Here is a 57383-nt window from a genome sequence, read left to right as displayed (position 1 = left end):
GGGCTCGTCTCGCCGGTCAGCTCAACCCAGGGCTGAATGCACATGATCACGCCGAGCGTCAGCACGTAGAAGAGCAGGATGCGCACGGGCACCGAGTTGATCGCCTTCGGCAGCACCTGCTTCGGGTTCTGCGCCTCTCCGGCGGTGACACCGATGATCTCGATGCCCCCGAAGGCGAACATCACGATCGTGAAAGAGGCGAGGAGCCCCCACACGCCGTGCGGCAGGAACCCGCCGTGATCGACGAGATTCTGCGGCCCCATCTGGTCGTGGCCGGCGGCACCGAATCCGAACAGGATGATGCCGATGCCGGCAACGATGAGGGCGATGATCGCGACGATCTTTATGAGCGCGAACCAGAACTCGAGCTCCCCGAAGACCTTGACGCCGATGAGGTTGATCGCGGCGATGAAGCAGACGACCGCGAGCACCCACACCCACTGCGAGACGTCGGGGAACCAGAATCGCATGTAGACGCCGATAGCGGTGGCGTCGAAGACCGCGACGAGGAACATCTCGAAGGCGAACGTCCACCCGACCAGGAACCCGGCGTACGGGTGGATGTATCGAGAGGCGTATTGCCCGAACGAACCGGAGACGGGGTGGCGCACGACCATCTCACCGAGCGCGCGCATCACCATGAAGACCGCCGCGCCGCCGATCACGTAGGCCAGCAGCACGGCAGGCCCAGCTGTCTGAATCGCTCCCGACGATCCCATGAAGAGCCCGGTGCCGATGGCCGAACCGAGCGCCATGAAACGGATGTGGCGCGCCGTCAGCCCGCGCTGCAGGCCCGAGTGCGAACCCGACTGGTCGGGCGTGGGATCGGCGGTGGTGGTCGATGCGGGTGCCGGAACGGTCATGGCATCATCCTTTCGTCGTTGAACGGAGGGGAGAAATCGGGCGCGACGGCGCGCCCCGCGACGCCGGTGGGCATCGGCGGAGGTCGTGCGGGTCGGGTGGTGCGCTTCAGGCGCTGAGCTGCGGGCGGGACTGAGCCGGTCAGCGTCCGAGTCGGCGGGCGAGGCCGGCGGCAGCCTCGAGCACGAGCAGAGCGGCGAGTCGCACGGTTCGGCCGTCAGGTGCGTCTGCGGTCGCATCGACCTCGGCGATGTCGATGCCGCGGACGCGATCGTCTGCGGCGAGCAGCCGGGTCGCCGTGCGCAGCTCGTGGGCTTGGAGGCCTCCGGGAATCGACGCCGGGCAGCCGGGCGCCACCGAGCGGTCGCAAACGTCGACATCGAGGTCGACATGGATCGGGCCGCCACCGGCGCCGGCGATCTCGAGGGCTTCGGCGACGACGTCGCGCATCGGTCGCTCGTGGAGCTCATCGCGGTGGATCACCGTGATGCCGAGCTGCTGCGCCCGTTCACGGTAGGCCCGGGAGTTCGCGAAGTCGGCGATGCCGATCTGCACGATGCGCTGCGGGTCGAGACCCGCTTCGATGAGGCGGCGCACAGGCGAGCCGTTGCTGCGCCCATCACGCAGATCGTGGTGGGCGTCGAACGTGATCAGACCGGCGGTGCCGAGCGAGGTTTCGGCGATGCCGAGCGCAGCCGGCACGGTGAGTGCATTGTCGCCGCCGAGCGCGACGACGAGTGCGGCGCGCTCGGCGAGCGCTGCGACCATCGAGGCGGCCGACTGCTCACCGGCCTCGGTGTCGGGGTCGGTGCAATCGCCGGCGTCGACGATGGTGAGTGCCTCGTCGAGCACGAGCTGTGACTCGGAGCCGCGACGATGCGGTGCTCCGGGGGCGACGACATGACCGGAGTAGCGCCGGATCGCCTCGCGGATCGCCGCGGGGGTCTCGTGCGCGTTCGAGGGCGACAGCGAGGTGCGCGATGTCGGCACGCCAATGATCGCGAGGTCGATCGGCCCGGTATCCGCGGCAGCGCTGACGGGCCAGGCACCGGTGCGGGGCCAGAGCGGATCGTGCGACAGGGTGGCGGCCATGGGACTCCTCGGAAGATCGATCGGTTCGTGCGGGCGCTCGATCGGTATCGTTGCGGATCGTGGCGCCGTCGCGGGGATGCTGACCCCAGTGTGCCGTTTGGGGCACGCGCCACGCATCGGCCGAGCGAAATCGCCCGTCCGGGATCCCAGATCGGCCCTTTCGACCAATTTGTCCGGAATCCCGGACACGCACCCACGCGATCCAGTGGTCGCTGGGTCGCGAGTGCGCTGAGATCGATCCATGACTGATCACGCTGCACCCGCCGTCGTTCTCGGCGCCGCCCCCCTGACCATCGCCGACGTCGTCGCGGTCGCCCGTCACGATGCGCCGGTCGAGATCGCTCCCGAGGCGATCGCCCGTGTCGATGAGAGCCGCCGCGTGATCGAGAAGCTTGCCGATGACACGCGCCCCCACTACGGCGTTTCGACCGGATTCGGGGCGCTCGCGAACGTGCAGATTCCCGTCGAGAAGCGGCAGCAGTTGCAGCGCAGCCTCATCCGCTCACACGCGGCGGGCACCGGCGACCATGTCGAGCGCGAGGTCGTGCGCGCGCTGATGCTGCTGCGTCTGAACACACTGGCCAGCGGCCGCACGGGCGTGCGCGTCGCCGTCGTCGAGACCTACGCGGCGATCCTGAATGCCGGCATCACGCCGGTGGTCCACGAGTACGGGTCGCTCGGCTGCTCCGGCGACCTCAGCCCGCTCGCGCACTGCGCCCTCACGCTCATGGGCGAGGGTGACGTGCGCACCTCCGCGGACGCCGACAGCACTCCGGTCGCCGCGGCCGATGCGCTCGCCGCAGCGGGGATCACTCCGCTCGTGCTCGCCGAGAAGGAGGGGCTCGCGCTGATCAACGGCACCGACGGCATGCTCGGCATGCTCTGCTTGGCGCTGACCGATCTCGCGCAGCTGCTCACCGTTGCCGACATCGCTGCTGCTGCCTCCGTCGAGGGGCTCACCGGCACCGACGCGGTGTTCGCCGCCGACCTGCAGGCCCTCCGTCCTCACCCGGGGCAGGCGAGTGCCGCCCACAATATGCGTCGGGTACTCGAAGGCTCCCATCTCGTGCAGCGCCCGCGCGACGACGAGTTCACGCGGGTGCAAGACGCCTACTCACTGCGCTGCGCTCCGCAGGTGCACGGAGCGGCGCGCGATACCGCGGCCTACGCCGCACGCGTTGCCGGCGTCGAACTCGTCTCTGCGGTCGACAACCCGGTAGTGCTGGCCGACGGCCGCGTCGAATCGAACGGCAACTTCCACGGCGCTCCGGTCGCCTACGTGCTCGACTTCCTCGCGATCGCCGTCGCCGACGTCGCGAGCATCTCGGAGCGACGCACTGACCGTTTCCTCGATGTTGCGCGCAACCACGGTCTGCCGCCGTTCCTCGCGGCCGACGCCGGGCTCGACTCGGGCCTCATGATCGCGCAGTACACGGCGGCCGGCATCGTCTCCGAGCTCAAGCGTCTCGCCGCACCCGCCTCCGTCGATTCGATTCCGTCATCGGCCATGCAAGAGGATCATGTCTCGATGGGGTGGGCCGCTGGGCGCAAACTGCGTCGTGCGATCGACGGGCTCGCGCGCGTGCTCAGCATCGAGCTGCTCGCGTCGACCCGTGCGCTCGACTTCCGGGCGCTCGCCGGGGGTGGCGATCCCGCGCCCGCGACCGCGGCCGTGCACGCGCTGTTCCGCACCAGCATTCCCGCGCCCGAAACCGACACGTTCCTGTCGCCGACGATCACCGCGGCCCACGGATTCGTGGCGAACGGCCGGGTCACGGCCGCCGTCGCCGGAGCGCTCGGCGCGCCGCTCGAGTGAGGTCGGGCACGGCTGCGGGGGATAGGCTGCGGAGATGGTGACGCCGAAGGTTCCCGCAGCCGATCACACGCTGCGCATCCTCAGACTGCTCGCGAGCTCGCGCGGACCGCTCGCAGCGAGCATGATCGCCGGGCAGCTCGACCTGCCGCGGTCGACGGTGTATCACCTGCTCGACACACTGCAGGAGCACGGGTTCGTCATGCACCTCCCCGAGGAGCGACGGTACGGCCTCGGCATCGCCGCGGTCGAGCTGAGCTCTGCGTACGAGCGCCAGGAGCCGCTCGCCCGCATCGGGCGCCCGTTGCTGGCCGCACTCGTCGATCGGGTGCGGCTCAGCGGCCACCTCGCCGTTCCCCACGGGCGGGATGTGCTCTACGTCGTCGAGGAGCGGGCTCCCGGGTCGCCGCCGCTCGTGACCGACGTCGACGTGCGACTGCCCATGCAGCTCACCGCAAGCGGCCGCGCCATTCTCGCGGCGCTGCCGAAGGCACAGGTGCGCGCCCTCTTCCCTGACCGCGAAGCGTTCGTGCATCGGCACGACGACCCGGACGGGATTGACCGCTATTCCCGACTCCGCAGCGTGCTCGACGCGACGACGACGCGCGGCTACGCATTGGAGGAGGGGTCGGTGACCGCCGGTCTCTCGTCGATCGGAGTGCCGGTGCTCGACCACCGGGGGTGGCCGGTGGCCGCCATCGCAGTGACCTATCCTGCAGCGGGCGTGGCGCCCGAGGTCGCGGCAGGCCTGGCGGCAGAAGTGCGTGCCGCGGCGAAATCGCTGTCGACCCGCATCCACGGCCGCGCCGCGGCACCGAGTGCATCGCGTGCCGACCTCGCGCCGCAGCGGGCCGGTCGGTCGGAAACCATGGTGTAGACTCGGTGGCTGTACTTCGGCGAGGGGCCTTCGAGCCCGTGATCGACGCGGGACGGACTGCCTCAGCGGGCCATCTTGCTGCGTAGCTACGCAAGTGCGAGACACCAATTCCGGCGGCCAGACCGCCCTCATTGGGCGAGAGCCCGCAAGGAGATATCAATATGAGCGAGACCAACCAGCTCGTCGGCCACGCACGCGACAACTTCGGCAAGGGCGCTGCACGCAAGCTCCGCGCTGCCGGCCAGACCCCCGCAGTGGTGTACGGCCACGGCACGGAGCCGATCCACGTGTCGATCGACACCCACCCGCTGAGCCTGATCCTGCGTCAGAAGAACGCGATCATCGAGCTTGACATCGCGGGCAAGAACCAGCTCGTGCTCGTCAAGGACGTGCAGAAGGATCCGGTGCGCCAGATCATCGAGCACGTCGACCTCATCGTCGTGAAGAAGGGCGAGACGGTCGACGTCGAGGTTCCCGTGCACGTCACCGGTGAGTCGTTCTCGGGCACCAACGCGCTGCAAGAGCTCAACACCCTGCACCTCAGCGTCCCCGCGACCTCCATCCCCGAGCACATCGAGGTCAGCGTCGAGGGCCTCGAAGAGGGCGCTCAGGTGCTCGCCGGTGCCATCGAGCTCCCGAAGGGCGCCACCCTGCTGGGCGATCCCGAGCAGCTCATCGTGAACGTCGTCGTGCCCCGCGGCGCGGCTGCTGACGACGAGGAGTCGGCTGAGGAAGCCGCAGCGGAGTAATCTCCTCTCGAATACGGGCCCGTCGGCTCGGCGATGCGTCGCCGACCGGCGGGCCGTTCGTTTCTCCGTGAATGTCGGAGGCGCCTGCGAAGATGGGTGCCGAGAGGGGAACGAATGTTTTGGCGAAAGCGAAAGAAAGCAGAGGATCACGTGTCCGATGACAGCTGGCTCGTCGTGGGTCTCGGCAACCCGGGGGCCAAATACGAGGCCACTCGGCACAACGTCGGCCAGATGGCCCTCGACGTCCTTGCCGGTCGCATCGGCGGCAGGTTCTCGGCGCACCGCACCGGTTCGCGCGTCGCCGAGGGGCGCGTGCGCCCCGGTGGCCCCAAGCTCGTGCTCGCCAAGTCGAACGGGTACATGAACACGTCGGGCGGCCCGACCTCCGCGCTCGCGAAGTACTTCGGTGTGCCCGCCGAGCGCGTGATCGTGCTGCACGACGAACTCGACCTCCCGTTCGACACCGTGAAGCTCAAGCAGGGCGGCGGCCACGGCGGTCACAACGGGCTCCGCGACATCGCGAAGGCGCTCGCGACGCCCGAGTTTCTTCGCGTGCGCATCGGCATCGGCCGGCCTCCGGGGCAGCAAGACCCGGCAGATTTCGTGTTGAAGCCGTTCGGCACGTCCGAGCGGGCAAACCTCGGGGTGCTGCTCGAAGATGCGGCAGACGCCGCGGAAGCGCTCGTCGATGAGGGCTTGCTCGCCGCACAGCAGCGATTCCACAGCCGGAGCGCGCAGTGACGCTGCGGGGACTCGATCACCTGCTCGAGGCATCGGCGTCGTTCTCCACCGCGCTCGATGCGAGCGGCTCCGATGTTGAGCTCTCTGTCGTGGAGGGGCTGCGTGCCCCGCTGATCGCGGGCATGCTGCGCCGACGCCGTGCCGGGGGCGATCGCGGCGCACTGCTCGTCATCGCCGCGACCAGCCGCGAGGCCGACGCACTCCGCAGCGCGCTCGCATCGCTCGTGCCCGACGCCGTCGCCACAGAATTCCCCGCCTGGGAGACGCTGCCGCACGAGCGGCTCAGCCCGAGCGCTGAAACGGTGGGTCGTCGTGCCGCCGCTCTGCGCCTCCTGCGTGAGCACACCGGTGAGGTTCCGCTCATCGTGGTGGCCTCGGTGCGCGCTGCGCTGCAGCCAGTGTCGCCGCACGCGGCCGCGGCTTCACCGATCGTGCTCACCGCTGGCACCGATTCCGACGGCCTCGAATCGGTGGCGCGCGGTCTCGTCGATGCGGCGTACACCCGCGTCGACATGGTCACGCGTCGTGGCGAGTTCGCCGTGCGCGGCGGCATCCTCGACGTCTTCCCACCGACGGCCGAACAGGCCGTGCGCGTCGACTTCTTCGGCGACGAAGTCGATCAGATCAAGCGCTTCGCGGTCTCAGATCAGCGCAGTGCCGGCGACCCCTTGCCCGGTATCGAGTTGTGGCCGGCTCGTGAGCTGCTGCTCACTCCCGACGTGCGTGCGCGAGCGGCCGAGCTCCTGCCGCAGTTTCCGGCGCTCAGCTCGCTCCTCGAAAAGATCAGTCAGGGCATCCCGGTCGAGGGCATGGAGAGCCTGCTGCCGCAGCTGCTTCCTGGCGTCTCGCCGCTGACGGCACTGCTGCCCGAGGGCGGCGCCGTGCTCGTCGCGTCGCCAGAGCGCGTGGCCAGCCGGTCGGTCAGCCTCGCCGAGACGAACCGTGAGTTCTTGGAGGCGGCCTGGCAGGCTGCAACGGCGGGTGCCGACGCACCGGTGCCCGTTGATGACAGCGGCATGCTGTCCATCGGCCAACTGCGTGCCGCCTCAGCGGGGCGCCCCTGGTGGTCGGTCTCCAACTTCGTGCGCGACGAAGCTGTCTCAGACGCGGTCGCGTCGACCAGTGATCCGTCGGTGCTGGCCGTGCACGCCGGGGTGTTTCCGCGACCGGCGCAGGTCGGCGAAGCCACCGGTGCCGCGATTCGACTCATCGGCGAGCGACTGCGCGACGGCTGGCACGCGATCGTCACCGCACAGGGCATCGGGCTCGTGGAGCGCGCACGCGACGTGCTGGCCGAGGCCGGCGCAGCCGCACGCATCGTCGATGAGCTGCCCGAGTCCCTCGACGACGGCGTGGTCTACCTCGTTGCCGGAACCGCCTGGTCAGGCTTCGAGAGCGGCGAAGCGCGCCTGCTCGTCGCGACCGAGGCCGAGTTCTTCGGGCGCTCTGCCGGGGCGCAGGCGGCAGCCGGCCAGAAGCTCGCAAAACGGCGCGGCAAGAATGTCGTCGACCCGCTCAAGCTCGTGCCGGGCGACTACGTCGTGCACGAGACGCACGGCATCGGCCAATTCGTCGAGCTGACGCAGCGGATGGTGCCGACCGGCATCGGGCGCGATGCGACGAAGGCGCTGCGCGAGTACCTGGTGCTTGAGTACGCGTCGACCAAGCGCAACATGCCGAAAGACAAGCTGTACGTGCCGACCGATCAACTCGATCAGCTCTCCCGGTACGTCGGCGGCGAGGCCCCGGCCCTGTCGAAGATGGGCGGCAGCGACTGGGCGACCGCGAAGAAGAAGGCGCGCAAGGCCGTGCGCGACATCGCCGTCGAGCTGGTGAAGCTCTATTCGGCGCGCGTGGCATCCCAGGGCTTCGCCTTCTCCACCGACACACCGTGGCAGCACGAGCTCGAAGAAGCGTTCCCGTACGCCGAGACGCTCGACCAGCTCACCACCATCGACGAGGTGAAGCGCGACATGGAGCGGTCGATTCCGATGGATCGCCTGATCGCGGGCGACGTCGGCTTCGGCAAGACCGAGGTTGCGGTGCGTGCCGCGTTCAAAGCGGTGCAAGACGGCAAGCAGGTCGCGATGCTCGTACCGACGACGCTGCTCGTGAACCAGCATCTCGAGACGTTCCAGAACCGCTTCGCCGGGTTCCCCGTGCGACTGCGCCCGCTCAGTCGATTCCAGACCGAGAAAGAGTCGCGCGACACCCTCGACGGGCTTGCCGCCGGCACCGTGGACGTCGTCATTGGCACCCACCGGCTGCTGGCCGAGAGCGTGCGCTACAAAGACCTCGGCCTCGTCATCATTGACGAGGAGCAGCGTTTCGGCGTCGAGCACAAGGACTCGCTCAAGAAGCTGAAGACCAACGTCGACATCCTCGCGATGAGCGCGACGCCCATCCCGCGCACGCTCGAGATGGCCGTGACCGGCATTCGTGAAATGTCGACACTCGCGACCGCGCCAGAAGATCGTCATCCGATCCTCACGTTCGTCGGTCCGCGCAGCGACAAGCAGATCACCGCCGCCATTCGTCGAGAACTGCTGCGCGAGGGTCAGGTGTTCTTCGTGCACAACCGGGTCCAGTCGATCACGCGCATCGCGAACCAGATCGCCGAACTCGTGCCCGAAGCCCGCGTCGCCGTGGCGCACGGCAAGCTGAGCGAGCACCAGCTCGAACAGGTCGTGCAAGACTTCTGGGAGCGCAAGTTCGACGTGCTGGTGTCGACCACCATCATCGAAACCGGCCTCGACATCGCGAACGCCAACACGATCATCATCGATGCCGCCGACAAGTACGGTCTCAGCCAACTGCACCAGCTGCGCGGTCGTGTCGGGCGCAGCCGCGAGCGCGCCTACGCCTACTTCCTCTACGATCCCGACAAGCCGCTCACCGAGCACGCGCATGAGCGCCTCGACACGCTCGCCACGAACAACGAGCTCGGCGCAGGCATGCAGGTCGCGCTGAAGGACCTCGAGTTGCGCGGCGCCGGCAACTTGCTCGGCGGCGAGCAGTCGGGCCACATCGCCGGTGTCGGCTTCGACCTGTATCTGCGCATGATCGGCGAAGCCGTCAGCACGTTTAAGGGTGAAGACGTCGCCGGTTCCCACGAGCTCGTGCTCGAACTGCCGGTCGACGCCCACATTCCCGAGGAGTACGTCGAGAGCGAGCGTCTGCGCCTCGAGGCGTATCAGAAGTTCTCGGCGGCCTCCCACCCGCAGGCTCCCGAAGAACACGTGGCGCTCGTGCTCGAAGAACTCACCGACCGATACGGCGCGCCGCCCGCCGAGGTCGAGCGGCTCGCCGCCGTCTCGGCGCTGCGCCGTCGCGCCTCGCGGCTCGGCCTGACGAAGGTCGTCGCTGCGGGCCCGGCGCTGCGCATCGAACCGGTGAAGCTCCCCGACTCGCGCCGCATGCGCATGAACCGGATGTACCCGGGCTCACGCACCGTTGAGGCGACCGAGAGCCTGCAGATCCCGCTGCCCGGTGGTACCGCGTCATCGCGCAGCCCGCTCGCCGGCGTGGGCCAGAAGCACGTCGGCGACGAGAACGACATCGTCGCTTGGACGACGCGCGTGCTCACCACGCTCTTGGAGCCCGACGCCCCCGCATCCAGCTGACCCCGTGAGACAGGTCGGGCCCCGATTCCGTCGTTGGGAATCGGGGCCCGACCAGCACCATGCCTAACTCAGCCGGCGCTGCAGACTTCCTGCAGCTTCTTGCCCGACTCGGTCAGTGCCGTCGACTGCTCCTGCAGCTTCGTCGAGATCTCTGCCGACTCCTCCTGGAACTTCTCGAGCTCGGCCATCTGCTCCGGGTCGGTCGGATCGATGTTGCTCGTGTCCGGGATCTCGAAGCCCGAGAGGGTGTCGCTCATCGCATTGAACTGCGCGGTGACGTCGGCGAGGGCCGTCGACACTTCCTCGTTCGTGACCTTCGACTTGGCCTCATCGAGTGCTGCGCTGATGGGCTCGAACGCCGTCGAGAGGTCTCCGCCCGAGGTGACGTCGCTCATGATGCTCTGCAGGTCACCCGTCGCGTCGTTCACGGTGCTGTTCGCGACCTGGCAGGCCTCTGCAACGCTCTGGCCGCCCGAGCACGCCGCGAGGCTGAGCGTGAGTGCGGCAGCGCCCAGCACGCCGGCGAGCTTGAAGACAGACTTCTTTTCCATGTGTGGATTCCCCTTGTTCGTCGGTGCCCCAACGTGATTCCCCGGGGCGCGACTAGGCTAACAGCAATCACACAGGCTTTGCGCGCCAGATAGGGTGTCAGATTATGACGAGCGAAGCTGCTGCAGCCGGACGTCCGAATCCCTTCGATGCATTGCTGGCCACGATCCGTCGGCTCGTGGCTCCCGGAGGCTGCGCCTGGCACGAGGTGCAGACGCACGAATCGCTGACACAGTTCTTGGTCGAAGAGACCGCTGAGCTCATCGATGCGATCGAGCGAGAACTGCCCGCCGACGAGATGCAGTCGGAGCTCGGCGACGTGCTCTACCAAGTGCTGTTCCACGCGGCGATCGCTGAGCGCGACGGCGAGGGGTATGACATCGACGGTGTGGCGCGCACGCTGAACGACAAGCTCGTGTCGCGTCACCCGCACGTGTTCGGCGACCGCGGGTACATGAGCGTTGAGGAGCTCCACGCGGAGTGGGAGCGCTTGAAAGAGGATGCGGCGGGGGAGGAGCGCGGGTCTCGCGGTCCCCTCGAGGGGATTCCGGCCGGAATGCCCACACTCGCCCGTGCCGCGAAGGTCGTGGAGCGCCTGAAGCGTGCCGGGCTGGTGGATCCGGGTGCGGGCGACAGCTCGCCCGAAGACCCGCTCGCGGCGGTCATCGGGCCCGACGAGCAGCGCCTCGCAGAGTTCGGCATCGGTGACTCCATGCTCGCCATGATCATGCAGGCGAACCGTGCCGGGGTCGATCCCGATCGCGCACTGCGACTCGCGGTGGAGCGTCTGACCGCGCGCGTGCTGCACGACGAGGGGTGACGCGGCTCCGGGCGATCCGGCGCCGCGCGGTGCGTGGTGCGTTCGGTGCCGTGGAAGAATGGTGAACCATGGCCCAACCCGTGAACCCGCCGCGCGGCATGCGCGACTTCCTTCCCGCTGACAAGGCGCGTCGTGAGCACGCGCTCGGGATCATCAAGAGCGTGTATCGCTCACACGGTTTCGATGAGATCGAGACCCCGGTGGTCGAAGACTACGCACGTCTGCACGCCGGGCTCGGCGGCGACAACGAGAAGCTCAGCTTTTCCATTCTGAAGCGCGGGATCCGCCCCGAGTCGTTGGCCGCGGCCGCCGAGGCGGGCGACGCCGAGCAGCTGGCCGATCTGGGACTCCGATTCGACCTGACGGTGCCGTTGACGCGCTTCTACGCCTCACATCGGGCAGAGTTGCCGCCCGTGTTCCGCTCCATCCAGATCGCACCTGTCTGGCGCGCTGAGCGACCGCAGAAGGGTCGCTACCGCCAGTTCGTGCAGGCAGATATCGACATCATCGGCGAGGCCGGGCTGCTCGCCGAGATCGAGCTCATCACGGCGACCTCGCAGGCGCTTGCCGCGCTCGGGCTCGCCGGCTGCGTGATTCGCGTGAACGATCGACGCATCCTGTTCGGCCTGCTCGAGTACTGCGGATTCCCCGCCGAAACCCACGATCGCGCACTCATCACGATCGACAAGCTCGACAAGATCGGCGCCTCGGGCGTCGTCGCAGAGCTCCGCGAGATCGACGCAGCCGGGGCCGAGCGCATCGGCGCGGTGCTCGCCGCGGTCGAACCGCTGCTCGGGGCCGACGGATCCGGAGCCGGGATCGCCCTCACCCGTGAAGCGATTGCCGCGGTGCTGCCCGAGGGCGCCGCCGAGGCGGGCGTCGACAACCTTGCCGCTCTGGGCGACGCACTCGCCGGAAGCCTGCCCGAGGGGGTCAGCGTGCAGTTCGACCCGACCCTCGTGCGGGGCATGGGGTATTACACCGGCACCATCTTCGAGGTCGCGCACCCCGGCTCCGGCAGCTCGGTGGGCGGCGGCGGCCGGTACGACGGCATGGTCGGGCGCTTCCTGGGGCAAGACGTGCCCGCGGTCGGCTTCTCGATCGGGTTTGAGCGCGTCGTCGACCTCATCGAACTGCCCGAGACCACCGGGCCAGAGTCGGTTGCGCTCATCGTCGACGTCGACGTCGAACTCGCCGACCTCCTGGCGCTCAAGCGTGAACTGGTGTCGCGCGGTCACCGTGTGCGACTCGAGAAGCGGCAGAAGAACATGAAGCCCCTGCTCGCTCGCGTGGCCGAGGAGGGGTTCTCGAGCATCGCGAACGTTCGCGCCGGGGTTGCCGATGCCGACGCGCTGGAGTTCCGCTCACTCGCAGACTGACGACGCCGTGCTGCAGGTGGCCCGCGCAACGCCGTTCGCGCATTGACGCGACGGCGGCGCGGTGCCACGCTTACCAGTGCGCCGCGCCGACGGGGCGGGCCGAACCTGGAGGATGCCATGAGCACGCAGATCTTCGTCAATTTCGCCACCGACAACCTGGAACGGTCGAAAGCCTTCTACACGGCGCTCGGCTGCGAGATCAACCCGAACTTCACCGATGAGAACGCCGCCTGCGTCGTGTGGGACGAGAGCATCTTCTTCATGGTGCTCACGCGCGAGTACTTCGGCACGTTCACGGACAAGCCGATCATCAACGCGCACGAGTCCGCGCAGGTGTCGCTCGCGTTCAGCCGCGACTCGCGCGAAGCAGTGGACGATGCGCTCGCAAAAGGGCTCGCAGCCGGGGGCAGCGAGCCGCGCCCGGCACAGGATCTCGGCTTCATGTACTCCCGCGATCTCGACGACCCTGACGGCAACTCGCTCGGATTCCTGTACATGGACCCGGTGGCCGCTGAGCAGGGGCCGGAAGCGTTCGAACAGCCCGAGGGCTGAGTCGACGGTGCCCTAGACTGGAGTGCGGCGGGTTCGCCCGTCGCACCCCTTTGCTTTCACCCGGCACCGGACACCCCTTCAAGGAGCGCATAGTGGCTTTTATCGACGCAGTGATCGCCCGAGAGATTCTCGATTCGCGAGGCAACCCGACCGTTGAGGTCGAGGTCGGCCTGACCGACGATTCGGTGGGCCGCGCAGCGGTTCCGTCGGGAGCCTCCACCGGAGCGTTCGAAGCGTACGAGCTGCGCGATGGCGAAGACCGCTACCTCGGCAAGGGCGTGACCCGCGCCGTCGACGCCGTCTTCGACGAGCTCGCGCCGGCGATCGAGGGCCTCTCGGCCGACGACCAGCGCATCATCGACGAGACGCTCAAGGAGGTCGACGGCACCCAGAACAAGGAGCGCATCGGCGCCAATGCGATCCTCGGCGTCAGCCTCGCCGTCGCCCACGCAGCTGCCGCAGCGGCTGAACTGCCTCTTTACCGCTACCTCGGCGGCCCGAACGCGCGCACGCTCCCTGTGCCGCTCATGAACATCATCAACGGTGGCGCGCACGCCGACACCGGCGTCGACATTCAGGAGTTCATGGCGGTGCCCCTCGGTGCGGAGACCTTCTCCGAAGGCCTCCGCTGGGGCGTCGAGGTCTACCACTCGCTGAAGGCGCTGCTCAACGAGAAGGGTCTGTCGACCGGCCTGGGCGACGAGGGCGGCTTCGCTCCCGATCTGCCCACCAATGCCGAGGCACTCGACCTGATCGTCGAGGCGATCACCCGCGCCGGCTACGAGCCGGGCCGCGACGTGGCCGTGGCGCTCGACGTGGCATCGTCGGAGTTCTTCGAGAACGGCGTCTACACGTTCGAAGGCCAGCAGCGCACCGCTGCCGAGATGAGCGCCTACTACGCCGATCTGCTCGACCGCTACCCGCTCGTCTCGATCGAAGATCCCCTCGACGAGAGCGACTGGGAGGGCTGGAAGCACCTCACCGACGAAATCGGCGCACGCGTGCAGCTCGTCGGCGACGACCTGTTCGTCACCAACCCCGAGCGTCTGGCGCAGGGCATCGAACAGGGTGCAGCGAACTCGATCCTCATCAAGGTCAACCAGATCGGCACACTGACTGAGACCCTCGACGCGGTGCAGCTCGCCCAGCGCTCGGGCTATACGGCCGTGATGTCGCACCGTTCGGGCGAGACCGAAGACGTGACGATCGCCGACCTCGCGGTCGCGACCGACTGCGGCCAGATCAAGACCGGCGCACCGGCACGTTCCGACCGCGTCGCGAAGTACAACCAGCTCCTCCGCATCGAAGAAGAGCTGGGTGCCGCCGCGCAGTACGCCGGCCGCGGCGCGTTCCCGCGCTTCGAGGTCTGAGCCCGGAATCACCCGGTCTCACTGACGAACACCCCGCACGTACGAGACGACGACCACGATGAAACGCTGGATCGATGACATCGGAACGTGGGCTGCAAGCCTGCGGTTCAGCGCATTCACCGTGGTCGTCGTCGTGCTCGTGCTCGCAGGTGCTGTCATCGTCAGCCCAAGCCTGTCGACGTTCGTGCAGCAGCGCCGAGAGATCTCTGAACTGCGCGAAAGCGTGCGGCAGAGCCAGGAAGCGGTCGATGCGATCGATGCCGAGCGAGCGAAGTGGAAAGATCCGGTCTATGTGCGCGCCATGGCGCGCGATCGCTTGTTCTACGTCATGCCGGGGGAGACCCAGCTCAACGTCATCGACGACATCGTGATGCCGGTCGAATCCGATGAAGAGACGGAAGCCGAACTCTCGCGCATCCCAACGAACTGGGCCCGCACGCTGACCGCGTCGTTTTTGAGCGCCGGCACCACGGATGCGCCTCCGGTCGATGCCGCGACATCGACCGACGAGGGCACCGCACCCACCCAGACCACTGACCCCGCTTCGGGTACCGACGCTGTCGACCCGGCGACATCCTCCGAGGAGAACCCGCAATGACCCGCCCGCCCTATACCGCCCCCACTGATGCCGACATCGCGGCGGTGAGCGAGCAGCTCGGGCGCGAAGCGCGCGGCGTGATCGGAATCGCAGCCCGTGCCGCAGACGGAAGCCCGGCAGTCGTGGCAACCGCGCCGCGACTCCCTGACGGGTCTCCGTTCCCGACGTTCTACTACCTCTGCCACCCCGATGCGGTTGCTGCGGCATCGCGCCTCGAAGCTGCGGGCGTCATGAATGAGTTCAACGACCTGCTGGCAGAAGACGCAGAGATGCGCGCGCAGTACCAGCGCGCGCACGAGCAGTTCATCGCCGATCGCGACAGCGTGGGCGAGGTACCTGAGGTCGCCGGGGTGAGCGCCGGTGGCATGCCCACACGCGTCAAGTGCCTGCATGCGCTCATCGGTCACGCGCTGGCCGCCGGCCCGGGCGTCAACCCGATCGGCGATTTGGCGCTCGCACGAAGCGACTGGAACGGCTGAACGCCTCAGTTCTCGTCACGCGGACCTGTGAAAAGGCGATAAGCTTGTTCCACGGGCGTGTTGCGCCCGATTTTTCTGTGCCCGCATTGCGGGTCCGACACTGATTGCTGCAAGGAGATCGCTACGTGGCGAAGAAGATTCTGATCGTTGGTGGTGGCTACGCCGGCTTCTACACCGCATGGAAGCTCGAGAAGCTGCTCCGCGCCGGTGAGGCTGAGGTCACGATCGTCGATCCGCTGCCCTACATGGCGTACCTGCCCTTCCTCCCCGAGGTCGCATCCGGTTCGATCGAGCCCCGCCACGCGGTGGTCGCGCGCCGCCGTCACCTGAGCAAGACCGCGAACATCGCGGGCAAGGTGACCGGCATCTCGCACGCGACGAAGTCTGTGACGATCACGCCGAACGTGGGCGAGGCGTACGACTTCTCGTACGATCACATCGTCATCACGACCGGCTCGGTCTCGCGCACCTTCCCGATCGCCGGCATCGCCGACAACGCGATCGGCATGAAGACCATCGAAGAGGCCGTCGCCGTGCGCGATCGCCTGGTCGGCAACTTCGAGCGCGCTGCGTCGCTGCCCAAGGACTCGGCCGAGCGCGCACGCCTGCTCACCGTCACGGTAGTCGGTGGCGGCTTCGCCGGTATCGAGACAATCTCTGAGCTCCGCTCGTTCGCGACCTCGCTGCTGCGTCGCTACCCCGAGATCTCGTTCGACGAGACGGTCTTCCATCTCGTTGAGGCGATGGGCCGCATCATGCCCGAGGTGTCGCAGGAGACGGCAGACTGGGTCGTCAAGGACCAGACGCGCCGCGGCGTGCAGATCCACCTCGACACGCAGCTCTCGTCGGCGCTCGACGGCAACATCGAGCTGTCGACCGGCGAGAAGTACGAGTCCGACCTGATCGTCTGGACCGCCGGCGTCATGCCCCGTCCGTTCCTGCGCGGCACCGACCTGCCGATCGGCCCTCGTGGGCACGTCATCGGCAGCCCGTCGCTCCGCATCACCACCGAAGAGGGCGAGGCTCTCGTCGGTGCGTGGACTGCCGGAGACACCTCGCAGACCCCCGACATCTCGTCGACCCCCGGCCCCGGCGGCTTCTGCGTGCCCAACGCGCAGCACGCGGTGCGTCAGGGCAAGCTGCTCGCGAAGAACATCGTCGCCGACCTGCGTGGTGAAGGCGTTGCCGAGTACAACCACAAGAACGCCGGCGCGGTTGCCGGTCTCGGCGTGAACACCGGTGTGTTCCAGTCGGGCAAGTTCGCGATGAAGGGCTACTTCGCCTGGCTCGCGCACCGCTTCTACCACGGCCTCGCGATCCCCTCGTGGGAGCGCAAGTGGCGCGTGTTCGGCGGCTGGGTCTCCCACTTCTTCCTGGGTCGCGACGTCGTCAACATCGAAGCGGTGCAGCAGCCCCGCGACATCTTCGAGGAGTTCGCGTCGCGCCCCAAGGCGTAACGCGAATCCGTTCGAAACGGGAGTGGCCCCGCAGCATCCGCTGCGGGGCCACTCCCGTTTCTGCGCTGCGCGCCGCCGCGCTGCAGCGAGCTTCTCTCCCCATCGCGAATCGGTGTCAATAATTGCGGTGTGCGGGCGCACATCGGCGCTCACAACTACACAAAGTGACACCGATTCGAGCGGCGATGGCGGAAGGCGCTGCAGCGGCGTTAGGACGCTTCGGGCGAGTGCTTCGCTAGAAACTCGTACATCTCGGTGTCATCGACGCCGGGGAACGTGCCGGTCGGCAGCGGTGACAGCACGTGGGCGTGCATGCGCGCGCTCGGCCAGGCCTTGCCCTGCCACTTGGTGAGCAGACCGTCCGCCGGCGTGCGGCAGCAGGCGGGGTCGGGGCAGGTCGATACCTGCCGCTCGGTGGTGTCGCGACCTCGGAACCACTTCGCATCGTCGAAGGCGACGCCACAGGCGATCGCGAACGGGCCGAGTTCGGCATCGCCGGTCTGCACGCTCGACCAGAAGGTGCCCGAGGGGGTGTCCGTGTACTGGTAGAACTCGCTGGTGCGGTTGCGCCGGTTGAACGCGGTGCGGCCGCCCCATTTATGGCAGAGCACTTCACCCTCGATCGACCCGGAGTCATCCGCGGGGTAGGGGAGACCGTCGTTCTGATATCCCCGCACGATGGCACCCGCGCCGTCGGCCCGGTAGTGGTGGGCGCGAAGGTCGAGATGCTGGGTGGCGAGATTGGTGAACCGGTGCGAGGCGGCTTCGTGAGTGACACCGAAGGCGTCGCGGAAATCTTCGATGGCGAGATTGCGGTTGCGTTTTGCGGCTTGCAAGAACTCGACAGCACGAGCCTCGGGTATGAGGCACGCCGCCGCGAAGTAGTTGATCTGCAGCCGCTGCTGCAGAAACTCCGCGTAGCTCGACGGTTCGGAGTGGCCGAGCACACGGTGCGCCATGGCTTGGAGGGCGAGCGAGCGTAGGCCGTGGCCGCCCGGGATCGACGCCGGAGGCAGGTAGATGCGCCCGTGCTCGAGGTCGGTGATGCTGCGGGTATTCGACGGGAGGTCATCGACGAAGATCAGGGTGAATCCGAGCATTTCGGCGAGCATCGCGACCTCGCGGTGTGTGACAGCACCGAGCGTGTGGCCGATGCGGCGCATGAGGTCGGCGGCGACGAGCTCGATGTCGTGAATGTAGTTGTCGCGTGCTTGCATCTGCATGCGGATCGCGGTGTTCGCGCGTCGTGCCTCTTCCGAGGTCGTTGCGGCGGCGCGGGATCGCCGGGCCAACTCTCGGTGCAGGCCCACGAGGGCTTCGAGCGTGTCGTCCGGCAACGTGCGCGGGGTGCGCACGTGGGGGAGTCCGAGCCGTGAGTAGGTCGGCGTCGATTGCGCGCGCTCGAGTTCGACCTCGAGGGTGCTGCGGCGATCCGGAGCCTCGCGCTTGAGCAGTTCGGCCGCATCGATGCCGAGCTCTCGGGAGACGCTCTGCAGCAGCCCGAGGCGGGGCTCGCGGCGACCATTCTCGATCAGCGACAGTTGACTGGCGACCACACCGACCCGCTCGCCGAGCTGTTCGAGCGTGAGGCCTGCGCGGGTGCGGAAGTGACGAATGCGTTTCCCGAGGATGAGACGGTCGAGTTCGGACTCGTCGAATCCAGAGGTGGTTGAGGGCACTTCAGGGGTCATTCCTTGACTATATGTCAAAAATGGCGAAAATTTCTGCGTGAAAGGGTGAATCGGTGGTGAACGGCCCACTCAGAATGGACATGTCGCCGGTTCTTCGCCCGGCGGCGTCACATTCCGAGGAGCACGTCATGGCACTGACCCAGACCATCGATACCGAGAACACGGTTGCCGATCTCGTTCGCAGCGGCGCGACGACGACCAACGAAGAAGTGCTGCAGTGGGTGACCGAGGTCGCCGAGCTGACGCAGCCGGAGTATGTGGTCTGGTGCGACGGTTCGCAAGACGAGTGGAATCGCATCACCGGCGAGATGGTCGAAGCGGGCACGTTGATCCCGCTCAACAAGAACCTGCGCCCGGGGAGCTTCCTGGCTCGCTCGAACCCCTCCGACGTTGCGCGCGTCGAGGATCGCACGTTCATCTGCTCGGTCGATGAGGCCGACGCCGGCCCGACCAACAATTGGGTCGCCCCCGACGCGATGAAGCGCGAACTCATGCCGCTTTTCGCCGGCTCGATGCGCGGACGCACCATGTACGTCGCACCGTTCTCGATGGGTCCCGTCGGCGGCGCGATCACGCAGCTCGGCATTGAGATCACTGACTCGCCCTACGCCGTGCTCAACCTGCGCATCATGACGCGCATGGGGCAGGATGCGCTGGACGGCATTCTTCCCGGTGGCGAGTGGGTACGCACCGTGCACTCGGTGGGTGCGCCCCTCGAATTCGGTCAGGAAGACGTGGCCTGGCCCTGCAACGACACCAAGTACATCACGCACTTCCCGGAGACCCTCGAGGTCTGGTCGTACGGTTCGGGCTACGGCGGCAACGCGCTGCTGTCGAAGAAGTGCTTCGCGCTGCGCATCGCGAGCGTCATGGGCCGCAACGAGGGCTGGCTCGCCGAGCACATGCTGCTGCTCAAGCTGACCAACACCGAGAGCGGCAAGGCGTACCACCTGTCGGCGGCATTCCCGTCTGCATGCGGCAAGACGAACCTCGCGATGCTGCAGCCCACGGTTCCGGGCTGGAAGGTCGAGACCATCGGCGACGACATCGCCTGGCTGCGACCCGGCACCGATGGGCGTCTCTACGCGATCAACCCCGAGGCCGGTTTCTTCGGCGTCGCACCGGGCACCGGCGAGTCGACGAACCCCGTCGCGGTCGAAACGCTCTGGGGCAACACGATCTTCACGAACGTGGCGCTGACCGACGATGGCGACGTGTGGTGGGAGGGCAAGACCGATGAGGTGCCCGCGCACCTCACCGACTGGCAGGGGGAGTCGTGGACGCCCGAGTCGGGTCGCGTCGCCGCGCACCCCAACTCGCGCTTCACCGTGCCGATTCAGCAGACCCCGACGCTCGCGCAGGATTGGTACGAGCAGAACGGCGTGCCGCTCGACGCGATCCTCTTCGGCGGTCGTCGTGCGACCAACGTGCCGCTCGTAGCCAAGTCGCTGTCGTGGGAGCACGGCGTGTTCGTCGGAGCGACCATCTCGTCCGAGAAGACCGCGGCACAGGAGGGCACCGTCGGCGAGCTGCGTCGCGACCCCTTCGCCATGCTGCCGTTCTGCGGCTACAACATGGCCGACTACTGGGGCCACTGGCTCGAGATGGGTGAAGAGCTCGGCGAGAACGCACCGAAGATCTTCCAGGTCAACTGGTTCCGCAAGGGTGCCGACGGTCGCTTCCTGTGGCCCGGATTCGGCGAGAACTCGCGCGTGATCGACTGGATTATTCGCAGCGTCGAGGGGTCGGTCGAGGGTCGCGAGACCGCGGTCGGCACGATTCCGGCAGCCGGTGAGCTCAACCTCGACGGCATCGAGGTGCCGCAGAGCGATCTCGACGAGCTGTTCGCGATCGACCCCGCGTCGTGGCTCGCCGAAGCCGACCTGACTGAGGAGTTCTTCGGCCAGTTCGGTGACCGGGTTCCGGCCGCGCTCTCCGCTCAGCTGACCGAGCTCCGCGCCCGCCTCGGCGACGCGTAGCATTCGCGCCGGCTCGCCCGGCGCCCCGAGACCGTAGGCCCCGCCGTTCTGCCCAATGGCGGGGCTTACTCGTACCCGGCGCTCGCGCCGGATCGTTCGACCTCGCAGAATCTGCGAGAATCGGACGAGCCCCCTATAGCCCAACTGGCAGAGGCAGCCGACTTAAAATCGGCACAGTCAGGGTTCGAATCCCTGTGGGGGGACCATGAGTTCTCATTCGGCGCGCATGCCTCGTGCCGGTCTGTTAGCGTGGCCGCATGGTTCTCGGGCTCGGTCTGCTGCTGCTCGGAATGATCGTGCTCGTTCAATGGCTGCGCGGCAGTCGCCGCCCGCCAGAGTCGCGTGACTGAGCCGGACGTCGAGTCGACTAGGCTGACCGCGTGCTCTTCGCCAAGTTCGTGTTCGTCGCCGCGATCCTCGTCGCCGTCGTTTTTGCGGTGCTGATGCGCGTTCGGGCTGCCCGTCTGCGCCGTGAGCGAGCGCAGCGCGAACGAGCGCTGGCGAGGTCGCGGACTGCGACGCCGTAAGCATCATCCGGTCCCAGCAGATTCAATGCCGCCACCGGTAAGATGCCAACCATGTCTGGTGGATTGATTGCCACGCTCGTCGTGGTCGGCGTGCTTGTAGTGCTCATCGGGTACGTCTGGGCGACGTACAACTCGCTCGTGACGCTGCGCGTGCGCGTCGATGAGGCGTGGAGCGACATCACGGTGCAGCTGAAGCGTCGCGCCGACCTGATCCCGGCGATCGTCGAGACCGTCAAGGGGTACGCCGCGCATGAGAAGAGCGTGTTCGACGACGTGACCAAGGCGCGTGCGGAGACCATCTCGGCGCAGGGCCCTGCTGAGGCATCGGCTGCTGAGAATCACATGCAGCAGGCACTGAAGAGCATCTTTGCAGTGGCCGAGGCGTACCCGCAGCTGCAGGCCAGCCAGAACTTCCTGCAGCTGCAGAGCGAACTCGTCGACACCGAGAATAAGATCCAGGCGTCGCGCCGCTTCTACAACGGTGGCGTGCGCGAGTACAACACGAAGATTCAGGTGTTTCCGAACACCCTGTTCGCCCGCGGCATGGGCTTCACGGAGCGCGTGTTCTTCGAGGTCGAAGACATTGCTTCGATCTCGGAGCCGCCGCGCATCCAGTTCTAATCGGGGCGGGCCGTGTACCGGGCAATACGCCGCAATAAGGTCAACAGCTTCCTGATCATTCTGCTGTTTCTCGGCATCGTCGGGGGGCTCGGCTACCTGGCGGCGACCATTTATCGTTCGCCGGGAATTGTGATCGCGGTCGTCGTCGTGTCGATCGGGTACGCGCTGTTTCAGTACTTCATGGCGGGGCGCCAGGCCATCTCGATGAGCGGCGCGCAGCGCATCACCGAGGCCGACCACCCGCGGCTTTACCGCATCGTCGAAAACCTGTCGATCACCACGGGAAGCCCGATGCCCGAGGTTTACATCGTGAACGACCCGGCTCCGAACGCCTTCGCCACGGGGCGCGACCCCGAACACGCCATGGTGGCGGCGACGACCGGGTTGCTCGATCTCATGACCGATCCCGAGCTTGAGGGCGTCATGGCGCACGAGCTCGGTCACGTGCGGAACTACGACATTCGCGTGTCGATGATCGTGTACGGCCTCGTGGTCGCCGTCGGCATGATCGCCGATGTGCTCGTGCGCATGGCGTTCTTCGGTCGCAATAACAACAACGGCAATCCGGTCGTACTGATCTTCGGATTGGTCGCGATGCTGGTGGCGCCGCTCGTCGCGACCGTCGTGCAGCTCGCGGTCTCGAGGCAGCGCGAGTACCTGGCCGACGCCACCGGTGCGATGACGACGCGTCACCCCGAGGCACTCGCCAGCGCGCTACACAAGCTCTCGACCTACGGGCAGCCGCTGCAGCGCCAGCAGTCGAGCATGGCGCACCTGTGGATCGCCGACCCACTGAAGCCGGGCATGGTGCAGCGCCTCTTCGCCACCCACCCGCCGATTCCCGATCGCATCCGTCGCCTGCTCGACATGGGCGGCAAGTTCTAGGTCGCTCGTTCACGCTCGCCGAGTGCGGCAATCGCTCGTCGACACGGTCATGGGATCGAGCGGTCGGGCGGGCGTAAGGTAGAAGGGTAGCCGAGGAGGTCGCTCGTACCGTGTCAACCATGTTCCGCTCGCTCTCCGTTCGCGATTACCGCATCTGGTTCTTCGGAGCGCTGGTATCGAACATCGGCGCCTGGATGCAGGCCACGACGCAGAGCTGGGTGGTGCTGACCGAGCTCACCGATACGAATGCGGCGGCCGTCGGCACGACGATGGCGCTGCAGTTCGGCCCGCAGCTGTTACTCGTACCGTTCAGTGGGGCAGTGGCGGATCGCTTCGACCGTCGACGCGTGCTCATGGTGACGCAGTCGCTCCTGATGCTGCTCGCTGCGGGACTCGGGCTCCTTCTGATCACCGGCCAGGCCGAGCTGTGGCATCTGTACGGTTTCGCCCTCGCGCTCGGAGTGGTCAACGCGTTCGACACGACGTCGCGCCAGGCCTTCGTCTCCGACCTGGTCGGTCTTGAGCAGACATCGAACGCGGTCGCGCTCAATTCGGCGTCGTTCAACTCGGCACGACTGATCGGCCCCGCGGTCGCGGGTGTGCTGATCGCCGCAATCGGTTCGGGCTGGGTCTTCATGATCAACGCGGTCTCATTCCTGGCCGTGCTCGGCGCACTCGCGGCGATTCGCACCCGCCGGGTCAAGCCGCCGCAGACGGGGCGCCGTGAGTCGCAGTGGCGTCAGCTCTCTGCCGGGTTCCGCTACGTGCGCGGCCGCCACGACCTGCTGGTGATCTTCGCGATGGTCTTTCTCGTCGGCGCGTTCAGCATGAACTTTCCGGTGATCTCGTCGACAATGGCGATCGAGTTCGGTCGGGGTGCGAGCGACTACGGATTGCTCTCGTCGGTGCTCGCGATCGGCTCGCTGGCGGGCGCGCTGCTCTCTGCACGCAGGCCGGCAGCGCGCATGCGAGTGGTGATCATCGCGGTGGGTGGCATCGGCATCGTGAGTGTCATCGCGGCCGTGATGCCGAATTTCTGGACGTTCGCGGCGACGCTCGTGTTCTTCGGGCTCGCGATCTCGACCATGCTCACCACCGCAAACGGGTTCGTGCAGACGACGGCCGCACCGGCGGTGCGCGGGCGAGTGCTTGCTCTATACATGGCGATTCTCATGGGCGGCACCCCCATTGGTGCACCGCTGGTCGGCGCCGCGGCCGACGCCCTCGGGCCCCGGTCTACTCTCTTCATCAGTGCTGCCGCGGGCCTGCTGGCGTTCGGGATCGGCCTGGCGTGGTTGTTCTCGGAGCGCAACCTGCGGTTCCACCGCGATGGCACGCACGTGCGGGTCACGCACGCAGGCCGCCCGGGCCTCGACGACGATCCGAGCGCGCAGGTCGAGACGCTGACGGCGCCGATCTCCGTGCTACGTCGCGAGGCCAGGCCCGCACCGATTATCGGTGCGGGGGAGTCGGTGCCGCAGGAGGGGTCGAGCAGCTCGGCGACGGGTGCGATCGGCGTCAGCGAAATTGTGACTGAGCTCGAGCAGTCGACGTCCGGCACGAAGCCGGACGATCGCGACGATGATCGGCATCATCCGTCCGCGTGAGGCTCAGCAGTCCAGACCAGCGATGTTGAGTCGGGCAGGGCGGGGTTACGAGCGAGACTGGGATTCGTCGCGCAGCCGACCTGCGATGTCGCTCCCGATCTCTCTGAGATACCGATCCGCGTGCTGCATGCTCTCTGCGCGGTTCGGAGCCAGATCCATCACGGCGTAGCACCCCACGAATCCCGCAGCACGCCAGTCGGATTCGGGGAGTGTCGTGGTTCCGCAGACGGCAATCGTCGGAATCTGCAGGGACCGCGCCGCACGCTCAACGCCGACCGGGGTTTTGCCGCCGATGCTCTGCCGATCGAACGAACCTTCGCCAGTGATGACGAGATCGGCCCCCGCCAAGTGAGCGCGAAGCCGAGTGAACTCCGCGACCATGTCGACGCCCGGTCGCTGGGTCGCTCCGAGCACGTGGAGTGCAGCGAATCCGACGCCTCCAGCGGCACCGGCACCGGCGGAGGTCGTGGCATCGAACGCGGCACCGCCCAATGCCGACTCCTTGACAACGTGGGCCGCGAATCGCGTGAGTGCCAATTCGAGCAGCACGATATCGGTACGGCTGGCCCCTTTCTGGGGCCCGAACACGGCCGCAGCGCCCCTCGGCCCGAGCAACGGATTGTCGACGTCGCTGGCGAGGAGGAATCGGGTCGTCGTGATCCGCGGATCGAGAAGGGAAAAATCAACGCGGTGCAGCTGTGCCAATGCGGCACCCCCGTCGGGAAGCTCGTGGTCGGCTTCGTCGAAGAATCGTGCGCCCAGGGCGGCGAGCATGCCGGCTCCGCCGTCTGTGGATGCGCTTCCACCGATGGCAAGCACAATGGTCGTGGCCCCGGCATCAAGCGCGGCGACGATGAGTTCTCCGGTGCCGCGAGACGTCGCCGCGAGTGCGTTTCGGTGCGCGGGCGGAAGGAGTTCAAGCCCGGAAGCGCGAGCAAGCTCAATGACCGCGAAGTGATCCTGCACAGCGAATGAGGCGTTGAGCGGCGCCCCGAGCGGGCCGGTCACCATGAGGGAATGCTCCATGAAACCGCTGGCGATTGCGGCTTCAAGCGTTCCTTCGCCACCGTCTGCCATCGGAACCACGGTGATGTCTGCGTCTGGAAGGCACGACCGCATTCCGTCGGCGATCGCTGCACCCACTCCGCCGGCGTCGAGCGAGCCCTTGAACTTGTCCGGTGCGATGACGATACGCATGTCTCCACGCTATCGAATCAGCCGCGTCTGGGAGCAGTGCATCACGCCGAATCTTCACTGGCGAGGAACGTACGCAGATGCCGGTTTCCGTCAATAATGCGGCCGCAGGGTGAACCGCTGCCCGCGTGCGCGCGGGAACGGTAGGCTGAGTCCCGTCCCGGCGGCAGTCGCCGCTTTTCCACGAGTATGGAGCCATGATTCACGGTGAGTGATTTCTTGTCCGCACAGACCCGCACTGAAACGGACTCTCTCGGCAGCGTCGAGATCCCCGCCTCCGCCTATTGGGGGGTGCACACTGCTCGGGCGCACGAGAACTTCCCGATCGCGCGTCGCCCGGTGTCGGTGTACCCCGACTTCATTCGGGCGTTCGCCTGCGTGAAGCAGGCAGCCGCTCGAGCGAACCTCGAGATCGGCGCACTTGATGAGCAGCGCGCTACCCTGATCGATCGCGCCTGCGAAGAGATCAAGACGGGCATGCTGCATGACCAGTTCGTGGTCGGCGTGATTCAGGGCGGTGCCGGCACCTCGACGAACATGAACGCGAACGAGGTCATCACGAACCGCGCGCTCGAGCTCGCGGGGCACGCAAAGGGCGACTACGCGTTCATTAACCCGAACGACCACACGAACCACAGCCAGTCGACGAACGACACGTACCCCACCGCGATCAAGATCGCGCTCGCGTTCTCGCTCGGCAGCCTGCTCGATGAGCTTGGGCTGCTCGCCGAGTCGTTCGCCGCGAAGGGCCGCGAGTTCTCCCACATCATCAAGGTCGGTCGCACGCAGCTGCAAGACGCTGTTCCCATGACGCTGGGCCAGGAATTCAACGCGTTCGCCGTGACGCTGCGCGAGGACATCGAGCGACTGCGCGAGGCCGTCTCGCTGCTGCGCGAAGTCAATATGGGCGCCACCGCGATCGGCACGGGCATCAACGCGCCGCGCGGGTACAAAGAAGCCGTCATCAAGCACCTCCGCGACATCACCGAGCTGCCGCTCGAGACCGCGGGCGACCTGGTCGAGTCCACCAGCGACACCGGTGTCTTCGTGACCTTCTCTGGTGCGCTCAAGCGCAGCGCGCTGAAGCTCTCGAAGATCTCGAACGATTTGCGTCTGCTCTCATCGGGCCCGCAGGCCGGCTTCGGCGAGATCAACCTGCCCGCCCGCCAGGCAGGCTCGTCGATCATGCCCGGTAAGGTGAACCCCGTCATCCCTGAGGCCGTCACGCAGGTGGCGTACTCAGTCGCCGGCGCTGACGTCACCGTATCGATGGCGGTCGAGGCCGGGCAGCTCCAGCTGAACGCGTTCGAGCCGGTCATCGCGCACTCGCTCTTCCAATCGATCACGTGGCTTGAGCGCGCGTGTCAGACGCTGCGCGTCAACTGTGTCGATGGCATCACCGCGAACGAAGACCGCCTGGAAGACATGGTCTCCCGCTCGGTCACCGTGATCACCGCGCTGGCGCCCGTCATCGGCTATGCGGAGGCAGCGAAGCTGGCGAAGGAGGCGCTCGCCACCAATGCAAAGGTCTCCGAGCTCGTCACCTCGCGCGGCCTGCTCGACCAGGCGCAGCTCGACGACATTCTGCAGCCGTCGAAGCTCGCGGGCCTCGCACCCGAGACCGACGTGATCGACATCATCGCGGAGAACGCGATTGCCGCACCGCAGAAGCTCGAGGACGGCGAGGGGCCCGAGGTCACGAAGAAGCCCGCGAAGTAGGGCGGGAGCTCAGACGCGAATGGGCGGGGAGGATCAGCTGATTCTCCCCGCCCATTCGCGTTGCTGCTGCGCCCGTCTCACTGCGCCCGAGCCACCCGCATCATGAATGGGTGTCACGGGGAGCCGAGGCGGCTACGCCTCGACGCAGTGCGAGGTGAGTGCGCCGATGCCCTCGATGGTCACGGTGACCTCGGTGCCCGGGCGCAGGTACAGCGGCGGCTTGCGCGATCGGCCGGCGCCACCGGGGGAGCCCGTCGAGATGACGGTGCCGGGAAGCAGCGTTGCCTGCTGCGAAATCGAGGCGATGAGCTGCGCGACCGTGCGGATCATGAAGCCGGTCGTCGAGTCTTGCACCCGCAGACCGTTCACGTCGGTAGTCAGCGCCAGTGCCTGAGGATCGGGGATCTGGTCGGCGGTGACAACGACCGGGCCGATCGGGGTGAAGCCATCGAACGACTTGCAGCGCGACCACTGCGGCTCCTGGAACTGGATGTTGCGGGCCGTCACATCGTTGATCGCGGTGTAACCGAAGACGTAATCGAGCGCCTCTTCGGCCGTGACGTTCTTTGCCGGCTTGCCGATGATGACCCCGAGCTCGCCCTCGTAGTCGACCTCTTCACTGACCTCGGCATCGAGCGGCACCTGGCCGCCGTGCGCTCCGAGGGAGTTCGGGAAGAGCGAGAAGAGCACCGGGCCCGAGTCGTTGTCGAGGCTGAGCTCGCTCGCGTGCTCGTCATAGTTGAGACCCACTGCGAGCACGATCGGTGCGCCGATGACAGCCGGGGCGTGCTCCGCGTCTGCGACGGGCTTCCACGCATCGGCCGGGAGCGATGCGGCGGCGGCGCGGACGCGCTCCAGGGCGGCATCGCCGGCCTCGATGAGCTGCTGCAGGGTGCCGAACGCCTCCCCGAGGTCACGCAGCGCGACGTAGCGATCTGCGTCGATGGCGACGAGAACGGGGGCGGAGTGCGGATCAAGGATCAGGTGTGCGAATCTCACGCACTCAGGGTATCTGATGCCGAAGGTGGTTGTAGGTACGGTGCAGTCTCAAGCCCTGCGCTTTGTAGGGCGCTGCGCTGGCTTCGCGGGCGCACGAGGCGCGCTTCTCTGACCCTCGCGCTCGCGACACAGTTTCCCTCTGGGCGAACTCGGAGCCCGAATCGCTCGGAGATCCAGCAGAATGAACTCATGACTGAATCACCGAAGACGAAGCCGGAGATCGAATTCCCGGAGGGCCCCGCGCCCGCTGAGCTGCAGATCGTAGACATCGTGGAGGGTTCCGGCGAGGAAGCGCTCGCCAGCTCGACGGTCGACGTGCACTACCTCGGTGTCGAGTACGACTCCGGCGAAGAGTTCGACTCGTCGTGGAACCGCGGCGAATCGATCAACTTCCCGCTGCGTGCACTCATCCAGGGATGGCAGGTCGGCATTCCCGGCATGAAGGTCGGCGGTCGCCGCAAGCTCATCGTGCCTGCAGCGCAGGCCTACGGCACCTCGGGTGGTCATCCCCTTTCGGGCAAGACGCTCATCTTCGTCATTGATCTGCTCGGCGTCAGCTGAATCTGACCCGAACCCGCCGCCTCGTGCGGTGAATGCTGAGGCCGTCCGCACCCGCGGGCGGCCTCAGTCGTCTGTGGGCGGTGGTACCGTCTTCTTGTTCAGTGGACACTCAGCAAGACGGATTGGAGCGGCCCGTGGCGGACCCGCAGCAGGTGACGAACGAGCGACAGCCCTCGGGCGCTTGGGGTGGTGTCGACCGGTACTTCAAGATCTCGGAGCGCGGGTCGACGTTGGGAACCGAGGTCCGCGGCGGTCTCGTGACCTTCGTGACGATGGCATACATCGTCATCTTGAACCCGATCATTCTGACGAGCGGCGCCGACGTCAATGGAGACACGCTGTCATTCCCCGCGGTCAGTGCCGTCACCGCACTCACTGCAGGTGTCATGACCATTCTGTTCGGCCTCGTCTCGCGTCTGCCGTTCGGGTTCGCGGCGGGTCTCGGCATCAACGCGTTCCTCGCGTTCTCGGTCGTGGGTCAGGTCACCTGGCCCGAGGCGATGGCTCTCGTCGTCATCAATGGTGTGCTCATCGTGCTGCTCGCGGCGACCGGCCTGCGCCGCATGATCTTCGACGCGGTTCCCGTCGAGCTGAAGCTTGCGATCACCGTGGGCATCGGCCTGTTCATCGCGTTCATCGGGTTCGTGAATTCCGGGTTCGTGACCTCGACGGGCAGCGCGTCTCCGCCGGTGGGCCTCGGTATCGGCGGTTCGGTCGTGACGGTACCGACGCTCATCTTCGTGATCACGCTCATTCTCACGGGCGTACTCGTCGCCGCACGCGTCAAGGGCGGCCTACTCATCGGCCTCGTCGCCGGCACCGTCATCTCGGTCGTGGTCGAGGCGATCTGGCACCTCGGTGCCGGCATTGACAATCCCGGTGGCTGGGGCCTCACCGTGCCGGCACTCAGCGGAGCACCGTTCAGCCTGCCCGACCTGAGCCTCGTTGGTGCGGTGAGCTTCGACCTGAGCCGGGTCGGCGCGGTCACGATCGTCATGCTCGTCTTCACCCTGCTGTTCACCAATTTCTTCGACGCCATGGGCACGATGACCGGGCTGTCGCGTGAGGCGGGGCTCGCTGACGAGAAGGGCAATTTTCCGCGCCTCAAGTCAGCGCTCGTCGTCGAGGGCGTCGGCGCGATCGCCGGCGGCCTGACGTCGTCGTCGTCGAACACCGTCTTCATCGAGTCTGGTGCCGGCATCGGCGAGGGCGCGCGCACCGGGTTCGCGAACATCGTGACCGGTCTCATGTTCCTGCTCGCAATGTTCTTCACCCCGCTCACCAACATCGTGCCGACCGAGGTTGCAGCGGCCGCGCTCGTGATCGTGGGGGCGCTGATGATGGCGCAGATCAAGCACATCGACCTGACCGACTTCCGCGTGCTGCTGCCCGTGTTCCTCACCGTTGCCGTCATGCCGATGACCTACTCGATCGCCAACGGTATCGGGGCGGGCTTCGTTGCCTGGGTGCTCGTGCACGCGCTCTCCGGGCACGTCAAGCGTATCCACTGGCTGCTCTGGGTCGTTGCGATCGGCTTCGTGCTGTTCTTCGCACGCGGGCCGATCGAGGCCGCACTGGGCGTGTAACCGCCCGACAAACGCGAAGTGGGGTGCCGGATCAGCGATCCGGCACCCCACTTCGCGTTTCGGGGCGGTGCGTGCTATTCGCCGCCGAGCACGACGTCTCGGAGTTCTGCGACCAGGTTGGGCGCACCTGCGACGAGGAATGGCTCACCCGGGGGCGTAGCGTCGTCTCGGCCGAGAAGTCGGGCTCCTGCCTCGCGGGCGATGAGCACACCGGCCGCGTAGTCCCACGGCTGCAGCCCGCGTTCGAAATACGCGTCGAGACGACCCGCAGCGAGGAGGCAGAGGTCGTAGGCGGCCGAGCCGATACGTCGGATGTCGCGGGCCTTCGGCAGCAGGCGAGACACCATGGCGGCCTGCTCGATGCGACGTTCGACGGTGTAACCGAAGCCGGTGGCCACGAGTGAGACCGCGAGATCCTCCTGACCCGTAATGGTGATCGGCTCGCCGTTGCGGGTCGCGCCACCGCCCTGCCAGGCGACGAACAACTCGTCGGTGCGCGGGTTGCACACAGCCCCGGCGATGGCTCGGCGGCCATCGGCGAACGCGGCGGCGTCGGTGACGGTTGCGGCGATGCTGACGGCGTAGGCGGGAAGGTCGTAGAGGTAGTTCACCGTGCCGTCGATCGGGTCGATCACCCAGGTGATCCCGCTCGTCCCGGTGATACCGGTGCCTTCCTCGCCGAGAATGCCGTCATCCGGTCGCGCAGCCTGAATTGCGGCGACGATGAAGCGCTCCGACTCCTGATCGGCGGCCGTGACGATGTCGACCGCGCTCGACTTGCTTGCGGCGACCGCGACACCCTGTGCGCGCAGTTCGAGAATTCGGGTGGCGGCCTGCTGCGCGATCTCGGCGGCGAGGCCGGCGAGCGCTTGCGGGTCGTGTGCGGGCGTTGCGGGTGCGTCGGTGGAGTCGCTCATAGGGCGAGCCTACTGCGTCGGCGCAGCAGAACGGGGCCCGGGCTTCTTCGACCGGACCCCGTGCTCACGTGAGACGGATCAGCGCTGCTGCGCGTTCACCACCTCGGGCTCTGCGTAGGCGTATGCCTCTTCGCCGTGGGCGGCGAAGTCGATGCCGGCCTCTTCGACCTGCGGCGGAACTCGCAGACCAGTCACCAGCTTCACGCCGAGCGCGATGACGAGCGAGACGACGAAGGAGTACACCATCACCGCGACCACCGAGATCGTTTGCACCAGCAGCAGACCGGCATCGCCGCCCGTGAACAACCCGTCGTCGAAAGCGAAGAAGCCGAGGTAGAGCGATCCGATGACGCCGGCGACGAGGTGCAGACCGACGACGTCGAGCGAGTCGTCGTAACCGAGACGGTACTTCCACTCGATCGCGAACGCGCAGGCCATGCCAGCGATGAAGCCGAGCAGCAGTGCCCAGACCGGAGAGAGGCTGGCAGCTGCGGGGGTGATGGCGACGAGGCCGCCCACGGCACCAGACGCAGCGCCGATGACGCCGGGCTTCTTGCCGCGCAGCGCGTCGACGATGATCCAGCCGATGATGCCCGCTGCAGGTGCTGCGAGCGTGTTCACCAGGATCAAGCCGGCCTCGCCGGTCTCCGTTGCGAGCCCGCCGTTGAACCCGATCCATCCGAACCACAGGAGAGCGGCGCCGATCGTGACGAGCGGGATGCTGTGGGGCTGGTGCGATCCCTTCCCGAAGCCGATGCGCTTGCCGACGACGAGTGCGAGCGCGAGTGCTGCGGCGCCCGCATTGATATGGATCACCGTGCCGCCGGCGAGGTCGATCACATCGGGCAGACCGAGCGTGCTGCCCAGGTTCTGGATCCAGCCGCCGCCCCAGACCCACGCCGCGACGGGGAAGTAGACGAACGTCGCCCACACGCCGGAGAAGAGCACCCACGATCCGAGGCCCACGCGGTCAGCGATCGCCCCCGAGATGAGAGCCGCGGTGATCATGGCGAAGACCGCGCCGAAGCCGACCCCGATGAAGCTCGCCGGGTCGGTGTTGACGAGCCCGAAGTCCTTGAACGGGCTGCCGGCGAACCCGCTCTCGCCTTCAGCGAAGTAGTTCATGCTGTATCCGAAGAGGATCCAGAGCACTCCGACGACGCCCATGGCGCTGACGCTGAAGAGCATCATGTTGACGACGGAGCGGACGCGGACGAGGCCGCCGTAGAAGAGCGCGAGGCCCGGGGTCATGATGAGGACGAGTGCTGCGCTGGTCAGCGTCCACACATCCGAGGGGGTGAGTTCCATGCTGCTGCCTTTCTCTCGTGCGGGCCGTGGCCGCCACAGTGTGACCAGTGTGCGCGGTCGCTGTTTCGTGGCCGTTCCCCGGGAGTTTCGCTGCCGTACCGATCGTGTTTCGAGTTGGTGACGAGGTTTTCAGGTGCGGCAGCGGGCGCGTGGCGCATGAGTGCGGGAATGCTGCTAAGCTGTACAGGTTGCCGTGAATACGGCCGCGGATAAAGAGAGCCCCAGCACCCCGCTGAAGGCGCCGCGCAGCAAGAGGAAGGGGATCCCTATGGCACTGAATGCAGAGGTCAAGAAGGCGATCATCGATGAGTACGCAACCAAGCCCGGTGACACCGGTTCCCCCGAGGTTCAGGTCGCGATGCTCAGCCGTCGTATCAAGGATCTGACCGAGCACCTCAAGGAGCACAAGCACGACCACCACTCGCGTCGTGGCCTCCTGCTGCTCGTCGGCCAGCGTCGCCGTCTCCTGGGTTACCTCCAGGACGTCGACATCACGCGCTACCGCTCGCTCATCGAGCGCCTCGGTCTGCGCCGCTAGTCGTTTCAGGTTCGCGGCGATCGCATGATCGCCTGACGCACCATCTGCGAAGCGCCCGTCACCTCACGGTGGCGGGCGCTTCTGCGTTGTTCGGGGCGTCGTGTGACTAGAACGCCGCAGCCAAGAACCCGCTGAACAGGCTGAACACGAATGACAGGGCTCCGAGGGCGGCGGAGACCGCGGCCCCGATGGCCGTCCAACGCCAGCGGGTCATCGTCTTCGAGACGAGCCCGATGATGGCGAGCACGCCCGCAATGACGATGGTCGACCCGTTCACGATCCAGGAGATCGTCGATGCGAAGGTGTAGGAGTCGAACTCCATTCCGATCCTCATGAGAAGCGGAAGAAACAGCGACATCAGCGACGACAGTGCGAGCACGGCGAGGGCGATGATGCCGGGAACGTTGAGCTTGCCGGCACTGACGGTGCCGCGGTGCTGCGGCGTCGGGGCGGCGTACTGCGAGGGGAACTGCTGGGCGGCGAATTGTTGGTGCGGTTGGTGCGGTTGTTGCGGTGCGTACTGCTGCTGCTGCTGCGCGGCGTACTGCATGGGCGGTGTGCCCTGCGGCGGTTGCGGAGATGCGGGCTGCTGAATCGGCTGCAGTGGCTCGAAGCTGCTCATGTCAGGAATTTTATCCGCGGCCGCTCCGTCACGATAGGCCTGTCGGGTGGCGAGTGCCTGTTGCGGCGTCGGGGAACTGCCACGCGCTCACACGCTGCGCTCACATGCTGCGCTCACATGCTGCGCGGGTTCTCGTTCCGACCGAGTACCTGTGGATAGCACTCGAAGATCGGTGTCGAGCCCACAAGATATCTGAATGACTGACGCAGACGTGGCCGCGAGAATCCACAACGCCCGAAGCATGCTGATCTTCGGTCGGCCGGCACTTGACGATGTTGCCGAGCATGCACTGAGTGCGGCGGAACACGACGGACGACTCGTTCGAGTGATGCGCGGGTGCTACGTTGACCGTGCGACGTGGCGGGGCTGGTTTCATGAGCAACGAGTGCTGGCACGCGCCATCGCCGTCGCAGAACTGCAGGCAGCGTCCCGTCCGATCTTTTCGCACCAGTCTGCCGCCGCGATCTGGGGATTGCCGCTCGTCGCAGAACGCGATGAACGCGTCCACCTCATCACTCCGCCTGCGGCTCCGGGGAGGAGCTCACGTGTGGTCCAGCGGCATGTCTCAGACGTGCCGGGATCGCAGATCGTCAGCATCGCGGGCGTGAGGCTCACGAATCTCGATCGCACGATGGTCGACCTGATGCGGTTCGCCCCGATGGAGACGGCGATTGCTGCCGCCGACGCAGGAATGCGTCGACAATTTGGCTCGTGCAGGCAGGGGCTTTCGGCGGAGACCGATGCGTGGCGGGCGGAGCATGCGCGGCGGTTAGCGCTCTGCGCTGGGCAGCGCGGTGTCAGGCGAGCGCGTCAGGTCTTGGCGCTTGCCGATCCTCGCGCCGACTCGCCAGCGGAAAGCGTGAGCCGTCTGCAGCTCGCTCGCTTGGAGGTGCCGGTGGAGATTCAGGTGCGTGTCGTCGGCCCGAGCGGTGACGTCTATTGGGTCGATTTCGAGTTCCTCGGGCAGCGGATGTTCGGAGAGGTCGACGGCGTCATGAAATACGCGGACGCGTCAATGCGTGGCGGTAGGTCTGCGGAACAGGTCGTGATCGGCGAGAAACGACGGGAGGATGAGATTCGCGGAGTCACTCAGTTCACGATGGCGCGATGGGAGCCGGGGCACACGGCCACGGCGCGTGCACTCGGACTCCGCCTGCAGGCGTTTGGTCTCCGCGTGCCGCGCCTCGAATCCGGGCGTTCAATGTCGTGAGTGTGAGGCGAAACGCTGAGTGTGAGGCCAAATAACCCTCACACTCAGCGTTTCGCCTCACACTCGCCGGTGCGCGGGCGCGGGCGCGGGCGCGGGCGCGGACGCGTGGCGCCCGCAGAAACGGGTGTGGCCCCCACGCCGTCAGGCGAGGGGGCCACACCGATCCCGAATCGGGGTCTGCGATCAGATCTTGGAGGACGCGTCCTTCAAGACACTACGCAGGATGCCACCGATCTCGGCGAACTCCGACGGACCAATGGTCAGCGGGGGAGCGAGCTGGATGACGGGGTCTCCACGGTCGTCGGCGCGGCAGTAGAGGCCGGCCTCCCACAGCGCGGGGGAGAGGTAGTCGCGAAGCAGTCGATCCGACTCCTCCTCGTTGAAGGTCTCCTTGGTGGCCTTGTCCTTCACCAGCTCGATGCCGAAGAAGTAGCCCTCGCCGCGCACGTCACCGACGATGTCGATGTCGAGCAGCTTTTCGAGCTCGGCGCGGAACAGCGGGCTGTTCTCGCGCACGCGGCCGTTGAGATCCTCTTCCTCGAAGATGTCGAGGTTCTCGAGAGCCGCAGCCGCCGCAGCCGGGTGACCCGCGAAGGTGAAGCCGTGGTAGAAGGTGTTGTCGACCGAGTTGAACGGCTCCGACACCTTGTCCGAGACGATCATCGCACCGAGCGGGACGTAGCCCGAGGTGATGCCCTTTGCGGACGTGATGATGTCGGGCTCGTAGCCGAGTGCCTTCGAAGCGAAGAACTCGCCGACGCGGCCGTAGGCGCAGATGACCTCATCCGAGACGAGCAGCACATCGTACTGATCGCAGATCTCGCGCACCCGCTTGAAGTATCCGGGGGGCGGGGGGAAGCAGCCGCCCGAGTTCTGCACCGGCTCGAGGAACACGGCGGCAACGGTCTCGGGGCCCTCGAAGAGGATCGCCTCTTCGATGCGGTTCGCGGCCCACTGGCCGAAGGCCTCGAGGTCGTTCGAGGGCGCGCCCATCTCGTCGGCGCGGTAGAAGTTCGTGTTCGGCACGCGGTGGCCGCCCGGGGTGAGGGGCTCGTAGAACTTCTTCATGTCGGGAATGCCGGTGATGGCCAGCGCGCCCTGCGGGGTGCCGTGGTAGGCGACCGAGCGCGAGATGACCTTGTGCTTCATCGGCTGGCCCTTGATCTTCCAGAAGTGCTTCGCCAGCTTGAACGCCGACTCCACAGCTTCGCCACCGCCGGTGGTGAAGAAGACCTTGTTCATCTCGCCGGGAGCGTACGACGCGAGGCGCTCCGAGAGCTCGATGGCTGCCGGGTGGCCGTACGACCAGATCGGCATGAAGTCGAGCTGCTGCATCTGCTTGGCCGCGGCCTGCACAATGCGCTCGCGGCCGTGACCGGCGTTCACCACGAACAGGCCGGCGAGGCCGTCGATGTACTGCTTGCCGGCGGCGTCGTAGATGTGGTGGCCCTCGGCGCGGGTGATGACGGGGATGCCGTCATTGAGCACCTTGCGGTTGGTGAAGTGCGGCCACATGTGCTTCTTGGCAGAAGCCTGGAGCGCGGCAGTGTCTACCGCTGCAGTGGGATCAAAAGACATGGTTATCGTGTTCCCCAGTCGTATTTCTGTTTGGTGAGTTGAAGGTAGACGAACGATTCGGTCGATGCCACGCCCTCGATCTTGCGGATCTGGTCGTTGAGCAGTTCGATCAACCCATCGTCGTCCTCGCAGACGACCTCGGCGAGGATGTCGAAGGAGCCCGCGCTGAGTACGACGTAGGCGATCTCCGACATTTCGGCGAGGCGATCGGCAACGACCCTAGTGTCGCCGGATACGCGGATGCCGAGCATGGCCTGGCGGCTGAAGCCGAGGCTCATCGGGTCGGTCACGGCAACAATCTGCATGACCCCGGCATCCGTGAGCTTTTGCACGCGCTGGCGCACGGCGGCCTCGCTGAGGCCGACCGCCTTGCCGATCTCCGCGTACGATCGACGGCCATCTCGCTGGAGTTGCTCGATGATCGCCTTCGACGTGGAATCGAGCGCCGGCGTAGTGCGTTTGCTGCTCACGCTTCTGATTCTTGCAGTGAAAACCCGAAAGCGCAAAGGAATCCGAAGAATGAATGCAGATATTCAGCCTATTTCCACATTTCGGGGAGGTGAATTCACCGCACACATTCGGAAAATTGACCCCTGTGCAGACTGTTCGCTTGCGTGCGTCCGCACGACGGGTGCAAGATGATGGCTTGGTGATCCCCCTATTGCCCCAGTGAAGCTACTCTGCGCGACACCGCTCGAGTGGAGCAGCTGTTCTTGAAGGAGAGAACATGACGGCACTATCTGCTCCGGCCTCGTCGAACGGCGCCCGACTCAAGCGCAGCCTCGGGCTGTGGGCGATCGTCGGCCTCGGTCTCGGCTACATGACTCCGACCGTCGTGTTCGACACGTTCGGTCTCGTTGCGCGCGATACGAACAACGTCGTACCGCTCGCCTACCTGGTGGCTCTGATCGTGATGATCTTCACGGCGGTCAGCTACGGCAAGATGGCGGGCGCCATTCCGAGCGCCGGTTCTGCCTACACGTACGCGCGTGAATCCATGCACCCCAACGTGGGCTTCGTGGTCGGGTGGACGGCACTCATCGACTACATGCTGCTGCCCATGGTGAACTGCCTCATCATCCGCAGCTACCTGGAGGCATTCTTCCCCGGCATTCCGGGCGCGGTCTGGGTCATCGTCTACGTGATCTTCGTGACGAGCATCATCTACCTCACGATGCGCGGCACCTCGAACATCAACATGCTGCTGCTCGTCTTCTCCATCGTCGTGATGGCCGTGTTCGTCTTCATGGTGATCGTGCAGCTCTCGGGTGGGGCAGGCAACAACGGTGTCGTCACGATCCAGCCGTTCTTCCACAGCGGTGTCGAGTTCGGTGCGGTGCTCGCGGGCGCCACGATCGTGTGCTTCTCGTTCATCGGCTTCGACGCGGTGACCATGTACGCGGAGGAGGCGAAGACCCCGAAGATCATGCCGAAGGCGATTCTGCTCACCGTGGTGCTGGGCGGCGCGATCTTCTTGATCGCCGGCTACTTCACGCAGCAGCGATTCGCCGACTGGAACGAGTTCGCCCCTGGCGGCGACATGCAGTTCGTCGAAGACAGCACGCTGCCGATCATCGGCGAGCTGGTCGGCGGCAAGGTGTTCTCCGCGGTGCTGACGGCCGCCGGTTTCGCGGCGACGCTCGCTTCGGGGCTGGCTTCGCACGCGTCGGTGTCGCGCATGCTGCTCGTGATGGGGCGCAACAACGTGCTCCCGAGCAAGGTTTTCGGCTACATCAATCCGAAGACGCACACCCCGACCTTCAACATTGTGCTGACGGGTGCGATCTCGCTGCTCGCGATCGCGTTCACCCTCGAGATGATCGCCGCGTACATCAACTACGGCGCGCTGATCGCGTTCACGTTCGTGAATCTGTCGGTGATCGCCTGGTTCGCGATTCGCAAGGGCCGCCGCCGCACGCCGAAGGACATCTTCACCTACATCGTGATGCCGGTGGTCGGCACGTTGCTGACGGGGCTGCTGTGGGTCAACCTCGACGGCCACGCACTGCTGGGCGGCCTGATCTGGACGGGCATCGGCGTGATCTACCTCGTCTTCCTGACGAAGGGATTCCGCCGCAAGGTGGCGTCATTCGATGAGAGTCAGCCGGTTACCGGATTCAATAAGGTGAGCGACGAGGTGTAGCGCACCGCACGGGCGAGGCCCGTCGCGTCAGTTGGGGAGCGGTGCTTCTCGGTCTGATGCGGCGGGCTTCGTCGTGTCTGCTTCGGGGGCGGTCGCGGGGCGCCGGATCGCCCGACCCGCGAAGAGCGGCAGTGTGATCGAGCAGAGCGGCCCGATGAGTACCGCGAAGACGACGGTGCCGACGCCGACGTTGCCGCCGAGCCACCAGCCGATGAGCAGCACGGTGATCTCGACGCCGGTGCGGCCGACCCAGATCGGGCTGCCGAAGCGGCGGTGGATGCCGGTCATGAGGCCATCGCGGGGGCCGGGGCCGAGGTTTGCGCCGATGTAGATGCCGCTGGCGATGGCGAGCAGCAGCAGGCCGATCGCGAAGAAGAGGATGCGCACGACGAGCGTCTGCGGGGTGGGGAGCAGCCAGAGACCGAGCTCGATCCCGGGCCCGACCAGCAGGATATTGAGCACGGTGCCGATTCCGGGCTTCTGCCGCAGCGGCCACCAGAGCAACAGTACGAGTACGCCGACGATGTTGGTGAGGATCCCGATGCCGAGTCCGGTCTGCAGCGAGAGACCCTGGGCGAAGACGGTCCAGGGGTCGACGCCGACGGCGGCGCGGATCATGAAGGCGTCGGCGACTCCGTAGAGCAGGAGGCCGGGGATGAGTCGTGCGAGTCGAGCGAACATGGAGCTAGTTCACCGCTAATTGGCCTTGTCGACAAGATGCCAATCTGCATAGAGTGGCCTGATGAACGAAATGTGGACCCCGCAGCGACTGGGCGCCCGGCGACTCGCGGAGCTACTGGGTGCCTGGCGCGGCAACGGGCACGGCTACCGTGAGCTTGCGGAGAGCATCGCGCTGCTCGTGCGCGACGGTCGGGTCGCTCCGGCCACGACGCTGCCGGCCGAGCGGCCGCTCGCCGACGCCCTCGGCGTCAGCCGCACCACGGTCGCGGCTGGGTATCAGCGGCTGCGCGAGCTCGGCGTCGTCGCCTCGCGTCGCGGCTCGGGCACGGTGGTGCGGGGTGGTGGCGGGCCGCGGGCGGGCCTGTGGGCGGGCGCGAGTGCCGGCATCGATCTGTCGAGCGCGTGCCCCGAGCCCTGGAACGGCATGGCATCGCTCAACGCCCGAGCGATGGCGGAGCACCCGGAGGCATTCGCGCAGATCGGATACGACACGCTTGGCCTCCCGGCGCTCCGTGCTGCGATCGCCGATCGCTACACCGCACGCGGCTTGCCGACGTCGCCCGAGCACATCATGGTGACGCTGGGTGCGCAGCACGCGATCTTCCTCATCGCCCGCACACTGCTGCGGCGCGGCGATCGGAGTCTCATCGAATCGCCGAGCTATCCGCACGCACGGGAGGCGCTTGCCGCAACGGGGGCGCTCGTCGCTGAGCTGCCGATCGGCGGCCCCTTGGCGGCGGAGCCGTACGACGCCGCGGCATTGCTCGAGATCGCGGAGCGTACGAGCCCCAAGCTCACCTACCTGATTCCGGATCATCACAACCCGACCGGCCTCACCATGCCCGATGGGGTCAAGCGCGGACTCATCACGGTGCTCGCCGGTCAGGGAGGCTACGTCATCGCGGATGAGACGACCGCCGAGTTGACGCTGGGGGAGCCCCGCACTTTGCGGCCGTTCGCGGCGTTCGCGGAGCAGGCGCATCATGAGGATGCGATCCTGACCATCGGGTCGCTCGGGAAGACAGTCTGGGGCGGGATGCGCGTCGGGTGGGTGCGTGCGGCACCCGATCTGATCGTGCGGTTGGAGGCCGCGCGCCGGGTCGGCGATCTCGGAACGGGTACGTGGGAGCAGGTGCTCGCGCTGCTGGCTCTCGAGCAGTACGACGAGATTCTCACCGAGCGTTCCGCGCAGCTCACCGAACGCCACCGCGTGCTGGTGGAGCGTGTCGCGCTCGAATTGCCCGAGTGGCGGCTCTCCGCGGCGGGCGGAGGCGTGTGCGTGTGGGCCGACCTCGGCTCGCGAGCGAGCACGCGACTCAGCCGCACCGCCTCGGCCTACGGGGTGCACCTGCCGCCCGGCCCCCGCTTTGGCAGCCCGGGCACCTTCGAGCGTTTTGTGCGGCTGCCGTTCTCGGCGCCGGAGTCCACGCTGATCGCGGCGGTGTCGCGACTCGCCGAGGCCTGGCGCAGCGAAGGGGAGGCGGTCGGCGCGGCCAGCATCTCCGACGCCGTGATCTGAGGCGGGTGCGCGGCGAGTAAGCTTGGGCCTCATGCTCGACCTTGATTTCTCCGCCCGCATCCGCGCGCTTCGCTCCACCTACGCCGATATCGCCGCGGTGACGGATCTGCCGAAGCTCGATCGCGAGATCGTCGAGCTTGAAGAGCAGGCGGCGGCGCCCGACCTCTGGGACGATCCTGCGGCCGCGCAGAAGGTCACGAGCGGGTTATCGCATCGCCAGGCGCGCGTGAAGCGTCTGCGCGGTGTCGAGCAGCGCCTCGACGACCTCGAGGTGCTGATCGAGCTGGCCGAGGAGGCCGACGACGAGGATTCGGCGGCGGAGGCGACCGAGGAACTGGCCGCGCTCGAGAAGGTGATTCAAGATCTCGAGGTGCAGACGATGCTCTCGGGGGAGTACGACGAGCGCGCCGCGGTGGTCACGATCCGCTCGGGTGCCGGGGGCGACGACGCGACCGACTTCGCCGAGATGCTGCTGCGCATGTATCTGCGCTGGGCTGAGCAGCACGATTACCCGACGAAAGTGCTTGACACGTCGTATGCGGAGGGTGCGGGCATCAAGTCGGCCACCTTTGAGATCGACGCGCCCTACGCGTTCGGCACCATCTCGGTCGAGGCCGGCACGCACCGCCTCGCGCGCATCAGCCCCTTCGGCTCCGCAGACAAGCGCCAGACCAGCTTCGCGGGCGTAGAAGTGATCCCGTTGCTCGAGGAGGCGACCGAGGTCGACGTGCCCGAGACCGATATCCGCGTCGATGTGTACCGTTCGTCGGGCCCCGGTGGCCAGTCGGTGAACACCACCGACTCCGCAGTGCGCATCACGCACCTCCCCTCGGGCATCGTCGTGTCGATGCAGAACGAGAAGTCGCAGATTCAGAACCGTGCGGCGGCCATGCGCGTGTTGCAGACGCGCCTGCTGCTGCTGCAGCGCGAGCAGGAAGCCGCGAAGAAGAAGGAGCTGGCCGGCAGCATCACCGCCAGCTGGGGCGACCAGATCCGCTCGTACTTCCTCTACGGGCAGCAGCTCGTCAAGGACCTGCGCACCGGCCACGAGGCGTCGCAGCCCGAAGCCGTGTTCAACGGTGACCTCGACGGCTTCATCGCCGCCGGCATCCGGTGGCGCTCACTGTCGAAGAACGACTGAGAGTTCGCCCGAAGCGCGCGCGTCGCAGCGCGCCTGGGGCGTCGCGCGGGCGCGAGGGCGTACAGTCGTCTCGTCATGATCCTCTTCGAGAACGTCACCAAGAAATACCGGGGCACCGCGAAACCGGCACTCGACGGCATCGACCTCAAGGTCGACCGCGGCGAGTTCGTCTTCATCGTGGGCGCATCCGGTTCTGGGAAATCCAGCTGCTTGCGGTTGATCCTTCGTGAGGATCAGCCGAGTGCCGGGAAGATTCACGTGCTGGGGCAAGACCTCAGCAAGATCTCCTCGCGCAAGGTTCCGTACTTCCGTCGGAACCTCGGAACCGTGTTCCAAGATTTCCGTCTCCTCACGAACAAGACCGTGTACGACAATGTGGCCTTCACGCTTCAGGTGATCGGCAAGTCGCGCGGCTTCATTCAGGAGGCCGTGCCCGACACGCTCGAGATGGTCGGGCTGGCGAACAAGGCGAAGCGCTTTCCGCACGAGCTGTCGGGCGGTGAGCAGCAGCGCGTTGCCATCGCGCGCGCGATCGTCAATAAGCCGGCGATCCTGCTCGCCGATGAGCCCACGGGCAACCTCGACCCTGCCACGAGCCTCGGCATCATGCAGTTGCTGCGCGCGATCAACGCTGCCGGTACGACCGTGGTGATGGCGACGCACGAGGCCACCTTCGTGGACATCATGCAGCAGCGCGTCGTGGAGCTCTCGCAGGGCGTCGTGGTGCGTGACGAGGTTGGCGGCGGATACGGCCAGACCGCCTCGATCCCGATTGCAGATCTCTCTGACGCCGGGGTGCAGGTGCTGCGCACCTCTGAGGCCGTCGTGCGCGCCGCGCTCGCCCCTGAACTGATCGGCGACTTGCCGCAGGCCGCCGTCGTGCAGCAGGCGACCGAGCGCGAACCCGAGCTCGCCGAGGCCGCCGCGAGTGTCGTGGCCGCCGCTGCGATCCCTGAGCCTGCCGAGGTCCCGAGCGCAGATGCGCCGGCCACGGACGACGGCGAAGCGACTCCGCCGGTGCGTGAGGCCTCGGTCTTCGAGGAGCCGCACCCGTTCGGGGATGACGACGATCTCGACGAGACCGTGCATGCTCAGGATCGCGGGGGCAAGCGCATCCCGACGTTCCTCGAGCCCGGAAAGCCCTTGGATCCGGTGCAGATGGCCGAGACGGGCAGTCTCGCCGAGCACCTCGGCCTCAAGCGTAAAGACGATGACCAGACGGATGTGGGGCCGGTTCGATGAGGGTGGGACTCGTACTCGGCGAGGTGTGGAGCGGCTTCCGCCGCAATCTCTCCGTGGTGATCTCGGTGGTGCTCGTGACGTTCGTGTCGCTCACGTTCGTCGGTGCCGCCATTCTGATGCAGCTGCAGGTGCAGCAGATGAAGACGTTCTGGTACGACCGCGCTCAGGTCGCGGTGTACCTCTGCACCGATTACGACCAGAGCGCGACGTGCTCGGGTTCGGACGCGGGGGAGGAAGAGATCGCCGCGGTGCAGGCCGCCCTGGACTCGGATACTCTCGCGCCCTACATCGAGGATTCTTTCTTCGTCGATCACGATCAGGCGTATGAGGAGTTCACGAAGCAGTTCGAGGGCAACCCGATCGTCGAGATCACGAAGCCGGAGCAGCTCAACCAGACGTTCTGGATCAAGCTGAAAGACCCGTCGCGTTCCGACATCATCCAGGAGACCTTTGCCGGCATCCCCGGCGTGCAGAGCGTCTCCGATCAGCGAAGCCTGCTCGACCGCATCTTCCTCTTCCTCGGCGCAGCGAGTTACACCGCGATCGCCATTGCGGGTCTGATGCTCATCGCCGCGATGCTGCTGATCTCCACGACGATCCGACTGTCGGCGTACTCTCGGCGCCGTGAAATCGGCATCATGCGTTTGGTCGGCGCGTCGAACCGGTTCATTCAAACCCCCTTCATCTTGGAAGGCATTATCGCGGCGCTCATCGGCGCGGTGCTCGCGAGTGCGGCTTCGGTCGCCATCGTGAAGTTCTTCGTGCAGGGGTTCCTGGTCAGCGAGGTGCCGTTCACGAGTTACATCACCGTGGAGCAATCGCTGATCGTGCCCCCGATCCTGATCCTGGTCGGCGTCGTCCTCTCGGCGATCGCGGCGAAGATCGCCATCACGCGATACCTGCGGGTGTAGCCGGCGCGGTATGCTGGGAGGTCCGTCCGCGCGAGAAAGGAAGTGCCATGCCCAAGGAGACCGGCGAAAAGCTGATCGCCTCGAATAAGAAGGCTCGGCACGAGTACGAGATTCTCGACACGTACGAGGCGGGCATGGTGCTCACCGGCAGCGAGGTGAAGTCGCTGCGCATGGGGCGCGCGTCGCTCGTCGACGGGTACGTGTTCTTCGAGCACGGTGAGGCCTGGCTCGACGCGGCGTACATCCCCGAGTACCTCAACGGCTCGTGGACGAACCACGCACCGCGTCGCAAGCGCAAGCTGCTGCTGCACCGGCAGCAGATCGACAAGCTCTCTCAGAAGACGCGCGAGGGTGGCGTGACAGTCGTGCCGTTGCGCCTCTACTTCTTGGACGGCCGCGCGAAGGTCGAGATCGCGCTCGCGCGAGGCAAACGCGAGTACGACAAGCGTCAGACGCTGCGCGAGCAGCAAGACAAGCGCGAAGCCGAGCGCGCCATGCGCCAGCGCAACCGGATGGGCGACTGAGCGACGTGCCGCACGACGCGTCGGCACCGGTCGAGACGGCGCGGCCGTCGGGCCGTGTGCGCAAATCGGCGGAGGCGCGTCGCGCCGAGATCGTCGAGGAAGCCGCGCGAATCGCGTTGACCGGCGGCCTCGAGCGAATCACCCTGCGCGCGGTCGCGGAGCCGCTCGGGGTGCGCCCCGGCTTGATCGGACACTACTTTCCGGCGGTCGACGACCTCGTCGTCGATGCGTTCGTGCTCGCGGTCACCCGTGAGCGCGACTGGCTCTTCGGGTCTGCTGACGCCGATGCGCCACCACTGACGCGCATGGCGGGTTTCGTGCAGCGGGCGGAGAGCCCCGAAGCGCTCGAGCTCTGCAGACTGTGGCTGAATGCGCGTCATCTGGCCCGGTTCATGCCGCGCCTCGCGGCCGTCATCGATGAGCAGGAGACGCTCGATCGTCACCGCATGGTCGATCTGATCGAGTCGGGAGTGGCGGCGGGTGCCTTCACCGCCGCCGACGCCGTCGCCGCGAGTACGCGGATCTACCTGGCCGTTGACGCAGTCGGGGCCTACTCGAATAACGCGCACCCGTTCGATCACCCGTCATCGCGTCATTTCGTCGCCGACGTCGCCGGTTGGTCGCTCGGTATCGATCCGAGTTCGCTGAGCGCTGACGCTGCGACACCGACCGGGGTCGCCTCGCGCACGTCGCGCTGATAGGCTGAATGCTCCGGTGAACGCCGGTTGCGCCGGTGCTCGCACCGGAACTGAAAATTCCACAGCGCATGATGCGAACGTCCCGACTGCACCGGAATATCCGGTGCACATACGGGGCCGATCGGTTTCGACACGTCGATTTTGAGACTGTGAGAAGCGGGCCGAGGACGCGGAGTTATCTCGTAAACGCCCTTCGCAAACAATAGGTGCAAACGTAAAGCGCACCGACTTCGCTCTCGCTGCCTAAGCACGAGACCGAGTCCGTCAGGTCGGGTGGGCCTCCGCCCCGGTTTCCTGGCGTCATTTAGGAGGCTTGCTGGTGCGTCGCGTTTCAGGGCGTATCGGGACTTTTACTGGAACTGGGCCTGTCGCACGAGGTGTTCGTGACAACGTGCGGGGCCGAGTAGAACGCTTGCACGAACTACGCTCGTAGAAGGCACGGAATCGTCGAAGTGGACCGGGGTTCAATTCCCCGCGGCTCCACCGATACGTTCGCATCATGTGGCGGGGGTGACCCCGTGTGGACACGCAGGCGCGCACTCTCGGGTGCGCGCCTGCGTGCGTTTTCAAGGTGATGCCGTTCGGGTCATGCGAGGAGCGTCTCGCCGATGTAGCCGCCCTCGGCGCAGCCCGGGGGAATCGCGAACACCGCCGAGCCGATCGGCGTGGTCCACTCGTTGAGCAGGTCGAGCTCGTCGAGGCGGCGCTGAATGGGCACGAACTGCTTCGTGACGTCGGCCTGGAACGAGACGAACAGCAACCCGCTATCCGAAATCTCGGAGCCGGCTGGTGCGTGGTCGTAGTTGTACGCTCGGCGATAGATGCGCTCGTCGGTGTTCTCCGAACGCGCCCGCCGAATGTGCGAGAACTCGGGAATCACCGGGAACCCGATGCTCGTTTTCGCCGCGAAATCGGGCTCGTCGTGCTCGCGCACCCCGGTGAGCGGCGCGCCGTTGGCGAGCGTGCGCCCGACCGACTGCTCCCGGCCGCTGCGATCGAGCCGATCCCACTTGTCGAGGTTCATGTGCGTGCGGCGCAGCACGAAGCTCGTGCCGCCGGCGAGCCAGCCCTCGGTAGCCCATACCAGCGCGTCGAAGTCGGCGTCCTGAGGTTTCGGGTTCGACGTTCCGTCGACCTGACCGAACAGATTGCGCATCGTGGTGCCCGGCTGCTCGGAGCCGAGCGCGCGGCGAAACCCGGTCTGGCTCCACCGCACCGACGCGAAACTGCGCGCGTCTTTCAGCAGCATGCGGGTGGCGTGGGCCACGGTGAACGCGTCGTCCGAGGCGATTTGCAGCAGCAGGTCGCCGTCGTTCCATGCCGGCTCCAGGCGATCGATGGTGAATGCGGGCAGCGGCCCGAGCCACTCGGGGAGGGCGGCTGATCCCGCAGCTCGCGTGACGAATTGCGGGCCGAAGCCGAATGTCACCGTGAGCCGAGCGGGCACCGTGCCGAGCTCGGGCTCGGAGTCGGCGAGTGCGGGATCACCCTGCGTCAGCCGCGCGGCGTCTTCGGTGAGAATCTGCATCATGCGCCGCAGCGCGTCGCGATCAGTGTCATCGTGCAGATCGAGCGCGACGAACGTTGCGTGCGCCTGGGGCGTCGTGGCGATTCCCGCCTGGTGTCGGCCATAGAAGGCGATCGTCTGGCCTCCATGGAGTGGCGCCGGAGCATCGAGCGCAGCGCTCGCATCGCGCTGCGGTGATCGGTTCAGTAGCGTATCAGCGCCCACCGCAACGGCGGCGCCGATGCCGGCGACGGCCCCTCCGAAGAGGAGCCCCCGCCGACTCATGCCAGGCCGACCGCTTCCGGTCGTCTGATCGGTGCTCATTCGGAGTGACCGCCCATATCGGCGTGCTCATCCATGGTCATGTCCATGTCGTCGCCGCCCTCGTAGTTCTCATTCGCTCCCGCATAATCTTTCGCGGGAACGGTGTACTCGTACGTGGAGTCGTCAGCGAAGGTCAGGGTGAACGTGACCTCGTCACCTGCCTGGAGCGGTTCGGTCAGCCCCATCAGCATGATGTGGTTTCCACCGGGCTCAAGCGACAGGCTGTCACCCGCGGCGATGACGAACCCGCCCGTCTTCTCGCGCATGATCATCTCGCCCGCTTCGTTCTCGACGGTCTCGTGCAGCTCGAGGGATGTCGAAGCTTCGGTCGTCGCGGAAACGACAGTGACGTCGCTGGAGCCCGTGTTCTCGAGCTCGCCGAACGCCGCCGACATGCCGCTCTCGGCGGCCTTGACCCAACCGTTCTCCATGCTGACCGAGGCGCCGGCGAGGGCGTCGGCCGACGACTGCGTATCCGTGGACGTCGGGCTGCAGCCGGTCAGAGCGAGCAGCGCGGCTGCAGTGAGGGCAACGGTCGGGGCGATGGTGGTGCGTGCAAACATAGTGATGCCTTTCAGCGTGAGGTGAAGATACATGAGTTCGGATCGACGTCAGCGTGACGCATCCGATGCGGGGTGGGGTCGCCGCTTCCTGCGCGACCAGAGTGCGAACCCGAGGAGAGCGATTGCGGCACCGCCGATCCCGATGATGACCGTGCGCCAGACGTTTCCGGTGCTCGTCGCCCGCGACACGGAGTCAGCCGATGCCTCGGGGGTCTGGATCACGGCTTCGCTCGGAGGCGCCGGAGTGGTGGCCGTCGGATTCGACGGAGCTGCGGGGTCCGAGGTCGGCGCCCCATCTCCGACCGTGAACGGAATGACGCTGCTGATCGGGTGACCGTCGGACGAGACCACGCGCCAGCGCACCTCGTAGTTCCCGTCAGGCAGGTCGCTGTCCACCGGCACGCTCACCTGCGGTCCATCGAGCTCAGGCGCGGCGTTCACCCACTCCGTGCCATCTTGATCGACGAGCAGCACGACCGCGCCGACGGTGAGCACTCGGTCGGAGAACTCGAGCGAGATCTCCGTCGGAGCTGAGGCCAGGCGCGCCGATTCGGCGGGAGTGCTCGACACCAGCTGATCGTGCGCGAACGCGGGTGCCGCGCTCCCGAATAGGAATGCGGCCGCGACGAGCACGATCGCGCCGATCCGCCCGCGAGCATTCGGGGCCCTGCGCGGGGATCGGCCGCGAAGACGCCATCGGTGTCGTGCGGGGTCAGGAGAACGTGTGGGCGGGGTGCCGGGCATAGCCGTGCCTCTCAAAGCGGTGATGAGGGTCATCGATGGGTGCCGCTCGAGCGCTCGCGTGCATGCGTGCGGTATCGAGTTGCCTCCGGATGCGGGCGCGCAGGGCCAGCGTGCGACCGAGTCCGATACGTCGCATCGGTCGTACGGGTATCGCGCGCACGTCGCAGTCGCCCGTGCGCAGCACGCGCGTCGCGCCCCGTACTCAGGGCAGTGCGACGCGCCTCGCGGCGCAGACGGGGCGGTTCAGCAGGAAGCGGTCAGCGCCGGAGGACCACGACGCTCGTGCACCGAGGGATACACGCCGAGCGGCAAGACCACCGCGCTGGAATCGTGGAACGGGGTGGGTCGCGCCACCGACGCAGAAGCCTCGGAAATCTCGGGGGAGACTGGCCGCAGCCGAGACAGGCTCGACACCAGGAGTCGCGCCAGTGCGGCCAACGAGGCGAGCGACATCTCAGCGCAAGAGAGCGCGACGACAGTGAGGAGACATGCGATGGCGTGCGCGATCCACATTGCGGCACCGGCATGTCCGAGATGCGCGGTGGTTGAGGTCGACGGGTCGAAGCTCGTCGTGATGGCGTGCACGTGCTTCGGCATCGCCGACGCGGAGCTCGAGGCGGGCGCGCTCGTCGCGCCGAGAATAAAGAGCGCGTGGAAGAGGAACTGGCTGGCCGCGACGGAGATCGTCAACCGGGGGAGCGACAGTCTGCGACCGGCGAGCCCGACGCAGACGAGCGTCGAGAGCACCAGCGGTACGACGATACCGAGCACCCCCGGAACCTCGCCGCCGCCCGCGACATGCGAGAGCAGTGCGACAAAGGTCGCCAGCGCCGCTGCGGCCGTACCCCGGAGGGCGGCGCTGGCGCGGGCTGACGTCATGCCCCCATTGTGTCAGACGGATCGCGGTGCGGCACGATCGAGCACGGAGCGAAATGCGCGTGCCGCCGGGCTGGGATTGAACTCGCTCCACGCGAGATACTCGACGCGGGCGGGCCCATCGGTGATTGGAATCTCGCGAATGCTGGGTTCGGAACGGATCGTGTTTGGGGGAAGCAGCGCGACCCCGAGTCCCTGCCGCACGAGTTCGAGGGTCAACCCGGTGCTCATCGCCTCGTACATCACCGAGCGCTGCACGCCGGCCGCTTGGAACGCGCCGTCGGATTGCGCGCGACCCGGCGTACCCCGGGGGAAGTCGATGGCCGGCTCATCCGCCAGATCGGCCAGGTCAAGTCGCCGCCGTCGTGCAAGCCGATGATCAGGGGCGACGACGGCCACGTGACGTTCGCGGGCGAGCTCTCGAAACGCGGCGCCGGTAGGCACGGTCGACTCGGGGAGACCCAGTATCGCGATGTCGACGGCTCCGGACGCGATCTCGGAGAGAAACACGTCGCTTCCGCCCACACGCAGCGACACGGATACCGAGGGATGCAGGTCGCGGAACTCGCGGAGTGCTGCGGGGATGTCGAGCCGTGTCGCGGTCGGAATCATGCCGATCGCGAGGCTGCCCCGGATCTCGCCCGCGGCGGCGACCGCGTCGGCGGCCGCGCGATCCGCCGCGTCGACTGCGGCCCTCGCGGCCGCAACGAAGGCTTCGCCGGCGGCCGTCACCTCGACGCGTCGGCTGGTGCGAGCGAAGAGGTCGACGCCGACTTCGCGCTCAAGCGCTTTGATCTGGTGGCTCAGTGACGACTGCACCACGAAGCAGCGCTCTGCGGCTCTCGTGAAACTGCGCTCCTCGGAGAGCGCGACCGCGTACCTGAGCTGCTGCAGTTCCATACATTCATGATTGCAGATCATGGATTCCATGCAACATATGTGTTGGACGCATGGACAGGGTCGCGGAGAGACTCGGTGCATGCAGAACTTCTCAGCGGTGTCCTCACGCTTCGGCTGGACCGCGCTCACCGCGCTCGCCCCCGCGATCTGGGGCTCGACGTACATCGTCACCACTCACCTGCTGCCGCCCGGGCACCCATTCTTCGCCGCGCTCATGCGGGCGCTTCCCGCCGGTCTGATCGCTCTCGGGGTGGCACGCACACTGCCGAAAGGCTCGTGGTGGTGGAAGAGTCTGGTGCTCGGCACGCTCAACATGGGCGCGTTCTTCCCCCTGCTCTTCCTCTCGGCGCAACATCTGCCCGGGGGCGTCGCGGCGACCCTCGGCGCTGCCCAGCCCATGGTGGTCGCCGTGCTCGCCGTGCTGATCCTGCGCGAGCGACTGTCGAGCTGGCGGGTGCTCTGGGGCGTCGTCGGGGTGATCGGCGTGGGGCTCGTCGTGCTCGGCCCCGGGGCCGGTCTCGACGCGATCGGCATCGCAGCCGGGCTCGCAGGCGCCGCCTCGATGGGGTCCGGAGTCGTGCTCGCGAAACTCTGGGGGCGCCCTGCCGGAGTCTCGGCGATCGGGTTTGCCGGGTGGCAACTCACCGCGGCGGGCATCGTGCTGCTCACACCTGCGCTGCTGATCGATGGCGTGCCTGCGGGAGTCGACGGCCCGGCGATCGCGGGGTACCTGTGGTTGGGTCTCGCCGGTGCGCTCGTGAGCTACACGATCTGGATGGCCGGCATTCGGCAATTGCCCGTCACCGCAACGGCGCTGCTGGGCCTGCTCTCACCACTCGTCGCCGCGCTCCTCGGTGCCGGCATCGCCGGCGAGGCCCTCACCACGCTGCAGATCGGTGGCTTCGCGCTCGCGCTGCTGGCGATGCTCGCCGGGCAGGTGGCGCCGCGCGCCGTGCAATTGCGCTCCTTCGTTCCGCGCTAGCCTGGCTTTGGGAAGTACCAGTGATACGCCGCAATGATGCGGAGAGAGAAAGGAACGCAGAGGTTCATGCTGCAATCTGAAACTCGGAACACACCGGGGAACGGGCTCGAACGGGCGCTGAGCAATCGGCACATTCAATTGATCGCCATTGGCGGGGCCATAGGTACGGGGCTCTTCATGGGGTCGGGCAAGACCATCTCGGTCGCCGGACCCTCGGTCGTGCTGGTGTACATGATCATCGGCTTCATGCTCTACTTCGTCATGCGCGCCATGGGGGAGCTGCTGCTGAGCCGCACCCACTACCGCAACTTCGCGGACTTCGCCGGCGACATCTTGGGGCCCGCTGCCGCGTTCTTCGTCGGCTGGACCTACTGGTTCTGCTGGGTGGTCACGGGCGTCGCCGATGTCATCGTCATCGCCTCCGTCTACGTGAAGTACTGGTTGCCGGTGCTGCCGAGCTGGATTCCGGCGGTCGCCATCATCGTGCTGCTGATGCTGCTCAACCTGCCCTCGGTGCGCGGCTTCGGTGAGACCGAGTTCTGGTTCGCGATGATCAAGATCGTTGCGATCGTTGCGCTCATCGTCGCCGGTATCGTGCTCATCGCGACCGGCTTCACGAACCAGTACACCGACACCCATTCGGGCGGCACCGTCGAAGCCACGGCCTCGTTCGCGAACTTGTTCACGGTCGGCGGCGGGTTCTTCGGTGGCGGATTCATGGGCTTCATCATGGGCTTCCAGATCGCCGTCTTCGCCTTCGTTGGCGTCGAGCTCGTCGGCACGGCGGCCGCCGAGACGAAGAACCCGGAGCACAATCTGCCGAAGGCGATCAATGCCATCCCGATTCGCATCCTGCTCTTCTACGTGGGTTCGCTCGTCATCCTGATGTCGGTGGTGCCCTGGATCGCGTTCAGCAAAGACGAGTCGCCGTTTGTCATGCTCTTCTCGCTCGCGGGCATCGGCGCGGCGGCCCACCTCGTCAACCTCGTCGTGTTGACGTCGGCCGCTTCGTCGGCAAACTCGGGCATCTACTCGACGTCGCGCATGGTCTACACGCTTGCGACGAGCGGCGACGCTCCGCGTCTCTTCGCGAAACTGACGCGAGCGAAGGTGCCGCGCAACGCGCTGTTCCTCACGGGGGTGCTGCTGCTGAGTTCGCTCGTGCTGCTGCTCACCGGCCTCGACAAGTCGACCGGGTTCTCGATCGTGACCACGATTTCGTCGCTGTGCTTCATGTTCGTCTGGACCATGATTCTCATCAGCTACCTGGTGTACCGCCGCCGGCGTCCGCAGGACCACGAGCAGAGCCGGTTCAAGATGCCCCTGGGCCGCACGATGCCGTTCGTCGTGATCGCGTTCTTCGTCTTCCTGCTCTGGGCATTCACGCAGGATCCCGATACGCTCGCGGGGCTCATCGCGACACCGGTCTGGTTCCTCGTCGTCGCTATCGGCTACCTGGTGCTGCGCAAGAACCCGGAGCACGCGCGACTGCGCGCTGAGCATGTGGAGAAGGTCGCTGAGGAGCGACGCGCGGTCTCCGACTGGCAGGCCGGGAAGCGCTGATCCCAGCGAGGTCGGGGCTAGCCGTCGCGGAGCGCATCGACGGGTTCGATGCGCGCGGCTTTGATCGCGGGGTAGCCGCCGGCGGCGAGCCCCACCAGTGCGCCGACGGCGACCCCGACCGGCGCGGCCCACGGTGCGATGACCGGCGTCCACTGCTGCACGAGGCACACGCCGATCAGGGCGAAGAGCCCGACCACCACACCCATGAGCCCGCCGAGCACACCGGTGGTCAGAGATTCGAGCATGAACTGTTGGGCGATGTCGCGCGTGCGCGCGCCGAGGGCGCGGCGCAGGCCGATCTCTCCGCGTCGCTCGGACACGGAGAGCAGGGTGACATTGGCGATGCCGATGCCACCGCCGATGAGCGCGACGATGCCGATCGCGAGGAACAGCACATTGACGTCGGCCTGCACGCCCTGACGCAGCGCGCTCGACGATGACGGTGCGCCGACCGTGAAGCCATCGGGGGAGTTCGGGCTGAGGGCGATCGGAGCCTGGTGCGCGACCACCTCTCCCGCACCTACGGCGATGCGGATGTCGAGGCTCTCGGCGGCGGCGATGCCGAGCTCGTCGCGCGCCGTCGAAATCGGCACGATCACCGAGTCGAGCAGGGGCTTCCGTGTGCCCACGGCATCGAGTATGCCGATGACCGTATACGCGTGATCGTCGATGAAGATGGCCGGCTGCCCCGTGACGCGGTTCACCCCGAGCCGTTCAGCGGCTCCAGCGCCCAGCACCGCGACCCGGTCAGCGCGATTGTCGTGGCCGGCGTCGAAGAAGCGCCCGGTCTGCAGCTGGCCGTCGACGGTCTCGAGGAGTTCAGGGGAGGCGGCGACCACGGCGGGGGCCGCCTGCTGCGCGGCGGAGGGATCCTGCACCTGCACGGCGTCGACCTGCGGCGCCCGCGCCGGTTTCGCGACGAGCGCCGCATACTCGACTCCGGCGAGGTCTGAGACCCGCTCGACGGAATCCCACGGCAGCATTGCCGTCGCCCGTTCTTTCCCGTTGGCAGCTTTCGTGGATCCCGGCTCGACGGTCACGCGGGTCGCGGAAAGCGCGTCGAACTGCTGTGCGATCTGGCCCGCGGCGGTCTGCGCGAATCCGATGGTCGCGACGAGCGACGCGATGCCGAGCACGGTGCCGATCAGAGTGATGACGAGGCGCGACGGGCGCGCCCCGACCCCCTCAAGCGTTTCTCGCAGGAGGTCTCTGCCCGAGATGCCGGTGTGCGACGAACGGCGCCACGGCCCTCGAAGCCGCGCCGCCCAGGCGCTGATACGTCGCTGCATCATGACACCTCCGAAAGTATGCCGTCATGCATACGGGCGCGCCGGTGCGCGGCGGCCGCGACGTGCGTGTCATGAGTGATCATCACAATGGTGAGTCCGTCGGCGCTGAGGTCGGAAAAGAGGCGCAGGATCGCCTGCGAGTTCTCACGGTCGAGGTTGCCGGTGGGCTCGTCTGCGAGCAGCAGGCGCGGTGACGTGCTCACGGCCCGCGCGATGGCGACGCGCTGGCGTTCGCCGCCCGAGAGGGTAGTGGGGAAGAAATCGACGCGATGCGAGAGCCCGACTCGCTCGAGCGCCGCGCGTGCCAGCGGCTCGCGCTCCGCACGGGATAGACCGGCGTAGGTGCCCGCCAGCATCGTGTTCTCGAGCACGGTGCGCGTGGGCATCAGGTGGAACGACTGGAAGACGAAGCCGATAGCGCTGGCGCGGAGAGCGGCGCGGGCGTCTTCTCCCAGATCGCCGACGTCGATGCCCTCGAAACGGAAGTCGCCGGTGCTCGGGCGATCCAACAATCCCAGGGTGTTGAGCATGGTCGACTTGCCCGAGCCCGACGGGCCGATGATCGCGAGGTAGTCGCCGCGATCGACGCTGAGCGTGACACCGCGGAGCGCGTTGACCGGAGGCGGGCCCGGGAAGAATCGCGTGACGTCGTTGAGTGAGATGAGCGGTCCGGTGAAGTCGTGATCACGGGGAGACGCTTCAGTGATCGCGTCGTCGGGCGACGCCACCGGGGTTTCCGCGAACAGGCGCGCGAGCTCGCTCACCGACCGACCACGACCTTCACGCCCGGCGCGATGCGCCGGTCGTCGCTCGAGATTTCGACGTACCCGTCTGCGGCGAGTCCGGCGGTGACGTCGATGAGTTCGGTCTCGGCATCGGCGCCATGGCGAAGATCGACGAGGAGTTCGACGCGATCCTGCCCGCCCGAGCCCGACGACAGTGCCGCAATGGGCACCGCGAGCACATCGCCGTCGGTGCTCGCCACGGGAACGCGCACGCGCACGTTGGTGCCCCGCAGCGCCTCGATCTGGTCGCTCGTAAGGTCGCTCGGGGCGAAGTTCACCGTGTAGCGAGACGAGGTGTCAGCGTCGCCTCCCGACCCGGAGGCGCCTCCGCTGTCGCCGCCACTGGTCTCGCCGTCAGCGCCGTTCGCGGATCCGCCGCTGCTGCGCTTCTTGGGGGCTTCGATGCTCGCCACCGTGGCCTGGATGTCGGCACCATCGGGGCCGGGGAACGTGGCGACGGCGCCCTCCACGAGCAGCTCAGCGTCTTGCGCGGAAATCGTGCCAACAATGGTGAGGGTCGCGCCCGACACGCTCATGGGTGAACCCGAGAGCACGTCGCCGCGAGACACGGAGACGTCGTCGACGCGTCGCGGCAGGTCGCTGAGGAACAGCACTTCGCTCGACGGAAGCGTGGGCAGCACGCGCTCCTGCGCGGTCGCAAGCTCGCTCTGCGCGTCCGAGAGCAGGTCGTTCGCGGAGGTCACGGCGGCCTGCTCCGCGAGGAGATCGGCGGCAGCGGCTCCGGCTTCGGCGGCCTCGTTCGCCGCGGCACGCGCCTGGTTCAACGCCGACTGCGCTTGCGCGAGCGACACGTTGGCATCCCGCACCGCGCGCTCAGCGCTCTGGAGTGCGTCTGCCGCCTCGTCCCCACCGGTGGCGGGGGCGTACCCGATCTGGTCGTAGACGGCGCCGATCGCGGACGCCGTATCCCATTCGAAGGTGTCGTTGCCGGGGTCACCAGCGGCGTATCCCAGCGCTCCCAGAGCGGCCTTGAGCTGCACGACGTCGGGGCCGCGCATGCCGATGCTCAGACTGCGATACGCGGGGAGTTCTCCGGGGAGCACGATGACCGGTCGCCCGGCGACCTCGAGTGCGATGCTGCCGGACTGGAGCACCGCGCCAACCTCGGGCACGTGCCCGGTGATCACCGGACGATCGCCGGCCGCCCCCGAATCGATGGTGACGGCGACAGCATCGGCGTAGGTGACCTCGCCACGTGTGACGACGGTGTTCTCGATGCTGCGCTCCTCGATGGGCGCGGTGATCGGACCGGCCTCGGGTGCCGCCGTGCGCGCAGCGACCTCGGCCGGGGACACGATGAACTGCATCACGCCGATGCCGATGAGTAATGAGACCACGGCGACACCTGCGATCAGCGCGACGAGGCGAGTGCCCGCCCAGGCTCGCAGTGCACGACCCCCGTGCGGCTGATCCGGTTGGTCGCCCCACTCATTCGCCTGCGCAGGAGGCGCCTCGACACTCTGGGGCGTCTCAGCGATCTCGGAGGCGCGCTCGGCCCCGGCGCGACTGCGGCGCCCGAATCCCCAACCCACAGGCTACTTCTTGACGCCGTACTGGGCGACGAGGGCATCGAGCTCGGCACGGTGCTCGTCGATGAACTCCTGCTCAGCGGCGAACGTGAGCTTCTGCAGCTTCTGGTCGTATTCGACCTGCTTCTTGCACGTCGCGTCAGCGACCGCGACCTCGATCTCGCGTTTCTTGAAGGCGTCCAGCTGCTCCTGGTCGGGCTCAGAGTACTCGTCTTCCCCGCCCCCGGAGTACAGCGCATTGCTCTCCTCCGAAACCTCTTGGGCAGCCGTGTTCGGCGACGTGAACTCATCGACGCCGCGGTCGGCCATGCACGACGCCCACTGCTGATCGAGTTCGGCGACCTCGGGCGAATTCGTCTCTTCGCCGTAGAAGGGTTCGTACACCGTGTTCATCGCTTCGAACAGTTCCGCGAACTGCGGATCCTCGTACGCCGCCTGCGATCCGCCCTGCTCGTCTTGAATCTCGTGCTGAGCGGCGCCCTGGCACCCGGCGGTCGTCCAGTCGTACTCGTAACTGCCGTCTTCATCGAGCGCGGATTCGTCTTGCGGGCCGTACAGGGTTTCGTAGAAGGCATCGCGCTCGGACTCGCTGAGCGATTCGAGATACGTGCCGTTGGGGTCGACGTACTCTTCCATGTCATCCATCGCCTCATCTCCACCCGGCCAGGAGGTGATGCCGTATCCGTACTGCTCGGCGAACTCGACGGAGCCCCACTCGGGTTCGTCGCCGTCGGTTTCGGAGCTGTACATGACGCTGCCGTTGTTCGTGTTGGGCTGGTACTCGAAACCCTCCTTCGTCATGCACTCGGCAATCAGGGCTTCGGTCTTCGCGTTCTGCTCATCGAGCTTTTCCTGCGTGAATTCGTTCTCGTCGTAGAGCGCTGAGAGGTACTGCTGCAGCGGGCCAACGGCCTCGTCTTCGGATGAAGCATCGGATGC

The 57383-nt window shown here is 66.8% G+C and carries 52 protein-coding genes, 1 tRNA gene and 1 other RNA gene (2 of these 54 only partly in view); 33 read left to right on the top strand and 21 right to left on the bottom strand.

Features of this window, described 5'->3' with window-relative positions:
- Positions 1 to 863: the 5' portion of an amino acid permease gene (locus tag CH42_RS12930; protein WP_053353519.1), read on the bottom strand. Its footprint begins 613 nt before the window's first position; 863 of the gene's 1476 nt are visible here — the first part of the coding sequence; its start codon is at positions 861 to 863; the stop codon falls past the left edge of the window.
- Positions 864 to 1002: 139 nt separating this feature from the next.
- A complete protein-coding gene (locus CH42_RS12925) occupies positions 1003 to 1953 on the bottom strand; it encodes an agmatinase family protein (RefSeq protein WP_053353518.1) in 951 nt (316 codons plus the stop codon).
- Between the two features lie 241 nt (positions 1954 to 2194).
- Between CH42_RS12925 and hutH the strand changes: the two genes are divergently transcribed.
- The 5 genes from hutH to mfd all read left to right on the top strand — a co-directional run bounded on the left by hutH (position 2195) and on the right by mfd (position 9756).
- Entirely contained in the window at positions 2195 to 3769 is a 1575-nt protein-coding gene (gene hutH / locus CH42_RS12920; protein WP_053353517.1) for a histidine ammonia-lyase, read from the top strand.
- Between the two features lie 34 nt (positions 3770 to 3803).
- The gene (locus CH42_RS12915; RefSeq protein WP_239684043.1) at positions 3804 to 4643 is read left to right on the top strand and encodes an IclR family transcriptional regulator; all 840 of its coding nucleotides are present in this window, start codon (positions 3804 to 3806) and stop codon (positions 4641 to 4643) included.
- Positions 4644 to 4804: 161 nt separating this feature from the next.
- The gene (locus tag CH42_RS12910; protein WP_053353516.1) at positions 4805 to 5392 is read left to right on the top strand and encodes a 50S ribosomal protein L25/general stress protein Ctc; all 588 of its coding nucleotides are present in this window, start codon (positions 4805 to 4807) and stop codon (positions 5390 to 5392) included.
- Between the two features lie 114 nt (positions 5393 to 5506).
- Positions 5507 to 6133, top strand: a complete 627-nt coding sequence (gene pth / locus CH42_RS12905) for an aminoacyl-tRNA hydrolase (RefSeq protein WP_053353515.1) — start codon at positions 5507 to 5509, stop codon at positions 6131 to 6133.
- Complete coding sequence (gene mfd / locus CH42_RS12900; RefSeq protein ID WP_053353514.1) at positions 6130 to 9756, top strand: transcription-repair coupling factor; 3627 nt, start codon at positions 6130 to 6132, stop codon at positions 9754 to 9756. The genes pth and mfd overlap by 4 nt, the downstream gene beginning before the upstream one ends.
- Positions 9757 to 9824: 68 nt before the next feature.
- On the opposite strand, the gene CH42_RS12895 is transcribed toward mfd, so the two are convergent.
- On the bottom strand, positions 9825 to 10307 hold the full coding sequence (locus CH42_RS12895) for a hypothetical protein (RefSeq protein WP_053353513.1): 483 nt from the start codon (positions 10305 to 10307) through the stop codon (positions 9825 to 9827).
- A 104-nt stretch (positions 10308 to 10411) separates the two neighbouring features.
- On the opposite strand from CH42_RS12895, the gene CH42_RS12890 reads away from it, so the two are divergent.
- The 7 genes from CH42_RS12890 (at position 10412) to CH42_RS12860 (ending at position 16960) form a co-directional block, all read left to right on the top strand.
- Positions 10412 to 11125: a MazG nucleotide pyrophosphohydrolase domain-containing protein gene (locus CH42_RS12890; protein WP_053353512.1), complete on the top strand. Its 714-nt coding sequence runs from the start codon at positions 10412 to 10414 to the stop codon at positions 11123 to 11125.
- 68 nt (positions 11126 to 11193) lie between these two features.
- Positions 11194 to 12504 carry a histidine--tRNA ligase gene (hisS, locus tag CH42_RS12885; protein ID WP_053353511.1) on the top strand — a complete coding sequence of 437 codons (1311 nt, stop codon included), beginning with the start codon at positions 11194 to 11196 and terminating at the stop codon, positions 12502 to 12504.
- 117 nt (positions 12505 to 12621) lie between these two features.
- Positions 12622 to 13056, top strand: a complete 435-nt coding sequence (locus CH42_RS12880) for a VOC family protein (protein WP_053353510.1) — start codon at positions 12622 to 12624, stop codon at positions 13054 to 13056.
- Positions 13057 to 13148: 92 nt separating this feature from the next.
- Positions 13149 to 14426 (top strand): phosphopyruvate hydratase, encoded by a 1278-nt coding sequence (eno, locus tag CH42_RS12875; protein ID WP_053353509.1) that lies wholly within the window; start codon positions 13149 to 13151, stop codon positions 14424 to 14426.
- A 58-nt stretch (positions 14427 to 14484) separates the two neighbouring features.
- Positions 14485 to 15024: an FtsB family cell division protein gene (locus CH42_RS12870; RefSeq protein ID WP_053353508.1), complete on the top strand. Its 540-nt coding sequence runs from the start codon at positions 14485 to 14487 to the stop codon at positions 15022 to 15024.
- Entirely contained in the window at positions 15021 to 15503 is a 483-nt protein-coding gene (locus tag CH42_RS12865; RefSeq protein WP_053353507.1) for a DUF501 domain-containing protein, read from the top strand. Before CH42_RS12870 ends, CH42_RS12865 begins: the two co-directional genes overlap by 4 nt.
- A gap of 125 nt (positions 15504 to 15628) precedes the next feature.
- Positions 15629 to 16960: an NAD(P)/FAD-dependent oxidoreductase gene (locus CH42_RS12860; protein ID WP_053353506.1), complete on the top strand. Its 1332-nt coding sequence runs from the start codon at positions 15629 to 15631 to the stop codon at positions 16958 to 16960.
- Between the two features lie 209 nt (positions 16961 to 17169).
- Here CH42_RS12860 and CH42_RS12855 read toward each other — a convergent pair whose 3' ends face one another.
- Positions 17170 to 18651, bottom strand: a complete 1482-nt coding sequence (locus CH42_RS12855) for a helix-turn-helix domain-containing protein (RefSeq protein ID WP_053353505.1) — start codon at positions 18649 to 18651, stop codon at positions 17170 to 17172.
- Positions 18652 to 18779: 128 nt separating this feature from the next.
- Here CH42_RS12855 and CH42_RS12850 point away from each other — a divergent pair, with 128 nt between their 5' ends.
- The 6 genes from CH42_RS12850 (at position 18780) to CH42_RS12830 (ending at position 24270) form a co-directional block, all read left to right on the top strand.
- A complete protein-coding gene (locus CH42_RS12850) occupies positions 18780 to 20630 on the top strand; it encodes a phosphoenolpyruvate carboxykinase (GTP) (protein ID WP_053353504.1) in 1851 nt (616 codons plus the stop codon).
- Between the two features lie 129 nt (positions 20631 to 20759).
- Positions 20760 to 20836 (top strand) — tRNA-Leu (locus tag CH42_RS12845).
- A gap of 174 nt (positions 20837 to 21010) precedes the next feature.
- Complete coding sequence (locus tag CH42_RS16390; protein ID WP_156322552.1) at positions 21011 to 21157, top strand: hypothetical protein; 147 nt, start codon at positions 21011 to 21013, stop codon at positions 21155 to 21157.
- 51 nt (positions 21158 to 21208) lie between these two features.
- Positions 21209 to 21778 (top strand): LemA family protein, encoded by a 570-nt coding sequence (locus tag CH42_RS12840; protein WP_053353503.1) that lies wholly within the window; start codon positions 21209 to 21211, stop codon positions 21776 to 21778.
- A gap of 12 nt (positions 21779 to 21790) precedes the next feature.
- Positions 21791 to 22663, top strand: coding sequence for a M48 family metalloprotease (locus CH42_RS12835; RefSeq protein ID WP_053353502.1), 873 nt, complete (start codon positions 21791 to 21793; stop codon positions 22661 to 22663).
- Between the two features lie 119 nt (positions 22664 to 22782).
- Positions 22783 to 24270 (top strand): MFS transporter, encoded by a 1488-nt coding sequence (locus CH42_RS12830; RefSeq protein ID WP_075205364.1) that lies wholly within the window; start codon positions 22783 to 22785, stop codon positions 24268 to 24270.
- Positions 24271 to 24315: 45 nt separating this feature from the next.
- Here the strand turns inward: CH42_RS12830 and CH42_RS12825 are convergent, their stop codons facing one another.
- Positions 24316 to 25467: a glycerate kinase gene (locus CH42_RS12825; RefSeq protein ID WP_053353500.1), complete on the bottom strand. Its 1152-nt coding sequence runs from the start codon at positions 25465 to 25467 to the stop codon at positions 24316 to 24318.
- A 204-nt stretch (positions 25468 to 25671) separates the two neighbouring features.
- On the opposite strand from CH42_RS12825, the gene CH42_RS12820 reads away from it, so the two are divergent.
- Positions 25672 to 27183, top strand: coding sequence for an aspartate ammonia-lyase (locus CH42_RS12820; protein WP_053353499.1), 1512 nt, complete (start codon positions 25672 to 25674; stop codon positions 27181 to 27183).
- Between the two features lie 132 nt (positions 27184 to 27315).
- Here the strand turns inward: CH42_RS12820 and CH42_RS12815 are convergent, their stop codons facing one another.
- Entirely contained in the window at positions 27316 to 28182 is an 867-nt protein-coding gene (locus CH42_RS12815) for a fumarylacetoacetate hydrolase family protein (RefSeq protein WP_053353498.1), read from the bottom strand.
- Positions 28183 to 28371: 189 nt separating this feature from the next.
- Here CH42_RS12815 and CH42_RS12810 point away from each other — a divergent pair, with 189 nt between their 5' ends.
- Positions 28372 to 28743 carry an FKBP-type peptidyl-prolyl cis-trans isomerase gene (locus CH42_RS12810; RefSeq protein ID WP_053353497.1) on the top strand — a complete coding sequence of 124 codons (372 nt, stop codon included), beginning with the start codon at positions 28372 to 28374 and terminating at the stop codon, positions 28741 to 28743.
- A gap of 134 nt (positions 28744 to 28877) precedes the next feature.
- The gene (locus tag CH42_RS12805) at positions 28878 to 30329 is read left to right on the top strand and encodes an NCS2 family permease (RefSeq protein WP_193392089.1); all 1452 of its coding nucleotides are present in this window, start codon (positions 28878 to 28880) and stop codon (positions 30327 to 30329) included.
- Between the two features lie 74 nt (positions 30330 to 30403).
- Here CH42_RS12805 and CH42_RS12800 read toward each other — a convergent pair whose 3' ends face one another.
- Positions 30404 to 31246 (bottom strand): inositol monophosphatase family protein, encoded by an 843-nt coding sequence (locus CH42_RS12800; protein WP_053353496.1) that lies wholly within the window; start codon positions 31244 to 31246, stop codon positions 30404 to 30406.
- 78 nt (positions 31247 to 31324) lie between these two features.
- Complete coding sequence (locus CH42_RS12795; RefSeq protein WP_053353495.1) at positions 31325 to 32554, bottom strand: ammonium transporter; 1230 nt, start codon at positions 32552 to 32554, stop codon at positions 31325 to 31327.
- 268 nt (positions 32555 to 32822) lie between these two features.
- Between CH42_RS12795 and rpsO the strand changes: the two genes are divergently transcribed.
- A complete protein-coding gene (gene rpsO / locus CH42_RS12790; protein WP_053353494.1) occupies positions 32823 to 33092 on the top strand; it encodes a 30S ribosomal protein S15 in 270 nt (89 codons plus the stop codon).
- 106 nt (positions 33093 to 33198) lie between these two features.
- Here the strand turns inward: rpsO and CH42_RS12785 are convergent, their stop codons facing one another.
- On the bottom strand, positions 33199 to 33714 hold the full coding sequence (locus CH42_RS12785; protein WP_053353493.1) for a DUF5336 domain-containing protein: 516 nt from the start codon (positions 33712 to 33714) through the stop codon (positions 33199 to 33201).
- A 196-nt stretch (positions 33715 to 33910) separates the two neighbouring features.
- Here CH42_RS12785 and CH42_RS12780 point away from each other — a divergent pair, with 196 nt between their 5' ends.
- Complete coding sequence (locus CH42_RS12780; RefSeq protein WP_053353492.1) at positions 33911 to 34924, top strand: hypothetical protein; 1014 nt, start codon at positions 33911 to 33913, stop codon at positions 34922 to 34924.
- Between the two features lie 183 nt (positions 34925 to 35107).
- Here CH42_RS12780 and CH42_RS12775 read toward each other — a convergent pair whose 3' ends face one another.
- Together CH42_RS12775 and CH42_RS12770 are read right to left on the bottom strand one after the other, a co-directional pair.
- Entirely contained in the window at positions 35108 to 36502 is a 1395-nt protein-coding gene (locus tag CH42_RS12775; RefSeq protein ID WP_053353491.1) for an aspartate aminotransferase family protein, read from the bottom strand.
- A 2-nt stretch (positions 36503 to 36504) separates the two neighbouring features.
- The gene (locus tag CH42_RS12770) at positions 36505 to 36972 is read right to left on the bottom strand and encodes an Lrp/AsnC family transcriptional regulator (RefSeq protein WP_053353490.1); all 468 of its coding nucleotides are present in this window, start codon (positions 36970 to 36972) and stop codon (positions 36505 to 36507) included.
- A gap of 257 nt (positions 36973 to 37229) precedes the next feature.
- Here CH42_RS12770 and CH42_RS12765 point away from each other — a divergent pair, with 257 nt between their 5' ends.
- Positions 37230 to 38645 carry an APC family permease gene (locus tag CH42_RS12765; RefSeq protein WP_193392088.1) on the top strand — a complete coding sequence of 472 codons (1416 nt, stop codon included), beginning with the start codon at positions 37230 to 37232 and terminating at the stop codon, positions 38643 to 38645.
- A gap of 27 nt (positions 38646 to 38672) precedes the next feature.
- Here CH42_RS12765 and yczE read toward each other — a convergent pair whose 3' ends face one another.
- On the bottom strand, positions 38673 to 39326 hold the full coding sequence (gene yczE / locus CH42_RS12760) for a membrane protein YczE (RefSeq protein ID WP_053353489.1): 654 nt from the start codon (positions 39324 to 39326) through the stop codon (positions 38673 to 38675).
- 61 nt (positions 39327 to 39387) lie between these two features.
- Between yczE and yczR the strand changes: the two genes are divergently transcribed.
- From yczR to ssrA, 7 genes are all read left to right on the top strand, one after another.
- Complete coding sequence (yczR, locus tag CH42_RS12755; protein ID WP_053353488.1) at positions 39388 to 40845, top strand: MocR-like transcription factor YczR; 1458 nt, start codon at positions 39388 to 39390, stop codon at positions 40843 to 40845.
- Between the two features lie 31 nt (positions 40846 to 40876).
- A complete protein-coding gene (prfB, locus tag CH42_RS12750) occupies positions 40877 to 41986 on the top strand; it encodes a peptide chain release factor 2 (RefSeq protein WP_053353487.1) in 1110 nt (369 codons plus the stop codon).
- Positions 41987 to 42061: 75 nt separating this feature from the next.
- The gene (gene ftsE, locus CH42_RS12745; protein ID WP_053353486.1) at positions 42062 to 43228 is read left to right on the top strand and encodes a cell division ATP-binding protein FtsE; all 1167 of its coding nucleotides are present in this window, start codon (positions 42062 to 42064) and stop codon (positions 43226 to 43228) included.
- A complete protein-coding gene (ftsX, locus tag CH42_RS12740) occupies positions 43225 to 44139 on the top strand; it encodes a permease-like cell division protein FtsX (protein WP_053353485.1) in 915 nt (304 codons plus the stop codon). The genes ftsE and ftsX overlap by 4 nt, the downstream gene beginning before the upstream one ends.
- Positions 44140 to 44186: 47 nt before the next feature.
- On the top strand, positions 44187 to 44663 hold the full coding sequence (smpB, locus tag CH42_RS12735) for an SsrA-binding protein SmpB (protein ID WP_053353484.1): 477 nt from the start codon (positions 44187 to 44189) through the stop codon (positions 44661 to 44663).
- Between the two features lie 5 nt (positions 44664 to 44668).
- The gene (locus CH42_RS12730) at positions 44669 to 45361 is read left to right on the top strand and encodes a TetR/AcrR family transcriptional regulator (RefSeq protein ID WP_053353483.1); all 693 of its coding nucleotides are present in this window, start codon (positions 44669 to 44671) and stop codon (positions 45359 to 45361) included.
- A 113-nt stretch (positions 45362 to 45474) separates the two neighbouring features.
- Positions 45475 to 45847: a transfer-messenger RNA gene (ssrA, locus tag CH42_RS16080) on the top strand.
- 100 nt (positions 45848 to 45947) lie between these two features.
- Here the strand turns inward: ssrA and CH42_RS12725 are convergent.
- The 5 genes from CH42_RS12725 to CH42_RS12705 all read right to left on the bottom strand — a co-directional run bounded on the left by CH42_RS12725 (position 45948) and on the right by CH42_RS12705 (position 50275).
- On the bottom strand, positions 45948 to 47192 hold the full coding sequence (locus CH42_RS12725; RefSeq protein WP_053353482.1) for a Dyp-type peroxidase: 1245 nt from the start codon (positions 47190 to 47192) through the stop codon (positions 45948 to 45950).
- Positions 47189 to 47755, bottom strand: coding sequence for a copper chaperone PCu(A)C (locus CH42_RS12720; RefSeq protein WP_053353636.1), 567 nt, complete (start codon positions 47753 to 47755; stop codon positions 47189 to 47191). Before CH42_RS12720 ends, CH42_RS12725 begins: the two co-directional genes overlap by 4 nt.
- Positions 47756 to 47803: 48 nt before the next feature.
- A complete protein-coding gene (locus CH42_RS12715) occupies positions 47804 to 48325 on the bottom strand; it encodes a copper resistance CopC family protein (protein WP_162231090.1) in 522 nt (173 codons plus the stop codon).
- A 417-nt stretch (positions 48326 to 48742) separates the two neighbouring features.
- Positions 48743 to 49378 (bottom strand): hypothetical protein, encoded by a 636-nt coding sequence (locus CH42_RS12710; protein ID WP_053353480.1) that lies wholly within the window; start codon positions 49376 to 49378, stop codon positions 48743 to 48745.
- Positions 49379 to 49390: 12 nt separating this feature from the next.
- Positions 49391 to 50275 (bottom strand): LysR family transcriptional regulator, encoded by an 885-nt coding sequence (locus CH42_RS12705; RefSeq protein WP_053353479.1) that lies wholly within the window; start codon positions 50273 to 50275, stop codon positions 49391 to 49393.
- A gap of 79 nt (positions 50276 to 50354) precedes the next feature.
- Between CH42_RS12705 and CH42_RS12700 the strand changes: the two genes are divergently transcribed.
- Both CH42_RS12700 and CH42_RS12695 read left to right on the top strand, forming a co-directional pair.
- On the top strand, positions 50355 to 51257 hold the full coding sequence (locus tag CH42_RS12700; RefSeq protein WP_075205363.1) for an EamA family transporter: 903 nt from the start codon (positions 50355 to 50357) through the stop codon (positions 51255 to 51257).
- 66 nt (positions 51258 to 51323) lie between these two features.
- Positions 51324 to 52820, top strand: a complete 1497-nt coding sequence (locus CH42_RS12695; protein ID WP_053353477.1) for an amino acid permease — start codon at positions 51324 to 51326, stop codon at positions 52818 to 52820.
- Positions 52821 to 52837: 17 nt separating this feature from the next.
- Here the strand turns inward: CH42_RS12695 and CH42_RS12690 are convergent, their stop codons facing one another.
- The 4 genes in view from CH42_RS12690 to CH42_RS12675 are tightly spaced (at most 3 nt apart) and all read right to left on the bottom strand, a layout consistent with a single transcriptional unit that may run on beyond the window.
- Entirely contained in the window at positions 52838 to 54112 is a 1275-nt protein-coding gene (locus CH42_RS12690; protein WP_239684042.1) for an ABC transporter permease, read from the bottom strand.
- Positions 54109 to 54873: an ABC transporter ATP-binding protein gene (locus CH42_RS12685; protein WP_082309424.1), complete on the bottom strand. Its 765-nt coding sequence runs from the start codon at positions 54871 to 54873 to the stop codon at positions 54109 to 54111. The genes CH42_RS12690 and CH42_RS12685 overlap by 4 nt, the downstream gene beginning before the upstream one ends.
- Complete coding sequence (locus CH42_RS12680) at positions 54870 to 56447, bottom strand: hypothetical protein (protein ID WP_239684041.1); 1578 nt, start codon at positions 56445 to 56447, stop codon at positions 54870 to 54872. Before CH42_RS12680 ends, CH42_RS12685 begins: the two co-directional genes overlap by 4 nt.
- A 3-nt stretch (positions 56448 to 56450) precedes the next feature.
- Positions 56451 to 57383: the 3' portion of a hypothetical protein gene (locus tag CH42_RS12675; protein ID WP_053353476.1), read on the bottom strand. The gene runs 102 nt beyond the window's last position; the window shows 933 of its 1035 coding nt (coding positions 103–1035); the start codon falls outside the window, past its right edge; the stop codon is at positions 56451 to 56453.

This window comes from Leucobacter musarum subsp. musarum (genome assembly GCF_001273845.1).
GTDB classification, from domain to species: Bacteria; Actinomycetota; Actinomycetes; order Actinomycetales; family Microbacteriaceae; genus Leucobacter; species Leucobacter musarum.
Note: the sequence above shows the minus strand (reverse complement) of the source record. Positions and strands in the feature narration are given on the sequence as shown.

Coding starts and splice junctions, on each gene's coding strand:
- CH42_RS12690 (WP_239684042.1), bottom strand. CDS start 54,112: ATGATGCAGCGACGTATCAGCGCCTGGGCGGCGCGGCTTCGAGGGCCG.
- CH42_RS12895 (WP_053353513.1), bottom strand. CDS start 10,307: ATGGAAAAGAAGTCTGTCTTCAAGCTCGCCGGCGTGCTGGGCGCTGCC.
- yczR (WP_053353488.1), top strand. CDS start 39,388: ATGAACGAAATGTGGACCCCGCAGCGACTGGGCGCCCGGCGACTCGCG.
- pth (WP_053353515.1), top strand. CDS start 5,507: ATGTTTTGGCGAAAGCGAAAGAAAGCAGAGGATCACGTGTCCGATGAC.
- CH42_RS12765 (WP_193392088.1), top strand. CDS start 37,230: ATGACGGCACTATCTGCTCCGGCCTCGTCGAACGGCGCCCGACTCAAG.
- CH42_RS12840 (WP_053353503.1), top strand. CDS start 21,209: ATGTCTGGTGGATTGATTGCCACGCTCGTCGTGGTCGGCGTGCTTGTA.
- CH42_RS12795 (WP_053353495.1), bottom strand. CDS start 32,554: ATGGAACTCACCCCCTCGGATGTGTGGACGCTGACCAGCGCAGCACTC.
- CH42_RS12725 (WP_053353482.1), bottom strand. CDS start 47,192: ATGAGCACCGATCAGACGACCGGAAGCGGTCGGCCTGGCATGAGTCGG.
- smpB (WP_053353484.1), top strand. CDS start 44,187: ATGCCCAAGGAGACCGGCGAAAAGCTGATCGCCTCGAATAAGAAGGCT.
- CH42_RS12850 (WP_053353504.1), top strand. CDS start 18,780: ATGGCACTGACCCAGACCATCGATACCGAGAACACGGTTGCCGATCTC.
- CH42_RS12855 (WP_053353505.1), bottom strand. CDS start 18,651: ATGACCCCTGAAGTGCCCTCAACCACCTCTGGATTCGACGAGTCCGAA.
- ftsE (WP_053353486.1), top strand. CDS start 42,062: ATGATCCTCTTCGAGAACGTCACCAAGAAATACCGGGGCACCGCGAAA.
- CH42_RS12720 (WP_053353636.1), bottom strand. CDS start 47,755: ATGTTTGCACGCACCACCATCGCCCCGACCGTTGCCCTCACTGCAGCC.
- CH42_RS12800 (WP_053353496.1), bottom strand. CDS start 31,246: ATGAGCGACTCCACCGACGCACCCGCAACGCCCGCACACGACCCGCAA.
- CH42_RS12785 (WP_053353493.1), bottom strand. CDS start 33,714: ATGAGCAGCTTCGAGCCACTGCAGCCGATTCAGCAGCCCGCATCTCCG.
- hutH (WP_053353517.1), top strand. CDS start 2,195: ATGACTGATCACGCTGCACCCGCCGTCGTTCTCGGCGCCGCCCCCCTG.
- CH42_RS12710 (WP_053353480.1), bottom strand. CDS start 49,378: ATGACGTCAGCCCGCGCCAGCGCCGCCCTCCGGGGTACGGCCGCAGCG.
- CH42_RS12915 (WP_239684043.1), top strand. CDS start 3,804: ATGGTGACGCCGAAGGTTCCCGCAGCCGATCACACGCTGCGCATCCTC.
- CH42_RS12780 (WP_053353492.1), top strand. CDS start 33,911: ATGACTGACGCAGACGTGGCCGCGAGAATCCACAACGCCCGAAGCATG.
- CH42_RS12890 (WP_053353512.1), top strand. CDS start 10,412: ATGACGAGCGAAGCTGCTGCAGCCGGACGTCCGAATCCCTTCGATGCA.
- hisS (WP_053353511.1), top strand. CDS start 11,194: ATGGCCCAACCCGTGAACCCGCCGCGCGGCATGCGCGACTTCCTTCCC.
- CH42_RS12695 (WP_053353477.1), top strand. CDS start 51,324: ATGCTGCAATCTGAAACTCGGAACACACCGGGGAACGGGCTCGAACGG.
- CH42_RS12830 (WP_075205364.1), top strand. CDS start 22,783: ATGTTCCGCTCGCTCTCCGTTCGCGATTACCGCATCTGGTTCTTCGGA.
- CH42_RS12705 (WP_053353479.1), bottom strand. CDS start 50,275: ATGGAACTGCAGCAGCTCAGGTACGCGGTCGCGCTCTCCGAGGAGCGC.
- CH42_RS12910 (WP_053353516.1), top strand. CDS start 4,805: ATGAGCGAGACCAACCAGCTCGTCGGCCACGCACGCGACAACTTCGGC.
- CH42_RS12700 (WP_075205363.1), top strand. CDS start 50,355: ATGCAGAACTTCTCAGCGGTGTCCTCACGCTTCGGCTGGACCGCGCTC.
- CH42_RS12865 (WP_053353507.1), top strand. CDS start 15,021: ATGACCCGCCCGCCCTATACCGCCCCCACTGATGCCGACATCGCGGCG.
- CH42_RS12810 (WP_053353497.1), top strand. CDS start 28,372: ATGACTGAATCACCGAAGACGAAGCCGGAGATCGAATTCCCGGAGGGC.
- CH42_RS12870 (WP_053353508.1), top strand. CDS start 14,485: ATGAAACGCTGGATCGATGACATCGGAACGTGGGCTGCAAGCCTGCGG.
- CH42_RS12775 (WP_053353491.1), bottom strand. CDS start 36,502: ATGTCTTTTGATCCCACTGCAGCGGTAGACACTGCCGCGCTCCAGGCT.
- CH42_RS12825 (WP_053353500.1), bottom strand. CDS start 25,467: ATGCGTATCGTCATCGCACCGGACAAGTTCAAGGGCTCGCTCGACGCC.
- rpsO (WP_053353494.1), top strand. CDS start 32,823: ATGGCACTGAATGCAGAGGTCAAGAAGGCGATCATCGATGAGTACGCA.
- prfB (WP_053353487.1), top strand. CDS start 40,877: ATGCTCGACCTTGATTTCTCCGCCCGCATCCGCGCGCTTCGCTCCACC.
- CH42_RS12880 (WP_053353510.1), top strand. CDS start 12,622: ATGAGCACGCAGATCTTCGTCAATTTCGCCACCGACAACCTGGAACGG.
- yczE (WP_053353489.1), bottom strand. CDS start 39,326: ATGTTCGCTCGACTCGCACGACTCATCCCCGGCCTCCTGCTCTACGGA.
- ftsX (WP_053353485.1), top strand. CDS start 43,225: ATGAGGGTGGGACTCGTACTCGGCGAGGTGTGGAGCGGCTTCCGCCGC.
- CH42_RS12925 (WP_053353518.1), bottom strand. CDS start 1,953: ATGGCCGCCACCCTGTCGCACGATCCGCTCTGGCCCCGCACCGGTGCC.